The 57,671-nt window shown below is 56.6% G+C and carries 47 protein-coding genes and 1 riboswitch (1 of these 48 running past the window's edge); of the genes, 19 read left to right on the top strand and 28 right to left on the bottom strand.

Annotated features, from left to right (window positions below):
• Positions 1-391: the 3' portion of a Co2+/Mg2+ efflux protein ApaG gene (gene apaG, locus ABF757_RS04805; RefSeq protein WP_025859938.1), read on the top strand. It extends 80 nt beyond the left edge of the window; only the last 391 of its 471 coding nucleotides appear in the window; its start codon lies off the left edge, out of view; it ends in the stop codon at positions 389-391.
• Positions 392-422: 31 nt separating this feature from the next.
• The gene (gene folE, locus ABF757_RS04800) at positions 423-1,043 is read left to right on the top strand and encodes a GTP cyclohydrolase I FolE (RefSeq protein WP_025859937.1); all 621 of its coding nucleotides are present in this window, start codon (positions 423-425) and stop codon (positions 1,041-1,043) included.
• Positions 1,044-1,108: 65 nt separating this feature from the next.
• Here the strand turns inward: folE and ABF757_RS04795 are convergent, their stop codons facing one another.
• Both ABF757_RS04795 and moaB read right to left on the bottom strand, forming a co-directional pair.
• Positions 1,109-1,687, bottom strand: coding sequence for a DJ-1/PfpI family protein (locus tag ABF757_RS04795; RefSeq protein WP_025859936.1), 579 nt, complete (start codon positions 1,685-1,687; stop codon positions 1,109-1,111).
• Complete coding sequence (moaB, locus tag ABF757_RS04790; protein ID WP_025859935.1) at positions 1,680-2,234, bottom strand: molybdenum cofactor biosynthesis protein B; 555 nt, start codon at positions 2,232-2,234, stop codon at positions 1,680-1,682. The genes ABF757_RS04795 and moaB overlap by 8 nt, the downstream gene beginning before the upstream one ends.
• A 204-nt stretch (positions 2,235-2,438) precedes the next feature.
• Between moaB and ABF757_RS04785 the strand changes: the two genes are divergently transcribed.
• From ABF757_RS04785 to lptF, 5 genes are all read left to right on the top strand, one after another.
• Complete coding sequence (locus ABF757_RS04785) at positions 2,439-3,335, top strand: hypothetical protein (RefSeq protein ID WP_415481162.1); 897 nt, start codon at positions 2,439-2,441, stop codon at positions 3,333-3,335.
• Positions 3,336-3,364: 29 nt separating this feature from the next.
• Entirely contained in the window at positions 3,365-6,688 is a 3,324-nt protein-coding gene (locus ABF757_RS04780) for an efflux RND transporter permease subunit (protein ID WP_415481161.1), read from the top strand.
• Between the two features lie 58 nt (positions 6,689-6,746).
• Positions 6,747-6,983: a DUF3297 family protein gene (locus ABF757_RS04775; RefSeq protein ID WP_025859932.1), complete on the top strand. Its 237-nt coding sequence runs from the start codon at positions 6,747-6,749 to the stop codon at positions 6,981-6,983.
• A 99-nt stretch (positions 6,984-7,082) separates the two neighbouring features.
• On the top strand, positions 7,083-8,342 hold the full coding sequence (locus tag ABF757_RS04770) for an NAD(P)/FAD-dependent oxidoreductase (RefSeq protein ID WP_415481160.1): 1,260 nt from the start codon (positions 7,083-7,085) through the stop codon (positions 8,340-8,342).
• 472 nt (positions 8,343-8,814) lie between these two features.
• Complete coding sequence (gene lptF / locus ABF757_RS04765) at positions 8,815-9,900, top strand: LPS export ABC transporter permease LptF (protein WP_415481159.1); 1,086 nt, start codon at positions 8,815-8,817, stop codon at positions 9,898-9,900.
• 20 nt (positions 9,901-9,920) lie between these two features.
• Here the strand turns inward: lptF and crcB are convergent, their stop codons facing one another.
• From crcB to ribD, 8 genes are all read right to left on the bottom strand, one after another.
• Positions 9,921-10,358, bottom strand: a complete 438-nt coding sequence (gene crcB / locus ABF757_RS04760) for a fluoride efflux transporter CrcB (protein WP_415481158.1) — start codon at positions 10,356-10,358, stop codon at positions 9,921-9,923.
• Positions 10,359-10,384: 26 nt separating this feature from the next.
• The gene (locus ABF757_RS04755) at positions 10,385-11,221 is read right to left on the bottom strand and encodes a universal stress protein (RefSeq protein WP_415481157.1); all 837 of its coding nucleotides are present in this window, start codon (positions 11,219-11,221) and stop codon (positions 10,385-10,387) included.
• A gap of 17 nt (positions 11,222-11,238) precedes the next feature.
• Positions 11,239-13,833: an MMPL family transporter gene (locus ABF757_RS04750; protein WP_415481156.1), complete on the bottom strand. Its 2,595-nt coding sequence runs from the start codon at positions 13,831-13,833 to the stop codon at positions 11,239-11,241.
• 120 nt (positions 13,834-13,953) lie between these two features.
• On the bottom strand, positions 13,954-14,964 hold the full coding sequence (locus ABF757_RS04745) for a flippase-like domain-containing protein (RefSeq protein WP_415481155.1): 1,011 nt from the start codon (positions 14,962-14,964) through the stop codon (positions 13,954-13,956).
• A gap of 55 nt (positions 14,965-15,019) precedes the next feature.
• Positions 15,020-15,508, bottom strand: a complete 489-nt coding sequence (ribH, locus tag ABF757_RS04740) for a 6,7-dimethyl-8-ribityllumazine synthase (protein WP_415481154.1) — start codon at positions 15,506-15,508, stop codon at positions 15,020-15,022.
• 29 nt (positions 15,509-15,537) lie between these two features.
• On the bottom strand, positions 15,538-16,890 hold the full coding sequence (gene ribB, locus ABF757_RS04735) for a 3,4-dihydroxy-2-butanone-4-phosphate synthase (RefSeq protein ID WP_415481184.1): 1,353 nt from the start codon (positions 16,888-16,890) through the stop codon (positions 15,538-15,540).
• Positions 16,887-17,489: a riboflavin synthase gene (locus ABF757_RS04730; RefSeq protein WP_415481153.1), complete on the bottom strand. Its 603-nt coding sequence runs from the start codon at positions 17,487-17,489 to the stop codon at positions 16,887-16,889. Before ABF757_RS04730 ends, ribB begins: the two co-directional genes overlap by 4 nt.
• Entirely contained in the window at positions 17,474-18,490 is a 1,017-nt protein-coding gene (gene ribD / locus ABF757_RS04725) for a bifunctional diaminohydroxyphosphoribosylaminopyrimidine deaminase/5-amino-6-(5-phosphoribosylamino)uracil reductase RibD (protein WP_415481152.1), read from the bottom strand. Before ribD ends, ABF757_RS04730 begins: the two co-directional genes overlap by 16 nt.
• A 138-nt stretch (positions 18,491-18,628) precedes the next feature.
• Positions 18,629-18,774: riboswitch (FMN riboswitch) on the bottom strand.
• 456 nt (positions 18,775-19,230) lie between these two features.
• Here ribD and ABF757_RS04720 point away from each other — a divergent pair.
• The 3 genes from ABF757_RS04720 (at position 19,231) to ABF757_RS04710 (ending at position 22,860) form a co-directional block, all read left to right on the top strand.
• Positions 19,231-20,553, top strand: a complete 1,323-nt coding sequence (locus ABF757_RS04720) for an outer membrane beta-barrel protein (RefSeq protein ID WP_415481151.1) — start codon at positions 19,231-19,233, stop codon at positions 20,551-20,553.
• 272 nt (positions 20,554-20,825) lie between these two features.
• Positions 20,826-21,500: a hypothetical protein gene (locus ABF757_RS04715; protein ID WP_415481150.1), complete on the top strand. Its 675-nt coding sequence runs from the start codon at positions 20,826-20,828 to the stop codon at positions 21,498-21,500.
• A gap of 193 nt (positions 21,501-21,693) precedes the next feature.
• Entirely contained in the window at positions 21,694-22,860 is a 1,167-nt protein-coding gene (locus ABF757_RS04710) for a nucleotide sugar dehydrogenase (protein ID WP_415481149.1), read from the top strand.
• Between the two features lie 9 nt (positions 22,861-22,869).
• On the opposite strand, the gene ABF757_RS04705 is transcribed toward ABF757_RS04710, so the two are convergent.
• From ABF757_RS04705 to ABF757_RS04695, 3 genes are all read right to left on the bottom strand, one after another.
• Positions 22,870-24,189, bottom strand: coding sequence for a lipopolysaccharide biosynthesis protein (locus ABF757_RS04705; protein WP_415481148.1), 1,320 nt, complete (start codon positions 24,187-24,189; stop codon positions 22,870-22,872).
• A gap of 8 nt (positions 24,190-24,197) precedes the next feature.
• Positions 24,198-25,043 carry a hypothetical protein gene (locus ABF757_RS04700; RefSeq protein ID WP_415481146.1) on the bottom strand — a complete coding sequence of 282 codons (846 nt, stop codon included), beginning with the start codon at positions 25,041-25,043 and terminating at the stop codon, positions 24,198-24,200.
• A 111-nt stretch (positions 25,044-25,154) separates the two neighbouring features.
• The gene (locus ABF757_RS04695; protein ID WP_415481145.1) at positions 25,155-25,904 is read right to left on the bottom strand and encodes a nucleoside/nucleotide kinase family protein; all 750 of its coding nucleotides are present in this window, start codon (positions 25,902-25,904) and stop codon (positions 25,155-25,157) included.
• A gap of 142 nt (positions 25,905-26,046) precedes the next feature.
• On the opposite strand from ABF757_RS04695, the gene ABF757_RS04690 reads away from it, so the two are divergent.
• The 3 genes from ABF757_RS04690 to ABF757_RS04680 all read left to right on the top strand — a co-directional run bounded on the left by ABF757_RS04690 (position 26,047) and on the right by ABF757_RS04680 (position 28,990).
• Positions 26,047-27,132, top strand: coding sequence for a glycosyltransferase (locus ABF757_RS04690; RefSeq protein WP_415481144.1), 1,086 nt, complete (start codon positions 26,047-26,049; stop codon positions 27,130-27,132).
• Positions 27,133-27,246: 114 nt separating this feature from the next.
• Positions 27,247-28,236, top strand: coding sequence for an aldo/keto reductase (locus ABF757_RS04685; RefSeq protein ID WP_415481143.1), 990 nt, complete (start codon positions 27,247-27,249; stop codon positions 28,234-28,236).
• Between the two features lie 13 nt (positions 28,237-28,249).
• Complete coding sequence (locus ABF757_RS04680; RefSeq protein WP_415481142.1) at positions 28,250-28,990, top strand: SDR family oxidoreductase; 741 nt, start codon at positions 28,250-28,252, stop codon at positions 28,988-28,990.
• Between the two features lie 64 nt (positions 28,991-29,054).
• Here ABF757_RS04680 and ABF757_RS04675 read toward each other — a convergent pair whose 3' ends face one another.
• From ABF757_RS04675 to ABF757_RS04665, 3 genes are read right to left on the bottom strand one after another with little or no spacing between them, the layout of a single operon-like run.
• A complete protein-coding gene (locus tag ABF757_RS04675; protein ID WP_415481141.1) occupies positions 29,055-30,104 on the bottom strand; it encodes an NAD(P)-dependent alcohol dehydrogenase in 1,050 nt (349 codons plus the stop codon).
• A complete protein-coding gene (locus ABF757_RS04670) occupies positions 30,104-30,457 on the bottom strand; it encodes a carboxymuconolactone decarboxylase family protein (RefSeq protein ID WP_415481140.1) in 354 nt (117 codons plus the stop codon). Before ABF757_RS04670 ends, ABF757_RS04675 begins: the two co-directional genes overlap by 1 nt.
• On the bottom strand, positions 30,454-30,855 hold the full coding sequence (locus tag ABF757_RS04665) for a (R)-mandelonitrile lyase (protein WP_415481139.1): 402 nt from the start codon (positions 30,853-30,855) through the stop codon (positions 30,454-30,456). The genes ABF757_RS04670 and ABF757_RS04665 overlap by 4 nt, the downstream gene beginning before the upstream one ends.
• Before the next feature lie 123 nt (positions 30,856-30,978).
• Between ABF757_RS04665 and ABF757_RS04660 the strand changes: the two genes are divergently transcribed.
• Positions 30,979-31,884, top strand: a complete 906-nt coding sequence (locus ABF757_RS04660) for a LysR family transcriptional regulator (RefSeq protein ID WP_025859914.1) — start codon at positions 30,979-30,981, stop codon at positions 31,882-31,884.
• On the opposite strand, the gene ABF757_RS04655 is transcribed toward ABF757_RS04660, so the two are convergent.
• The 6 genes from ABF757_RS04655 to ABF757_RS04630 all read right to left on the bottom strand — a co-directional run bounded on the left by ABF757_RS04655 (position 31,885) and on the right by ABF757_RS04630 (position 40,070).
• On the bottom strand, positions 31,885-32,838 hold the full coding sequence (locus ABF757_RS04655; protein ID WP_415481138.1) for an NAD-dependent epimerase/dehydratase family protein: 954 nt from the start codon (positions 32,836-32,838) through the stop codon (positions 31,885-31,887). It abuts the gene before it with no gap.
• A 4-nt stretch (positions 32,839-32,842) separates the two neighbouring features.
• Positions 32,843-34,504 carry an FAD-dependent oxidoreductase gene (locus ABF757_RS04650; protein ID WP_415481137.1) on the bottom strand — a complete coding sequence of 554 codons (1,662 nt, stop codon included), beginning with the start codon at positions 34,502-34,504 and terminating at the stop codon, positions 32,843-32,845.
• 133 nt (positions 34,505-34,637) lie between these two features.
• The gene (locus ABF757_RS04645) at positions 34,638-35,705 is read right to left on the bottom strand and encodes a linear amide C-N hydrolase (protein WP_415481136.1); all 1,068 of its coding nucleotides are present in this window, start codon (positions 35,703-35,705) and stop codon (positions 34,638-34,640) included.
• A 320-nt stretch (positions 35,706-36,025) separates the two neighbouring features.
• The gene (locus ABF757_RS04640) at positions 36,026-37,429 is read right to left on the bottom strand and encodes a carbohydrate porin (RefSeq protein ID WP_415481183.1); all 1,404 of its coding nucleotides are present in this window, start codon (positions 37,427-37,429) and stop codon (positions 36,026-36,028) included.
• 686 nt (positions 37,430-38,115) lie between these two features.
• Positions 38,116-38,766, bottom strand: coding sequence for a TetR/AcrR family transcriptional regulator (locus ABF757_RS04635; protein WP_415481135.1), 651 nt, complete (start codon positions 38,764-38,766; stop codon positions 38,116-38,118).
• Between the two features lie 80 nt (positions 38,767-38,846).
• A complete protein-coding gene (locus ABF757_RS04630; protein WP_415481134.1) occupies positions 38,847-40,070 on the bottom strand; it encodes a DUF2075 domain-containing protein in 1,224 nt (407 codons plus the stop codon).
• A 144-nt stretch (positions 40,071-40,214) separates the two neighbouring features.
• On the opposite strand from ABF757_RS04630, the gene ABF757_RS04625 reads away from it, so the two are divergent.
• Positions 40,215-42,749, top strand: a complete 2,535-nt coding sequence (locus ABF757_RS04625) for an excinuclease ABC subunit UvrA (RefSeq protein ID WP_415481133.1) — start codon at positions 40,215-40,217, stop codon at positions 42,747-42,749.
• On the opposite strand, the gene ABF757_RS04620 is transcribed toward ABF757_RS04625, so the two are convergent.
• Positions 42,712-43,923, bottom strand: coding sequence for an acyl-CoA dehydrogenase family protein (locus tag ABF757_RS04620; RefSeq protein ID WP_415481132.1), 1,212 nt, complete (start codon positions 43,921-43,923; stop codon positions 42,712-42,714). The two genes, ABF757_RS04625 and ABF757_RS04620, sit on opposite strands and share 38 nt — an antisense overlap.
• A gap of 107 nt (positions 43,924-44,030) precedes the next feature.
• Here ABF757_RS04620 and ABF757_RS04615 point away from each other — a divergent pair, with 107 nt between their 5' ends.
• The gene (locus ABF757_RS04615; protein ID WP_415481131.1) at positions 44,031-44,402 is read left to right on the top strand and encodes a hypothetical protein; all 372 of its coding nucleotides are present in this window, start codon (positions 44,031-44,033) and stop codon (positions 44,400-44,402) included.
• A 276-nt stretch (positions 44,403-44,678) separates the two neighbouring features.
• Entirely contained in the window at positions 44,679-45,854 is a 1,176-nt protein-coding gene (locus tag ABF757_RS04610) for an FkbM family methyltransferase (RefSeq protein WP_415481130.1), read from the top strand.
• 103 nt (positions 45,855-45,957) lie between these two features.
• Here the strand turns inward: ABF757_RS04610 and ABF757_RS04605 are convergent, their stop codons facing one another.
• The 4 genes from ABF757_RS04605 to ABF757_RS04590 form a co-directional block, all read right to left on the bottom strand.
• Positions 45,958-47,052: a hypothetical protein gene (locus tag ABF757_RS04605; RefSeq protein ID WP_415481129.1), complete on the bottom strand. Its 1,095-nt coding sequence runs from the start codon at positions 47,050-47,052 to the stop codon at positions 45,958-45,960.
• A 587-nt stretch (positions 47,053-47,639) separates the two neighbouring features.
• A complete protein-coding gene (locus ABF757_RS04600) occupies positions 47,640-48,269 on the bottom strand; it encodes a LysE family translocator (RefSeq protein ID WP_415481182.1) in 630 nt (209 codons plus the stop codon).
• Between the two features lie 136 nt (positions 48,270-48,405).
• Positions 48,406-49,752: a DHA2 family efflux MFS transporter permease subunit gene (locus ABF757_RS04595; protein ID WP_415481128.1), complete on the bottom strand. Its 1,347-nt coding sequence runs from the start codon at positions 49,750-49,752 to the stop codon at positions 48,406-48,408.
• 92 nt (positions 49,753-49,844) lie between these two features.
• Positions 49,845-50,411 (bottom strand): hydrolase, encoded by a 567-nt coding sequence (locus ABF757_RS04590; protein ID WP_415481127.1) that lies wholly within the window; start codon positions 50,409-50,411, stop codon positions 49,845-49,847.
• Between the two features lie 105 nt (positions 50,412-50,516).
• Here ABF757_RS04590 and ABF757_RS04585 point away from each other — a divergent pair, with 105 nt between their 5' ends.
• Positions 50,517-51,143, top strand: coding sequence for a TetR/AcrR family transcriptional regulator (locus tag ABF757_RS04585; RefSeq protein ID WP_415481126.1), 627 nt, complete (start codon positions 50,517-50,519; stop codon positions 51,141-51,143).
• 95 nt (positions 51,144-51,238) lie between these two features.
• On the opposite strand, the gene ABF757_RS04580 is transcribed toward ABF757_RS04585, so the two are convergent.
• Positions 51,239-52,120, bottom strand: a complete 882-nt coding sequence (locus ABF757_RS04580; RefSeq protein ID WP_415481125.1) for a hypothetical protein — start codon at positions 52,118-52,120, stop codon at positions 51,239-51,241.
• 413 nt (positions 52,121-52,533) lie between these two features.
• Here ABF757_RS04580 and ABF757_RS04575 point away from each other — a divergent pair, with 413 nt between their 5' ends.
• Positions 52,534-57,549, top strand: coding sequence for a beta strand repeat-containing protein (locus tag ABF757_RS04575; RefSeq protein ID WP_415481124.1), 5,016 nt, complete (start codon positions 52,534-52,536; stop codon positions 57,547-57,549).
• The last annotated feature ends 122 nt before the right edge of the window (positions 57,550-57,671 follow it).

Raw genomic sequence — 57,671 nt, 5'->3', positions numbered from 1 at the left:
CGAAATGGTCACTGGCGCCATACGCGTGCAGGTGCAGGTTTTCTGGCTGGCTGACCAGTCCGAACCGGACGAAGGCAGCTATTGCTGGGCCTATCGTATCCGTATCGGCAATGACAGCGCCAACCCCGTGCAGTTGCTTGAACGCACATGGCTCATTACCGACACGCAAGGCCGCGAGGAACACGTGCAGGGTGCGGGTGTGGTGGGGGAACAGCCCATTATCCAGCCGCGCACCAAGTTCGAATACACATCGGGTGCGGCTCTGGGCACACCCGGCGGCTTCATGCGCGGCACCTATCTGATGCGCGACACCACGACCGGCACATGCTTTGACGTGACCATTCCCGCTTTCAGTCTGGACAGCCCGTTCCAGCAGGCACTGCTTCATTAATCCGAATTTTGTTCGCAGACAGGAGACCGGCATGAGCGCGCCGCCGCCCAACACAGACAGCCAGACTGACCGCCCGACCCAGACCGAAGCCGAACAGGCTGTGCGCACCCTTTTGCGCTGGGCAGGTGATGACCCGACGCGCGAAGGCCTGCTGGATACGCCCGCCCGCGTTGCCCGCGCCTATACGGATTTTTTCTCCGGTTACGAAATCGACCCGGCAAGCCTGCTGCGCCGGACTTTTTCGGAAGTGGATGGGTATGATGAAATCGTGCTGCTGCGCGATATCCGCTTTGAAAGCCATTGCGAGCATCATCTGGCCCCCATTATCGGCCGCGCCCATGTCGCCTACCTGCCGCGCCAGCGCGTGGTGGGCATTTCCAAACTGGCCCGCGTGGTGGATGCCTATGCCCGCAGGTTGCAGATTCAGGAACGTATGACAGCGCAGATCGCCAATACGATCAATGATGTGCTGGAGCCCCACGGCGTTGCGGTCATTATTGAATCGGCCCATGAGTGCATGACAACGCGCGGCGTACACAAACCCGGTGTTTCCATGGTAACCAGCTCCATGCTGGGCGTGTTCCGCAACAATTCCGATACCCGGCGTGAACTGATGGCCATGCTCAACCGCCCCGGCACACAGGACTTCTAAAGCAAAAAAACACCTCCCGAACGGGCTGTCCGGGAGGTGTTTTCAGTCTTGCCAAAGCACTAGCGTCAGATGGAAACGCTGGCCCCCAGCACTTTGATAAACTGGGCAAGCCACGCAGGATGTGCAGGCCAGGCCGGGGCTGTCACCAATTCCCCATCGGTCACCGCATCCGTCAGAGCGATATCGGCATAAACGCCGCCAGCCAGTTCCACTTCCGGTTTGCAGGCCGGGTAGGCCGAAACCTTGCGGCCCTTGATGGTGCCTGCCGCGGCCAGAAGCTGAGCCCCATGGCAGATCGCCGCTGTCGGGCGGTCGGCAAAGGCACGGACAATTTCAAGCACACGAGCGTTCAGCCGCAGATATTCCGGCGCACGGCCACCCGGCACGATCAGACCCAGATAACTGTCAGTATCAACGCTTTCGAAATCCGCATTCAGCACGAAAGCATGACCGGGCTTTTCGCTATAGGTCTGCGCCCCTTCGAAATCATGGATGGCGGTCAGCACCTTGTCGCCCGCCTTTTTGCCGGGGCAGACAACGTCCACCGCGTATCCGAGCATCAACAGCGCCTGATAGGGCACCATGATTTCGTAGTCCTCAACGTAATCACCGGCCAGCATCAGCAGTTTCACATCATCAGACATGGGTATCGTCCTCTTTCAGCCCTTCGCGCAGGCGGGGCATGAGTTCCACAAAGTTACAGGGGCGATGGCGGCTATCGAGCTGGAACACCAGAATATCGTCCCACCCGTCCTTGACCGCGCCGGTCGAACCCGGCAGCGCGAAAAGATAGGTGCCCCCGGCAACCCCCGCGAGCGCACGGGATTGAATGGTGGAGGTGCCGATCTTGCTGTAAGACAGCATGCGGAACAGCTCTCCAAAACCTTCAATGCGTTTTTCCAGCACGCGCTCAAAGGCCTCGGGCGTGACATCGCGCCCGGTAACGCCGGTGCCGCCACTGGTAATGACCACATCCACCATGGGGTCCGCTATCCACGCACGCAGCCTCTGTTCGATCAGCCCGGCATCATCGGGCACAATGGCGCGATCCGCCAGAACATGACCTGCCGCCTCAACACGGGCAGCAAGTGTCGTGCCCGAGGAATCGGTTTCCAGCGTGCGCGTATCCGACACGGTCATGACCGCGATCCGCACCGGCAGGAAGGGTCTGCTTGTATCAATTCTGGACATAAAACCTGTCTTCTCTCTGCCTTGGGCTCTCCCCGGCCCCGCCGAACACGGCGCGGCCGGTTTTCCTGCCGGGCACCATAACAGCTTCGGGGCTGGCGTGCAGTCCCATGATCAGGGACTTGCGCCATCTCCCTTTTTTCACGCACCGGATTACAGGGGACTGCCGGAGTGGCCACGTTATCTCTCACGCACGCAGGATAGGGAGTGGACGGCCTCATCCGCGACTGGCAGAATTACACCATGCGTTATCGTCTTTTCCGCCCGGCACTTGCCCTTGGGGTCTGCCTTGCCACCCTGCCACCCATGGCCTGTCAGGCGTCAGCCTCGCCGTCCGATACTGTGCCCTCCGCAACCGTAGAGGGGCAGCGACTTGAAATCGGTCTGGCGTGCCCGGCCATGCTGCATATCCGCACGGAAAAAGGGCCGAAAAACACCGTCCGGGGCCACTGGCCGGATAATACCGCCATCACCCACCAGCCTGATGGCACGGTAAGGCTGGCCATTGAGGCCTGCGCAACACCGGATGCCACCGCAACCAAAACCCCGACCAGCATCGACATAGCCACACCGCCAAACATGGCCTTGGCCATTGAGGCACCACAGGCCAGTGTCGTCGTTGTCGACAACCGCACCGGCCCGGTCTTTCTGCACACAGGCCCCGGCCTTACGCAGATTGGCACGGCAGAAACGCTGGACCTGATTGCCGATACCGCAGGCACAATCGACATTCCCACCCTGCCCGATTCAGCCCGCATCCGCTCCACGGGCACGGCCTCCGTTACAATCGGCAAGGCCAATGGCACCGCCCTGTCTGTCTATCTTGGTGAGGCTTCGAGCTTTCTAGCCCGTTCCGGGCGGCTGAAAGCTCTCGAGATCACCTCCGCCAGCACCAAAGACGCCATTTTCCACGGCGAAACCGGAGTGGCGGCCCTGCATGTTGAAAGCAGCGGCTCCATTATCGTGGACAAGGCCAGTGGCACAGTCGCTACAGAACGGGATGGGCCGGGCCGCATTCTGGTCAACCAGCCACAGGACCAACCCACCACCAGCCTCGACCATCCCTCCGGTGAGCCAGCGGGCCACCAGCCCACCCAACACTGAACCACCCCACGTAAAGGGAGACCAGCCCGGTGTCGTTCAGTCGGCTGTTTATCATGCGTCCTGTCGGCACCACCCTTATGGCTCTGGCCTTTGTGGTGGCAGGGCTATTCGCCTACCGCGCCATGCCGGTTGCCGACCTGCCCAATATCTCGGTGCCGGTCATTTACGTGATTGCCACTCAGCCTGGCAGTTCGCCCCAGCAGCTGGCCAGCGCCGTTACCACACCGCTAGAGCGCAGACTTGGCCAGATTGCAGGCATTGAAAGCATGCGCTCGGACACAACGGATAGCAGCAGCTTTATCCTGCTGTTTTTCAAAAGTGACCGGGATATCAATGGCGCAGCGCGTGACGTGGAGGCCGCCTTGCGTGCCGCACGCACGGACATGCCCACAACCCTGATCATGCCGCCGCAATATTACAAGGCCAATCCGTCCGACAGCCCGATCATGGTCGCGACCCTGACATCGCCCACCCGCGCGCCCGATGCCCTGCGTGATCTGGCGGAAACCCGCCTTACCCCCTTGCTCGCGGGCGTAAAGGGCGTGGGCTGGGTAGAACTCGTGGGGTCAGACAAATCCGCCATTCAGGTAGAGATGAACCCGCAGCTTCTCTACCATTACGGAATCGGGTTTGAGGATGTGCGCTCGGCACTGGCCTCTGCCAACGCCAATACGCCCAAAGGCTTTATTGACATGGCCGGGCAACGCCTGACGCTCCAGACCAATGATCAGGCACGTGACCCCGAGCAGTATCATGGGCTTGTCATTGCCTACCGCGATGGCCGGCCTGTGCGGCTGGACAGTGTTGCCCGGGTGCATAGCGGCCCGCAGAGCGACCGCAAGGCAGGCTGGCTGAATGCAAACCCCGCCGTTCTGGCCATTATCCGTGCCCAGCCGGGCAGCAACATTATAGAAGTAACCGATGCCATCCGCGCGCGAGCGGCCTATCTGCGTCAGGCCCTGCCCGGCGATGTCAAACTGACACTGGTAACAGACCGCTCGATTTCCATCCGTGGCGCCTTGAAGGACACGCAGGAAACGCTGCTGATGTCCGTTGCACTGGTGGTGCTGGTGGTACTGGCCTTCCTGCGGAGCTGGCGCTCCACCTTTATTCCCGCCGTGACCGTTCCCGTCTCGCTGGCGGGGTCGCTCGCGGCCATGCACCTCATGGGGTTTTCGCTCGATACGCTCTCGCTCATGGCGCTGACCATCGCCACCGGCTTTGTGGTGGATGATGCGATTGTGGTGGTGGAAAACATCGCCCGCCATATGGAGGCGGGGATGGAGCGCATGGAAGCCACCCTGATCGGCTCGCGCGAGATTACCTTTACCATCCTGTCCATTACCGTCTCGCTGGTGGCGGTGTTCCTGCCGCTGCTGCTCATGGGTGGGGTGCCGGGCAAGGTGTTTTTCGAGTTCGCGATGACCCTGACCATCGCTGTCTCCGTCTCTTTCTTTCTGGCGGTTTCCCTCACACCCATGATGTGCGCGCGCCTTCTGGCAGTGCCCGACCCGCAGGCTCCACCAGAAGGCCGGAGCCGCAACCCTTTCGTATGGGGGGCGGGTGTGCTGGCAGATACGACAGACTGGTTCCTGCTCCACACAGCCAAAGGCTACAGCCGCGCGCTGGACTGGACGTTGCGCCACCCCTGGTGGGTAACGCTCTCTTTGCCGCTGAGTGTGGCGGCCACCATCGGCATTATCGTGGTTATGCCCAAAACCATTCTGCCTGCCGAAGATATCGCCCTGCTGGAAGGCTATCTGAGCGCCGATCAGAGCATTTCCTTCACCGCTATGGCGGACAAGGCCAAGCGGGTGGTCAAAATCATGATGGCCGATCCCGATATCCGCGATGTCATGGGCTTTACGGGGGAGGATGCCGCAAACGAGGCCACAATTTTTGCCGTGCTGAAGGACAAGAACCAACGCAACGCAACGCCCGAAGCCATTGCCGCACGGCTACGCAAGCAGGTTGGCCAGATTGCGGGGCTGAGTGCGAGCGTATCCAACCCCGGCGATATCAACGGTGGTGGCCAGCGGCAGCATGAAGGCGCTTACAGCTTCATCTTCAGCTCGGATCAGGCGCAGGATATCCAGACCTGGGTGCCCCGCCTGACAGACGCCCTGCGCAACAGCCAAATCCTACGTGGTATCAGCAGCCACCAGAGCGGCAGCGGAACGGCCATTCATGTAGATATCGACCGCGAAACCGCCGCGCGCTATCTCGTCACACCACAGTTGATCGGCAATGCGCTATACGATGCCTACGGCCAGCGCACAGCGTCGAGCATATCGAGCCCGTTCACCACCTCTTATGTGATCATGGAGGTGGCAAAAACGTTCCGCGACAACCCGGAGCAACTCAAAACACTCTGGGTTTCCACCTCGGGCGGCACCGCCTCGGGAGCCATTGCGTCCAATACGGTGCGGGTACGCCTGAACAACAGCAGTTCTTCGACCTCCAGCAGCACGACACTAAGCGAGCAGTCTTTCCGCAACGCTGTGGCCAACCGGCTGGCGGGCGGCGGGGCCGGGGCTTCAAACGGCTCGGCCGTGTCCTCGCTTGAGGAAACCATGATCCCTCTGATCGCGATCAGCCGACTCATCTCGCGGCCCTCGCCCCTTCAGGTCAGCCATGAATCGGGCATGATATCAGGCACTATTTCGTTTGATCTGGCCGAAGGCCGCTCGCTGAACGAGGCCGAGGCCGAAATTCGCACCACCATGCGCGCATTGCACGCGCCACAGAGCCTACAGGGCGGGTTTTCAGGTCAGGCAGGCGACCTGCACAAGGATCTGGTGAATGAGCTGCTGATCATGATCGCGGCCATCGCCACCATGTATGTCACGCTGGGTATCCTGTATGAGAGCTACAGCCAGCCTTTGACCATTCTCTCCACCCTGCCCTCTGCTGCTATGGGGGCCGTGCTCATGCTCTGGCTATGCGGGCAGCCCTTCTCGCTCATTTCCATGATTGCGGTCATTCTGCTGATTGGCATCGTCAAGAAAAACGCCATTCTGATGATCGACTTTGCCTTGCAGACGGAACGGGCCGGCGCATCGCCAGAACAGGCCATCCGTGAGGCCTGCCTGACCCGCTTCCGCCCGATCCTGATGACAACCATGGCTGCGGCTTTCGGGGCCGTGCCCATGATCCTTGGCCGGGGTTACGGCGCAGAACTACGCCTGCCGCTGGGAATCGCCATTCTGGGCGGGCTGGCCACCAGCCAGTTGCTGACCCTGTTTTCCACCCCCGCCATTTACCTGATCATGCACCGCCTCAGCGCTGCCGCACAAACCCTGAGCCACAACGCATGGTCTTTGCTGCGAAAACCCTTTAAGACACGGGCCTGAACACCCTGCGGCTTCCGCCGGGAGCACCTTTTTTCAACCAGACCGGAAAGACATGACCATGTCAGACACCCTGCCCGATCGGCTGTCCGTCAACCCTGAAAGCCCCTTCTACAACGAGGCCCTGCTGGCCCGAGGCGTGGGCGTCCGCTTCAAAGGTGTGGAAAAAACCAATGTCGAGGAATATTGTGTGAGCGAGGGCTGGGTGCGCGTAGCCGTGGGCAAAACCACGGACCGGCGTGGCAACCCGCTGACCATGAAGCTGACCGGCCCGGTTGAGGTCTGGATCAAGGACTGATCTGCTTCTGGCACATGCCCCATACAATTAAATACTTTATTTAATTGTATGGGTTTGGAATACTGCGCCGTCTAAAAGACAATGACAGGGACAAGAGCCGTGACACAGACACAAGCCAGCACAACACCTGACCTGCATTTCACGATCGTGATTGTCGGGGGTGGTTCGGCTGGTATCGCTCTGGCGGCGCGCCTTCTGCGCATGCGCCCCACGCTGGATATCGCCATTATCGATCCCGCTACCACCCATGCCTACCAGCCCGGCTGGACACTGGTTGGGGCGGGCGCAATGAAACTGCGCGATACACTCGATCAGGAAGGCGGGCTTATCCCGGCAGGCAGCAAGTGGCTGCGCGCTGCGGTTACCTCTTTCCAGCCCGAAGCCAACACCGTTACCCTCGATGACGGCCGCACCGTTGCCTATAACCGCCTGATTGTCTGCCCCGGCCTGCAACTGGACTGGGACAAGATCAAGGGCCTGCGCGAGACGCTGGGCCGCAACGGCGTTTGCAGCAACTACTCGCGCGAGACGGTGGAATACACCTGGACCTGCATCCAGTCCCTGGCAGGTGGCACGGCTCTGTTCACCCAGCCGCCCATGCCCATCAAATGCGCCGGTGCGCCGCAGAAAATCGCCTATCTGGCCTCTGACTACTGGCGCAAAAAAGGCACGCTGAGCCGCACCAATGTCGATTTCTGTCTGGCGGGCGATGTCCTGTTCGGCGTTGCGTATTATCGCCCCCCCTTGCAGGAAGCGGTCGATTATTACGGCATTAACCTGCGCTACAAGACCAACCTGATTGCAGTGGACGGCCCGGCCCGCACGGCCACTTTCTCCGTTACTGCTCCTGATGGCACCGTGACAGAAGACGTCCGCAGCTTTGACATGCTGCATGTAACACCCCCGCAGAGCGCGCCTGATTTCATCAAGCAGAGCCCACTGGCCGATGCCGCTGGCTGGCTGGAAGTCGACCCCGCCACCCTGCGCCACAGCCGTTTCGAATTCATTTTTGGTGCGGGGGATGTCATGAACACCTCCAACGCCAAAACCATGGCCGCCGCCCGGGCACAGGTGCCTGTCGTATGCGCCAATGTGCTGGCCTCGCTCGACGGCAAACCGCTGGATGGCCAGTACGACGGCTACGGCGCCTGCCCGCTGACTGTCGGCTACGGGCGGATTGTGCTGGCGGAATTCCTGTACGGCGGCAAGCCCGCCCCCAGCTTCCCATATGACCAGCGCAAGCCCAGCCGTTTTGCATGGTTCCTTAAAACCACGGTATTCCCGCGCGTATATTGGGACATGATGCTCAAGGGCCGTGATATCGAACTGCCGCATCACCCGCGCTGGATTTCTGAATAAGCTTTCAATACAGGCCCCTGCACCACGCAGGTGGCCTGCTTTACAGGCCGTGAAATTCGCCCTTATAAAAGGGCCGTATAGGTTGTTTTTACGGCTCATGCGCTTGTAGAAATTACAGCGTCACCCCCTGCAAGCCTCCCCAGAAGGAAGAAATGCCCCGTATTGCACGTTCACCAAGCGGGACAGAGCCTCTGTGTACAGCCTCTCCTGTACTATCAGTGCGTGATGGCACCCCCTTCTTTCTTCCTTACCAAACGGGGCTTTTCAGGCATGAGCAGCGCAATACAACAGCCGGGCCTGTCACGATTAGGCCAAAAACGGCTGGTAAGATGCCTGTTGCCAAACGGCACAGCGACCACCTCACCCTATCCCGGGCAACATGTATTCCCTTGGCCGCAGTCCATCAGTTCGGCCATTATGAAGGTCGCATGAATCACTTCACGTTCATCATCACTCCTTCCATGGTGCCCTAGTGCTACCAATCTCTGGCATTGTTGACCGCTATCTGGCGCGCCAGATCGTGCTGGGCGTTGTGGGCACGATTGCGGTGCTGACACCGCTGGTCTGGCTCATGCAGGTGCTGCACCTGTTGCCCCTGCTCTCCCGTCAGGGGGTGTCATTCCTCTCATTTCTCTGGATGATCCTGCTGATCCTGCCCGGACTGGTCGAGATCATTCTGCCAGTGGCTGTTTTTATCGCCATTCTTGTCACATACAGCCGTGCCATGGCTGACCGTGAACTAACGGTCATGCTGGCATCTGGCCGTTCTCCCCCCCAACTCAGTCGCCCCGCCACATTCATAACGGGTGCATGCATTCTGCTCAGCTATCTGCTGACCTTGGTCATCGTCCCATACAGTGCCCGTCATATCCATCATCTCCAGCAGTCGCTCCGCAGTCAGGGGGCCGTGCTGCTTCTACAAGATGGCGTGTTTTTCAATATCATGCCCGGCCTTACGGTTTACGTACGCCAGAAGGATAGCAATGGAGAACTGCACGGGCTGCTGATCAACGATGAACGGCAGCCGGGCCACAGTTCCACCGTACTGGCCCGCCACGGCGTCATGATCATGAAAGACCACATGCCCCTACTGGTCATGCTTGATGGCTCCCGGCAGGAAATCGACCCACATACGGGCCATCTGGGCATGGTGTATTTCACACAGGAGGTCCTGTCCCTCTCCTCCGAAAGCCAGCATTCCGAAGGCCCCGGCCCCGAAGAACAGCCTCTTTCCACGCTGCTCCACCCGCCATCGGATGTATCGGCTCAGGAACGTGGTCGAATGATCGCTGAAGGGTGGAAGCGTCTGGGAGAGCCCCTGACGGCGCTGGCTCTTGCCGTTATCGCGCTCAATGCCACCCTACGCGGGCAGTTTTCGCGTCAGGCCTCCATACGCAGGCCGGCATGGGCGGTACTGGCGGTGATCGCCTTTATCGCGCTTAATCTGATGCTGCATTCCCTATCGGTCAAACATGCCGTGTTCGGCATTGTTTCACCCTGCATCTCCCTGCTTGTTGGCGCGATAGGGCTGTTCAGGCTACGGGATCGAACCTGCTGAACTGAACGGATAGCTTGGCCCTAGCGGGCAGAGCGTTCTTCCTGCGCCGGAGCAGGCTGGGCCGCCGCGTTGAGCGCCTGCGCCGCCAGATAGCCCGCCGTCACACTGGCCATGCACAGGACCAGCGAAAGCCCGATATTCAGCAATGCGCGCAGTGCGGATCCCTGCCGCAGCAGATCAAGGGTCTGGAGGCTGAAGGACGAAAACGTGGTAAAGCCACCGCAAATCCCCACCATGAACACCAGACGCGTGGTTTCGGACGCTGGGAAACGCCCGCTAGCGGCAGTTAACGCACCAAAAAACGCAATGGCGAAAGAACCGCTGACATTAATCAGGATTGTGCCCCATGGTAGCCACTGGCTCCAGCGCAGGGCCGCAAGCCCGCCCCAGTAGCGCAGCAGCGTGCCGAATGCGCCGCCCAGCCCGATCAGGACGGTTGTTGCAAGCCGTGTCGCCATTGTCGTTTCCTCTCCCTGCCAGAGCCTTATAATCGGACAAGCGGCGCATGGCGGGTCAGGATCGGCAGGGTGCCATGCGCCAGAATATCCTGTGTAGGCCCACCAAATAGCCACTCAATGAAATGAGGCCGCGTATAGGCCCCCATGACCAGCAGATCCCCGCCTGCAGACAGAGCATGCCGGCGCACCTGCTCGCCTATGTCTCCCGTATCCAGAAGGAAACGGTCCATATGAACAGCCACCCCCTGCCTGGCAAGCTCCGCGCCCAGTGGCGGGTCTGGCACTTCCATAGGCGCGTTTTCACCGATCACAAATGTCACATGACTGGCCCGCTCAAGGATAGGGCGCGCTGCCTGTAGTGCCAGATCGAGCGTGTGCGATGGATGCCACGCCACGACAGGACGCAGGCCAAGCGTGTCATAATGCTCCAAAGGCGCGATCAGAACCGCCGCCCCGGCGTCATACAGCGCTCCGGCAAAGGCTTCCGCTACAGCTGCATTATCCTGCGGGCGGGGCCTGCTCAGCACGGTTATATCGGCCCCGGCAGCTTCACGCGCAACAAGGGTGCGCGTATCCCCTACCCATTCTGTCCATGCGGTATCACGGTGCGGGATAACGGCCTGCGCCCATTCCTGAGCGATCTGGTGCAGGGTATCGGTTTGTGCGGATACAGTGTGCTCAAAGCGGGCATGCTCGGCCGCATCAGGCATGCCCTCATCGGGAGAAAGGTAATCAGGGTCGCGCGCTGGCGCCACATGCAGGATGCTGCTCTGTGCCGGACCAAGCCGGTTCAACAGTCCTGCCAGCGCCTCCAGCGTAAAGGGTGCGGTATCAACGCGATCCAGAACAGCCAGCAGGCGCATGGATTATCTCCCTGATTTCAGAACTCGTCGCTCTTTCTCTTGGGCAGCAGAGCAGGAACGAACACAAGGGTAGAGACAAGCGTGCAGCCCAGCGAGAGCAGCAGCAGACGCCCCATGCTGGCCGTGCCGGGATGATGCGACATGGCCAGAGACCCAAACGCCGTGCCTGTTGTCAGGGCGGAGAACAGCACGGCCCGCGCCGTGGGAGACGCCAGCGGGAAATGCACGCCATCGCGCCAGTTCATGACAAAGTAGATATTGAACGACACGCCCACTCCCAGCAGCAGGGGGAGTGCGATGATATTGGCAAAATTCAGCGTTTCAGGCAGCAGCACCACCAGCACGACCGTCATCAGCGCAGAGAGCATCAGCGGTGCGAGTACAAGCCCCATATCCTTTACCCGGCGCAGGGCCAGCAGCAGAATAACGGCTATCATGACCACGGCGGCAACTGCAGCCTGCTCGAAAGCGCGCACAATGGAGTTAGCGCTCTCGACAATATCCACGGCAGGCCCGGCAATGTCAGGTTCCAGCCTCTGCACGGCGGAAACGAACTGGTGCAATGCGCCAGAACTGGTCATGAGGCCCTTGGGATGCACCTCAACCAGTGCTCGCCCATCCGGCAGCAGATAATCATCAGCAATATCATGAGGAATATCGCTGATTTTGACCGGGGTAGCCTGCAACATGGTCCGTAGCTGGTCCAGTTCGGCTGGCAGAAAGCGCACAAGCGCCTGATTGGCCGCCAGAACAGCGGCATCGGGTGCCTGTGAGAGCTTGAGCAGCGCGGACTGGATACGCCGCAAGGGATCCTGTGCAGGCAGACTATCCAGCACACCCGCCAGCGCCTTGGCCGTTTCCGCAGCCGAAGCCCGCAAGGCCTCGGCATCCGGGGCGGGTTTTGTCTGTCCCACCATAAGGGTGGGCAGCAGCATGGAGGCGGCATCCTGAATCAGGGGGAGTTTCTGATCCTGATCCGTTGGAACAAACGAACCCAGCCACATGGCGTCATGGACCTGAGGCAGTTCCGCCAGCCTGTCCGCCTGTTTGTGGGCATCGTCCAGCGAGGTGGTGAGCAGTTCCGCGCTGTAGGGAGAGGTCTGCGGGTTGTCTATCAGCAGGCGCAGTGCCCGCATCCCTTCGGAATTGGGATTTTTGGTATGGAGCGGATCGCCATCAAACTGCAGCCGCGGCACCAGAGCCAGCCCGACAACCGCCACAACCGCGAAAACGGCCAGCAGAACCTTGCGGAACCGGCGGATAGCCTGATCAACCGGGCGCATGAACGTGTACCCCATGCTGGGGCAGTTCAGCGGCGGACGACAAATTCTGAGCAAAGCGGGCAACAGGGTAGTGGTGCACACGAACGCCACCATCATCCCTACCCCGGCAATCAGACCAAGCTGCGCCACGCCAAGGAAAGCTGTGGGGGTAAAAGCCAGAAAACCAGCGGAAGTGGCCAGAGCCGCCACCAGAATCTGATGCCCCGTTTCCTCCCCCGTCATTCGCAGGGCTTCGAACATGCCCTGCACACCGGGTTCAGACGGATTCTGTGCCCGAAAGCGCACTGAGAACTGAATGGCGAAATCAACCGCGATCCCGACGAACAGAATGGCGAACGCCACGGAAATCAGATTGAGCGTACCTACCGCCACAGCAGCAAAACCCGTTGTCAGTAGCAGCCCCACCACCAGCGTGATAACGATAGGCACCACAACCCGCCACGACCGCACCGCAAGCGTCAGCCACAGGGTTACAAGGGCAAGGGAGCCAACCAGACCGGCCACCATACCTTCCGCCACGGTGGCGAATTCTTCGTCATTAAGCTGGACATCGCCCGTCATCTTCACACGGGCATGGCCATTGCGGACAAATTCGAGAGAGTTGATAGCCGCACGCATGGCATCACTCGCCTCGCCACCGGGCTGGAAAGAGCCGAAATCCAGATTAGGCTTGGTCACCACAAACTGGTAACGCCCTTCCAGATCGGTCAACTGGCCACCCAGCAGCCGCTGCCATGACAGAGGATCGGCCTTTCCGGCGGCAGCCTGCTCCAACGTATTGGCAAAGCCGCTCAACGGTGCCTGAAACCCGGTCAGATTCGCCTGCCCTTGCTTGATGCCTTCCGCAATCAGGGAGAGCGCGCCAAAAAGCCCCCGGGCCGAAGGGTCCTGCGCCAGTGCAGCAAGAAACGGCTGTGCCGCGATTGTATCGTCCAGAATGGAGGTCAGGGGTTTGACATCAAGGAACATCAAACCGTTACGCATCAGATAAGGATCGGCGTCGGGCCTGCGGGCAAAGGCGAAATGCTTGTGATCGGCAGAAAGTTTTTCCGCCAGAACACGGGCTGTCTCAGCACCTTCCTCAGGCAGGTCAGCCTCGATGACGGCAACCAGAAGGTTTTCCTTCTGGGGGAACAGACGCCCCATTTCATCTGAACGCTGCTTCCACTCCAGCCGTGGCGAGAGCATTTTGCTAGTGTCGGTCGTAACACCCAGACTGGTCATGCCCGCGTAAACACTCGCACCCGAAAGCACAAGAAACAGCGCCACAACCGCCCAGGCATGGCGGGCACACAATGTAATGAAACGGCCTATGAATGCGAACAGCATGATGAGCGACGGAACCCTGTTCTAGATCTTGACTTCAGGCTGTCGGGGCTGACACCGGAAACCGCTCTGGTTTGCCCAACCCCCTCGCCTGACGCAAGAGAGGATATGCACCGGCACGCTCTATGAGCCTGAACGGAAGAGAGAAGAGCCACCCGGCCGGGTGGGCCGGGCCGCCCATGCGTGCTCCAGCCATTGCCACAGCACGAGAGACGGAAGCCCCCATGCGATCTCGCGCAAACGCTTGATCAAGGACAGGGCTATGGCCACCGGCGGGGCAATGCCAAACAGGCTGCCCACCACGATATAGCCCCCTTCGGAAACACCAAGCCCGCCCGGCACGGCAAACCCGGCCGATTTGGCTGCCTGCCCTACGCCTTCGATAACAAAGGCCTGCGCCAGCGTGCAGCCATGCCCCATAAAGTGCAGAATAAGCCAGACCTCTAACGTGCCCAGAACCCACGCCACAAGCTGAAGGATAATGCCAAGGAAGGCGTTATGTCCGCTCTTGTAAAGGGACATGACTTCTTCATGCAGGCCACGAATACCATCCACCCCGGTCCAGCCCAGATGTGACGCAATACGCACCAGCAGCTTTTCGATCAGTGCGACAGCCCCCAGCCACTGGCTGGCAAACACACCCACACCAATGACCAGCAGAACCACGGCACTTTCCACAAGGTGATCCGTCACACTGGAGCGGTGCACCAGAAACAGAAGCAGGGTCAGGCCCGCACAGGTGAACAGAACCTGACTGAGCAGTTCCAGTGTCAGATCACAGATGGTGGAAGCCGCGGCCCGCCGGCCGCCAATATCGCGCCGGGCCAGCAGCCTGCTGGACATAACCTCTCCCCCCACCTGAGCAACAGGCAGGAGGTTATTGATGCCTTCACGCACGCAGCGAAGCAGGAAAAAGTCCTTCAGGTGCAGGGCTGGGCCTGACGTACCCCCACACAGGATGCGCCATGCCTGCGCGGACAGACACACCTGCACCGCATGAAAGACAATAACGGCAACAATGCCCCAGCCACAGCTGACCACCAGCGTCAGTATAGCATGCGCGCCAAACTGAACCAGCATCCACACGGTAAGAGCCAGCCCGATCACGCCAGCGGCACATGTTACCCGCTTCATGTCTGTTCCCTGCTCCCTTGCCGCATTTCAGTCACTCATGGCTGGGCGGGAGACACTAGCCTGCGCGAATGCTGCGCAGCAGGGCCAGAGACTCCACGCAGGCCGCAGCGGCTTCACGGCCCTTGTTATGCACATCGTCGGACGAACGGACTTGCGCCTGTTCTTCCGTATAGGTTGTCAGCACCCCGAATGCGATGGGCACTTCCGTTGCCAAAGATGCCTGCATGATACCCACCGTGGTACCAAGGCTGATGAACTCAAAATGCGCCGTATCGCCCTTGACCACACAGCCAAGGCAGATAACGCCTTCATAACGTCCGCTTTTGGCCAGTGCCTGCGCCAGCAGCGGCATTTCAAACGCACCGGGTGCCGCCAGAATATCTTCGTCCGCAATGGCAATATTATGTTCCGCCAGCCAGGCCACGGCACCATCGCGCAGGCCGCCCGTAACGGTTTCGTTAAAACGACTGACAATCAGCGCAAGACGCGGAGCCGGAGAAAGAGCGGCCAGATCCGGCAGGGTAACAGAAGAACGGGTGCCCATTGTAATAACGTATCCTTAGAATAAAAAACTCAGACTAGCGTATCCTGCTCGACCGATGTCGCGGCAAAACTACCCAGATGATGGCCCATACGCTGCCGTTTGGCACGCAGATAAGCCTGATTGAACGCATTGGGGGCAATTTCGAGCCCGATTCTCTCGCGCACGACAAAACCCCGCGCTTCCAGCGCACGCACCTTGGCGGGATTATTGGTCAACAGGTTCAGCTCGCCAATACCCAGACTGCGCAGGATACCCGAAGCTGCATGCCAGTCTCGCGCATCCGCCGCAAAGCCAAGGCGATGATTGGCATCCACCGTATCCAGCCCCGCATCCTGCAATTCATAGGCCCGGATTTTATTGACAAGGCCAATGCCCCGCCCTTCATGCCCGCGCACATAAACCAGAACCCCACACGAAGCCCCGCCGATAGCGCGCAGGGCTGCCTGAAGCTGGGCCCCGCAATCGCACCGGAGCGAGCCAAAGGCATCGCCCGTCACGCATTCGGAATGCAGGCGCACCAGAGGCACCTCGCCAGAGGTTACATCGCCTTTGACCAGCGCCACGTGTTCCATGCCATTTTTATCGCGGAAAGCATGGATCAGCAGATCATCACCACCATAGACGCTGGGCAGGGCCGCATGCGCGAGGTCAGGCAAGGCAGGCTCCGCCACACCGGCCACAGCATCAGCAGCGGGAACATCTACCCCAGTAACTGGTGCCAGCCCATGCGCACCAATCCACTCCGCCAGTTCGGCAATGGAAATAATGGGCATGTCATGCAGGCGGCCGAAAACCTCAAGCTGAGGACGGCGCGCCATGGTGCCATCCTCGTTCAGGATTTCGCAGATCACGGACGCGGGCTTCAGCCCGGCAAGGCGCAGCAGGTCAATCGAGCCTTCGGTATGGCCAATACGCTCCAGCACCCCGCCCGGAGCCGCACGCAGCGGAAAAATATGCCCCGGCGTTGCGATATCCTGCGCGCTGACCGTATCCGATGCTGCAACCCGCACCGTATGGGAGCGGTCGGCTGCCGAAATACCTGTGCTAACGCCCTCGCGCGCCTCGATGGACACCGTAAAGGCCGTACCGTGGCGGGCTGTATTGTCATCCTGCCGAACCATCATGGACAGGCCCAGCCGCTCCACCTGCTCAGGCACCAGCGGCAGGCAGACCAGACCACGCGCATGCGTGATCATGAAGTTCATGGCCGCAGGAGTCATGAACTCCGCTGCCATGACCAGATCGCCTTCGTTCTCACGGTCCTCATCATCAACCATGATAACCATGCGCCCGTTACGCACCGCATCCAGCGCGCGCAATAACGCTACGGAAGGCGCCCCCCCGGCAGAGTGTGGGGCCCGTTCGCCCGGTCGGGCTGTCATTTGGTCCGGCATTGTGCCTCCACGTATTTTGCAATCACGTCCACTTCGACATTCACACTCTCTCCGTCAGACAGGGTGCCGAGTGTGGTGTGCGTCCAGGTATGGGGGATAATCATCAGCCCGATTTCGAACACGCCGTCCTGTTCTTCCCCCAGAGTATTGAGGGTAAGGCTGATACCATCCAGCGCGACGGAGCCTTTTTCCACCATGTAGCGGCGCAGGTTAGCAGGCACTTCAAACACGACCCGGCGCCCTTCGCCCTCGGTGGTATGCCCCTTGTAGCGGGCCATCGCATCCACATGGCCCTGCACAATATGCCCTGAAAGCCGGGTGGACGGCGTAACCGCACGCTCCAGATTAACCCGGCTGCCCAGCGCCAGTGCGCCCAGCGTGGTACAGCCGAGCGTTTCCGCGCTGACAAAAAACCGCACAGGCCCTGCTTCAACAGCGGCTAGTGCTGTCAGGCAGACACCGTTGAGGGCAATGCTTTCACCCTCAGCCACATTGGTCAGGTCGCTTTCGATATCCAGCACCAGTGAATGAGGCTGATGATCTAGCCCGACAACACGCCCGAGCGATTCAATTATACCAGAGAACATGCAGCCTCCTGCGTGCAGCGCGCCCACTCCGCGAAAAGCGAAAGCGGTGTGACATCCTGCCGGGTTGAAACAGAAAAATGGTCCTGCCCCTGCGCGTCCTGGCGAATGGTCAGCCAGTCATCCCACAGTGCATGACGGTGCAGAGCTTCCAGCAGGGTCGGGCCTGCCTCTACCAGAAGCCACAGGGCCTCGGTTCGGGCGAGCAGATCAGGCAGGGCCGCGCAGTCAGGGCAGAAATGCACATCAAACACCCGCTCCCGGCTGGCAAGCCAGTCTGCGGGCACGTTTGCCTGCTGACCGCATATCACCAGCATACGGCGACGTTCGGGGTGATCTTCCACATGGCGGACGGTCAGATCGGGCCTGTCCGCCCGCGCCGTGCCCGTGGCGGTTATCACGCCATCGGTCACGCGCCGCAGGGCATGGGCAAAATGGAGCGATTCGGGGGTGGTAAAAGTTGTGCGCCCCGTCGGGGGCACCATGGAGCCGGTGCTGTCCAGCGCCTGTTTGACGGTAATCCACGGACGTCCGCGCACAGCCTTGCTGGCAAATGGCGCCAGCAAGGCACGGCAGCGGTTCAGCGTGGCCTGAGCATTCGCGCTTTGCGCCAGCCAGCGGACCTCAAGCCCACGCTCAGCCAGAAAAGCCGCCCCACCGCCCTGCACATGAGGGTTGGGGTCCGAACAGCCGATCCAGACAGTCCGCACGGGCGTTGAAAGCAGGGCTTCGGTGCAGGGGGGCGTGCGCCCCGTATGGTTGCAGGGCTCAAGCGTCACAACAGCCGTATGAATCCGCTCAGCCACACCAAGCTGCCGGGCCTGCTCAACCGCCAGACGCTCGGCATGGGCCGCCCCGGCGCGGTGGTGTGCAGTAATGACCAGCACCGTGCCGTTGACATCAAGCAGCACACAACCCACCGCAGGGTTAGGAGCCGTACGCCCCATGAAGCGCCATGCTTCCGACACGGCGAGATCGAACGCCGCGCCTATTGCCGCTGGCATTTCATACGCCCAGGAGTGTTGAGTGCTGTTCACCCTGAATTCTCTCATCCATCCCATACACCGGACGGACTCAGGGCCTGACGAAAAGACACGCCCCATCCTCCCCGCGCAAGACGCGGAAAGGGCGGGAGATATCCCTCGCGTTCTCTTTCATCCGGACTGTCACCGTCGGCCCCGGAATTACACCGGATCTGCTGACCCCGCCTGAGCGGGCGCTCGCGGGCTTACAACCTGTCAGGCTGCTTACCGCCGGTAGGGAATTACACCCTGCCCTGAGAACGTCATCACCACTTTAACAGTGGCACCAGTGATCAAGATGGGGGCAAGCGCCTTTCGTTGCAAGAGTTAAAATGAACCCGCCTCCTGCCTGCCTTTCACTGGCATCAAACCCGCCGCGATCGAAAGGCACAAGAACCAACTGTTACTTACATGCAATAGTTGGTCATTTTTTTCTTTTTCAACACAATTCCGCCCCCCGTGTCTCATGATTGTCGCATTTGCCACATGTTCTGACGCAGGAACGAAAACGGACGAAAAACTATTTTCTCTTTATATATCATCATTATTTTAATTTTTTTGTTCATTTCACATAAAACAGAAGGCAGGCAGATAACCCGAAAAACGCCCGCCTCCAGCGTTCATTTAATTGCACTTCGTAACAAGGCATATTACCGATAATTACATTACCGAGCGTAATTAAACAGACATTCAATAAGTAATTATAAAAGGATACTGACCGTATGGCCCTTACCCGCAGAAAACTGGCCGGTTTTTCCGCGCTTACCCTCGCATCCTTCGTCGCATCTCAGGCCGCAACACCGGCCCATGCCGAATGGCACCCGTTCGCGACATCAGCAACCAAGAGCAAGGGCTTTTCAAACTGGCTGTCCGACATCACCCTGACCGGACTGATTGACGGTGGCATTATGGCCAACCCGGCCCGCCCCACCGACGGCTATAACTACGGCAACTTCTTTGCCGACCACGCCAATCAGGCACAGCTTAACCAGGTTGTGCTGACCATGCAGAAAGCCAATACCGGCGATGCCGGGGAATATCAGATCGGCTTCACGCTGCAGGGCATTTATGGTTCTGATGCGCGCTACTACCATCTGGTCGGCATTAGCGATCAGGAATGGAGCAGCCGTTATCAGCTTATTCCCGCACAGGCGCATGTGGATGTGCATCTGCCGTGGGCCACGGATGGCGGGCTGGATATGCAGGTTGGTATCCTGCAGGCCCCCATGGGTGTGGAAGTCATGGACCCCACAGGCCGCCCCTTCTATACTCTGGCCTATACTTCAGAATACTCCGTACCCTTCGAACATGTCGGGGCCATGTTCAACTGGCATGTGAACAAGACTGTTGATGTCACCTTCGGGATCGACACCGGCAATCAGGTCACCTTCGGCACGGCTGACAACAACTCCCGCCCTGCCGGGTATTTTGGCATCAACCTCAACAACCTGCTGGGCGGCAAGCTGAAGATTGTTGAACTGAGCCGCGTTGGCCCCGAAAACAACAGCATCCTCATGGGCCCTTATGTTGCCAATCAGGCTGAACGCTTCTGGAACGACATCAACGCTACCCTGCAGGTCAACGACCGCCTGAGCGTTACGGCAGAATTCAACTTCCTGCATGATCAGGGCCTCAAGACCCACGACACGGTTAACGGCCCCTTCAAGGCGGCTGATGCGTTCAGTGTCGTGACCTTCCTGAGCTATGTTGTTAGCCCCAGCGTGACCTTCAATTATCGTGGCGAAATCTACCGCGATAACAACAACGCCATGGTTGCCACCTTTATGGGCAACAACTCCTACATGAACGCCATTTCCGGCCATGGCGCGTCCAACCTTTACCCCGGCCCCGGCGGACACGGCACCACCTATGGTGAACTGACGCTGGGCTTCAACTACCACCCGGATCTGGGCAAGGGCGTGCGCGTATTTGCCCTGCGGCCTGAAATCCGCTTTGACCGTTCGCTCAACAACACCCACCCGTTCAACGGTGGTCGCAACAACGGCATGTTCACCTTTGGTGGCGACGCCATGATCGGCTTCTGATCAGGACACCCGCTCTCTTTCCAACCTGTTTGACGGTAACGGAAAGAGAGCGGAGCCCGTTCAGGGCGTAAACTCTGTAAAAACAGGAACCGGAACAGCAATTACGCATACCGGTTCCTGTGCAGGGGCTCTCTATTGCCCCGAGGTATTGCCTCCATTACAATAGAGCGTGTTCATTTCTGTCTTTTTTTCCACATCTTATTTAACGATCTTTTAACCGGTTGTGGCGCGGAATAAAGCATTGTCCGTTCCGGGAACTGGAGTCATTAAAAATGTCGGCCACGTCATCCGCCCAGCAGTCCACACCAGTTGCCTGGCAGAAAACTGATATCAGCCCGGATTCTCCCGGCAACAGCGCTGCCAGCGCCCATGACGCCGCCTCATCCAGCTCTGACAAAAAGGCTGAGGTGGAAGCAGATTCCATCGCCCTGAGCGCCGCGGCCCAGCATGCGCTCAGCAACAGCGCAGGCAGCACCTATACCGACAGCAGCATCAATAACCTGAGCGCTATGCTGGATGCAGCCTCCGCCGTTATCAACAATGCCTCTACCCCTTATGCCCAGAAAGTCGCGGCTTACGGCGCGGTGGAGCATCTGAAATATCTGCTGGTCAACTCCCCCTCCGCCAACGGGGTGGACAGCAACGTGAACATGTATTCTTCACGGCTGGACAGCATCGGCCTGCAGTTCCGCACGGCAACGGCCAATTACACGTATCAGGAAATGCTCCAGCACGATAATTCGGGCTCGGACAGCAGCACCCAGAGCAATTCCGACAACCAGAATCTGGCGGCCAGCACCACCACCACGCTGGGCTCCACCGCCGATGACAGCAGCAACAGTTCTGCCCAGAATGCGCAGTCCAGCTCTGCCGCTGCCAACGCCACCAGCAGCGTGCAGCATACTGCTCACACCCATCACCATCATTCCGATACAGACAACGCCTAACCCGTCTGGCAAGGCAACCCCATCGCTGATGGGCCGTCTGGCGGTTAAAACCGCGTGGACGGATGCCTTACGCTCCTGTATGCCCGAATTCTGTTACCCAAAGCCCGGAGCGTATGGTCCGGCTTTTGCCGGGTATGTCTGAACGATCAGTCCCGGTGAGAGAGTCTTTCGGATACGTGAAATGGGAAAGACAATGCAGATTGCCGTCGTCGGGCTTGGTTATGTCGGCCTTTCAAATGCCATTTTGCTTGCACAGCACCATACCGTTACAGCGGTGGATATTGACCGCGAGCGTGTGGCGAGCGTCAACCGGCGGGAATCCCCTATTATTGACGACAGAATTACCGAGTTCCTGCGCGACAAGCCGCTTTCCCTACAGGCCACGTCAGACCTGAATGCCGCGTGCGAAAATGCGGAGCTGGTCATTATCGCCACCCCCACGAATTATGACCCCCATACCAATTCTTTCGACACATCCTCCGTGCAGGACGTGATCCGGCAGGTTCTGGCCATTAACCCTGTGGCAACACTGGTGATCAAATCCACCATTCCTGTAGGGTTTGTGGATCAGCAGCGCGAGGCGCATGCAACCGACCGGATCATTTTCTCCCCCGAGTTCCTGCGCGAAGGCCGCGCCCTGCACGATAATCTTTATCCCTCACGCATTATCGTGGGAGACACCACCGAACGCGCCCGGCAATTCGCGCGGCTAATGGCCGAAGGGGCGGCCAAAAGCGATATTCCCGAACTGTTCACCGAACCGGCGGAAGCCGAGGCCATCAAGCTGTTTGCCAACACCTATCTGGCCATGCGGGTTGCCTTCTTTAACGAACTCGACAGCTACGCGCTCGCACGCGGCATGAACGCCCGCCAGATCATTGAAGGCGTGTGCCTCGACCCCCGGATCGGCCAGCATTACAACAACCCGTCTTTCGGTTATGGCGGCTACTGTCTCCCCAAAGACACCAAGCAGCTTCTGGCCAATTATACGCAGGTGCCGCAAAACCTGATTAGCGCGATTGTGGACGCCAACAGAACCCGCAAGGATTTTCTGGCAGACCATATCCTTGCCATGAACCCCAGCGTAGTGGGCATTTACCGTCTGGTCATGAAGGCGTCTTCCGACAATTTCCGGCAAAGCTCGATTCAGGGCATTATGAAACGCCTCAAAGCCAAGGGCATTGAGGTTGTTGTTTACGAACCCACCATGACGGAAGATCTTTTCTTCGGCTCTCAGGTCATACGCGACCCGGCTACGTTCAAAGCCCGTTCGGATGTGATTATTGCCAACCGTATCACAGCAGATTTAGGCGATGTCGCGGATAAGGTGTTTACCCGCGATCTGTTCGGCACGGACTAAGCTCGGGCTTTACGGCCCGTTGCGCCCTCCTGTCTCTTTTACAAACGCCGCGCGTGCGTAAACGGCATAGAACGCCAAAAGCGTTCCTGAGAACAGCACAAGGCTATAGGCCGCTCCCATGGTGCCCCAGAAATGCACCATAACAAACAGTACGGGCAAATTGGCCAGCACGTTCAAAACCTGAAACCGGAACAATGCCGTCAAGCGCCCGGTAACGACGATAAACGGCTCAAGCGGCAGGCCCAGAATGGTCAGCAACGCCCCACAGACCAGAACCGGCAGCAGGTAGCCGCTCTCTCCGTGGATACCGAGCAAAAGATGCAGAACCTGATCCCCGAACAGGGTCACAACCAGCAGGGCTATGCAGGCAAACAGCAGGGCTGACAGGAAAAGCTTTCTGATAACCCTGTGCATATCATCCATCCGCCCCTCCTCCCGCAGATGCACGAATTCGGGATAGAGTGCAGGCATGAACGTGCGCATAGGCCGGACAAGGCCATTGGACACCTGATCCGACACCTTGTAAATGGCCGCCTCGGTTGGCCCCAGACTGCCGCCAATCAGCAAAATCGGTAGTTTTTTTGTAGCAGCCAGCAAAATCTTGTTCAGACTGGCCATGATGGTGAATGTCCACGCCCCCTGCAAAAAGGCTGGTGTATGCAGGACCTGCCTCCACCCAAAGCGAGAGGGCTCATATTTGCGCAGGGCGTAGAATGTCGCAGCCATGTCGGAAAAAAACAGCACAACTGATGACAGCAACCAGACATACAGAAAATACGTCATGCCCATATGGGCATAATAGCCTGCCATGCTGGCCAGAATACGAAAGGTTGCCGTAAGCCCATTCCCAAATGTCAGATAGGTGAACTTGTTCAGCAGCCTGACCGTACCCACACACCAACCTGTTTTATCGAAAAACACAAACAGCAGGCAGATATCCATGACCGGATGAAGCGGCCCAGCCCAACCCAGCCATGAGGACAGACACCACAGCCCCCCCTCACCGATCAGGTACCCAACAGCCCCGCTGAGAAAATCAAGCCGCATGCCAAAACGCAGCACATGATACAGATCAGCCCGCCGCCCTTCCCGGTAGGGTGCAGCCCCGTAATGCAGCACCGTTTGCCATGACAGGAGGCTGGTAAGGTCGGAAATGATTTCGATATACGAAATAACCAGCAATATCTGCCCGAATGTCGCAATCCCCACGGCCTGCACCGTGTAGGGGATATAAACAAAACTGGCAGCCGCAGCGATCCCTTTTTCAAACAGGAGAACAGCGGCGTTCCAGGCTATCCGCGTAATGGGCGTTTTAATACGATTGCTCATAAGCCCTGTTATGCCCGCCTTATATCAGAAGAAAGAGACTGCTGGCATAGTTGCCCCAGCAAGGCGCGGATTGTCTCAGGTATGGGAAAAAGATCAGTCTTGTAACGCAATGTGCCAGACAGCGCAGCTTTTACCAGCTCATCATGTTTTCTGCCCATCAGCCCGTTAATCGCGCTCAGAAACCGCGCGGTTCTGTTTATATCCGCATCAGGGTAGAGAATACGCAGCGTATCAAAAAATGCCACATGACGGCTGATGATCTTGCGCAGGCCATGAAACCGGGCCGCCGTTATCCCTACCCCCTCAAGGCAGGCAGGAATACGGGCTATTTCGGCACGCAGATGCTGGTTTATGGTGACTGCCTGATCCACGCTCGCCTGCTGCACCATGTGGCGGCGTATCCGATCAAAAAACGGCGTGGACAGCATACTCAGCCCCATGCCGGTTACAAAAACCCGCCCTGCGTAACCGTTCTTAAAGGCATCCTGCGCCTCGCCCATAAGGGTGGAGGTCGCCTCGTATAGCAATGGCCGCTTATGGGCTGGGGTATAAAGCCCAAAGGCAAAGCCCATATGCTTGTAACGGGCGCGAATATGCTTGAACGCCACCCGTTCAGGCTGGGACAGATCGCGCCTGTAAACAAGCCAGTGTGCCAGTTCCGCAAGCGCAGTGCGGGGTGGGCCTTCCAGCCAGAGCTGGCGGCACAGGTTCAGACATTCGGCAAGCTGCGTCTGGGTAAAGCTGTCTGGGATATGTCCGGGCAGCGCGATGTGTTCGTCCACAACATCATTGACCTCAATAGCGGCCATTAACGCATCAAGTGTCTCGTGTGAAAACCGAACCCGAACAGACATGAGCAGAACCCGCTAACAAAAGCCGCCTCAGCCAACCAAGGGCGACAGCGCCTGAACGCTGGTAGAAATGTGGCAGGGGAAAGTCAATTATACCCCACCGATGCACGCCCCCTACCGATAGGCCGCCAGCACGGCAGCTATATGAGCCTGAGCAGTTGCCAGAACGGTTTCCATGGGGAGGGTCGCATCCAGATCAACCACAGGCGCTCCGTTAAAAGACAGGTTCGGCACATCCGCCACTTTCTGGCGCAGGGTTTCGGGCCTGTGATCAGGCTTGCGGGCCAGAGCCGTCGCAAGATCGACATTGAGCCGCAGCACCAGATCAGGCCGAAAACCGGCCATCCAGTCATAAATCGTCTGCTCAAGCCGTGTCAGCTGCTTGACCAGACCATGGCCCGGCTGCCGCGCAACCAGTCCGGGGCCATCCATCGGGCCGGGCACCACCGCCTGCGGGTAGCGGTCGGTCAGGATAACATATCCCCGCGCATGCAGCCGCCGCATACGCAAAAAACGAAACAGACGGCGCATGGACAGGGCAAAAATAATCAGGGCGGCCAAAGGTCCGGCCCCCCTGTCCTTTCGGCTCTGCACGGCCTTGCCCGCTATCGTATTATCCACCCTGCGCCCGACCAGCGGGATACGCGCTATTGCCCGGCCCCAGCCGCCTGTCTGTTTACCCAGATGGCAAAGTCGCGTGGGCTGGCAGGCAGCCATCCAGTCCAACAGGGCATGGCCCAGCGTAGTCTTGCCGCTACCATCGGCACCAACCAGCGCAATAACAGGCACACGACGCCCCGGCACAGGAACATAGGACAGGGTTGTTACCCGCTCCGGTTCATCCGGCCTGCCTTGCTGCACCATCGCGCTTTCCCTGCCCTTTGCATGAACGCGGCCAGCCAAAGACCGCTTTCTCTGTCATGAACAGGAAACATGGTGCCAGTGCCCCCGCGTTGCAACGCCTTGTCACACCTGCTTTAATCGCATGGCGGAGGCATGAGCGGACATGAACATACAGTATCTTGTCACCTCGCTGGAAGGTGGTGGCGGGGCGTTCTCCCTGCCCCGTATCTTACGCACGATCGAACAGTCAGGCAGCCATGTGCAACTAAGTGCGTGTGAGCCGCGTGATAGCCTTGGCGGCCTGCGCCTGCGCGATGAAGGATTTGCCTTTACCCTGCTGGCAGACAGGAAAAGGAACAAGCTTTTCTATCTGCGTAATTTTATAAAACAGGTCCGGCGTGAACGGCCCGATGTCATCTGGACATCGCTGAGTGTTGCGGGTCTTGTCGGCCAGATTACAGGCCGCCTGTGTGGCCTGCCCGTTGTGTCATGGATGAATAACGCCAACGCCAAACCCTATACAAGGCTATTCAGCCGTTTTACCGACCTGTGGATTGCGGACTCCCCCTCCGTGCAGCGCTACCTACGCGAAAACCTTGGCATTCCCACACAAAAAATCATGGTCTGGCCGCTTTACTGCGCCACAACACCCCAGACCCTCCCCCACTACTGGCAGGGAAACAGCCCCCTGCATCTGGGTAGCCTCGGCCGGCTGAATGAACAGAAAAACTATGCAGCGCTTATCAGAGCCATTGGCCGTTTTTTCGAAAACGCACCACAATGGCGCGGCTCCCTGCGGGTCTCTCTTGCGGGCGATGGGCCACTGCACGCCAGCCTGCAAGACCTGATCGACCAGCTAGGCCTCAACGGCACCATAACCCTCACGGGGCACCAGAACGACCCCGATGCCTTTCTTCTGACGCTGGATGCCTATATCCAGCCCTCGCTTTACGAAGGCATGTGTCTAGCCGCCCATGAGGCCATGGCCATCGGCCTGCCTGTTATTGCCACACCCGTTGGAGAATTGGCTCACAGCATTATCAGGGGCGAAACGGGCTTTGTTATCGACCAACCGGTGGAAGAGAGCATAGCCGCCATTTTGGAAGAGATTTTCACGCATCCCAGCAAACTTGAACACTATGGGCGTGCAGGTCGTGCGCTTGTTCGCACGAAATTCAGCACCGAAAACTTCCATGCCGCTGGCCTTTCTGTCCTTGAACGGATCAGGTCATTACTCACGCATTCATGAATGCAGAATATAACGTCATACACATTATACCCCATTATCAATGAGTAGGGTCTGATCCTAAAGTGCATGATTGCGGCATTTTCCTGCCGGTGCGCCATGAAAGGATCACGCGAAATGCAGACAAGAACACTCGGCCATAACGGGCTGGAAGTGTCAGCCATTGGTTTTGGCTGCATGGGGCTCAACTTCGGCTACGGTCAGGAACTGGACTGGCAGGACAGTATCACCCTGATCCGCAAGGCGGTTGATCTTGGTGTTACCTTTTTCGATACGGCTGAAGTCTATGGCCCTTACACCAATGAGGAAATAGTAGGCGAGGCACTACGTCCTGTCCGAAAAGATGTTGTTATCGCAACCAAGTTCGGCATGAACATTGTCGATGGCCGGATGCAAGGCATGAACAGCCGCCCCGAGCAGATCCGTGCTGTCTGCGATGCATCGCTCAGGCGGCTTGGGGTTGATGTCATTGATCTGTTTTACCAGCACCGGGTTGACCCCGCGGTGCCGATTGAAGATGTGGCAGGCACGGTCAAGGACCTGATTGCACAGGGTAAGGTGCGACATTTCGGCCTGTCGGAGCCCGGTGCCGCAACCGTGCGCCGCGCCCATGCTGTTCAGCCCGTTACCGCCTTACAGAATGAATATTCGCTCTGGACCCGCGGCCCGGAAACCAACGGTATCCTGCAAGCCTGCGAGGAACTGGGGATTGGCTTTGTGCCCTATAGCCCATTGGGCAAAGGCTTCCTGACAGGAGCCATGAACAAAGGCAGCACTCTAAGTGAAGGCGATTTTCGCAAGCTCCTGCCCCGCTTCACACCTGAGGCCATGGAAAAAAATCAGGCACTGATTGATCTGCTGATCCGCATGGCCAACGAAAAACAGGCCACACCGGCACAGATCGCCCTTGCATGGCTTCTGGCGCAAAAACCGTGGATTGTCCCTATTCCCGGCACCACCAAACCGGCCCGTCTGGTAGAAAACCTTGGGGCTGCTGAGGTTGTGCTCACGCAGGATGATCTGACAACAATCCGTAACGCGCTGGCGGCCATTGATATCGAGGGCGAACGCTATCCGCCCGAATTTCTTGCCACAACCGGCCGATAAAAGCAGTTGAACCATGCACGATAATATTACAGGAAAAGTCATTGTCATTACCGGCGCCAGTAGTGGCCTGGGAGCCGCCACGGCCCGCTATCTGGCGGAACGAGGGGCCAAGCTGGTTCTGGGAGCCCGCAGGCTGGAGCGGCTGAAAAGTCTGGCATGGGATATCAACCTGCCTGCTTCTGCCGCCATCAAAACCGATGTGACAGACCCCGCGCAGGTGCAGAACCTTGTCAACAGCGCCGTGCAGCAGCATGGCCGGATTGACGTGATGATCAACAATGCCGGGATCATGCCCCATTCCCTACTGGAGCAAGCGCGCATTGATGACTGGAACCGTATGATAGACATCAACCTCAAGGGCGTTCTATACGGCATTTCTGCTGCCCTTGAGCCGATGAAACGGCAGAAAGCAGGCCATATCATCAATGTTTCATCCGTTGCCGGACATAAGGTGCGCCCCGGTAGTGCCGTCTATGCCGCCACAAAAGCGGCTGTGCTGATGCTGTCCGAAGGCCTGCGGCAGGAGGTCAAACCGTATAATATCCGCACCACCGTTCTCTCACCCGGTGCCGTGCAGTCCGAACTTCCGCAGAGCGTCACGGACCCGAACATGGCAAAAGCCATAGAGGATTTTTACGAAACCTACGCCATCCCCGCAGACAGCTTTGCCAGAGCCGTTGCCTTTGCCATCAACCAGCCAGACGATGTCGATATCAATGAAATCCAGTTTCGTCCCACCCGGCAGGATTTCTGAGCAGAACTGAGACTACCCCGCAACCCTATCCATAATGGACAGGGTTGCGGGGTAGAAAAGCGACCTAGGCCGCCTGCAATGTCGCCATATCAATGACAAAGCGATAATGAACATCCGCTTTTTCCATGCGGGTAAAAGCGTGGTTGATTTCATCCATGCGGATTGTTTCAACGTCCGGCAGAATGTTCTTGCGCGCACAGAAATCGAGCAGTTCCTGTGTCTGCTTCAGCCCGCCAATGGGAGAACCCGCAATACGGCGGCGGCCCAGCAGCAGCGGTACCGTTGTGGGGGCTGCAATCGGCCCAATCTGCCCTACGATAACCAGCGTGCCATCCACATCCAGCAACGGCATGTAAGGGTTGATATCATGGTCAACCGGGACGGTATCAATAATCAGGTCGAACGCATTGGCGGACTTTGCCATGGCATCCGGGTCGGTGGAAACCAGCAGGCCATCAGCCCCCAGTTCCAGCGCATCATGCTTCTTGCTATCGCTGCGGCTCAGCACCGTAACGCTAGCCCCCATAGCGGCTGCCAGCTTGACCGCCATATGCCCCAGCCCCCCAAGGCCGATGACACCCACACGGCTGCCGGGGCCGACATTCCATGTCCGCAGGGGCGAATAGGTGGTAATACCCGCACAGAGCAGGGGCGCTGCCTTGCTGATATCAAGCCCCGCAGGCACCTTCAGGGCAAACTCCTCACGCACCACAAGATGCTTGGCATAACCGCCCAGCGTGTAATCCTTGGTCACCCGGTCAAAGCCGCCATATGTGCCGGTATTGCCTTCGCGACAGAGCTGCTCCTCGCCCTTGCGGCACTGGTCGCACTGCTGGCAGCTATCCACCATGCAGCCCACGGCTACGAAATCACCCACTTTGTGGCGCGTAACATCCGGGCCCGTTTCAATCACCCGGCCAATGATTTCATGGCCGGGAATGGCAGGATAGAGCGTCCAGCCCCAGTCATTTCTGGCCCAGTGGAGGTCGGAATGGCACACGCCACAATAAAGAATTTCCATCACCACATCGTTCGACCGGGGCTCACGCCGCTCAAACTGGAAAGGTTCGAGTTCAGCCTCTGTCGATGTGCAGGCAAATCCAATGGTACGCATTATTTGTCCATTCCTTGCTGTTTCTTTGAAGCATCACTCTTTTGCATGACAGCCCGCAACGCGCCCAGAGCCGTTGAAGCCGTAGGCCAGCCTGCATAAAATGCCAGATGCGTAATCAGGTCTTTGAGTTCATCCAGAGAAACGCCATTGCTGAGCGCTTTTTCAAGATGTGGCGGCAGTTCGTTCACCCGGTACAATGCCACCAGCGCAGAAACCGTGATCATGCTTTTATCACGAGGCGACAGACCGGGGCGTTCCCAGATTTCATCAAACAGAACGCGATCTGTCAAATCCGCAAAATCAGGAGCGACATCGCCAAAAACCTGCTGCCCTATGGCTGAGCGCGCCTTCATGGTGCCACCTGCTGCGCATAATCGGCATCAGACACATGCTCAAGCCATGTCACAGCCGAGCCCTCGTGCATTTCCGCAATGGCGATATGCGTCATCGCACATTCCCGTGAGGCACCGTGCCAGTGCTTTTCGCCCGGTTCGATCCAGACCACATCTCCGGGGCGGATGAACTGGATCTCCTCCCCTTCCCGCTGCACCATACCCAGACCAGCCGTAACCAGCAGTGTTTGCCCTAGCGGATGTGTGTGCCAGGCTGTTCGCGCACCCGGCTCAAAGGTTACGGTGGCCGCACTGAGCCCGCCACTCCCCGCAAACGGGGCATCTATCCGCACCGTGCCGGTAAACAATGCCTCCGCCCCCCGCACTGAAGCAGAGGAGCCACTTCGCCTGATTTGCATGACCATTCTCCATGAATTTTACCGGCCAGCAGCCATGCCAACCGCTCAGGCAGAAATGTAGGCATGCGGCATTACAGCGATTAGATGCTATAAATGGCATAAAGCCATATCAGGAGTTCATGAATGCGACGCGAGGACCTTGTTGACCTCAACGCTTTTCTGGCAGTCGCGGAAGAATGCAATTTCACCCGCGCCGCCGCACGGCTGGGTACATCGCAATCCTCTCTCAGCCATACCATCCGCAGACTGGAAGCCCGGCTAGGCGTACGGCTGCTAACCCGCACCACCCGCAGTGTATCCGTAACCGAAGCCGGACAGAAACTAGTTGATACCCTCAGACCCGCTCTCGAAAGCATTGACGACCAGCTTGCCAGCCTGAGTGTACTGCGTGAAAAACCGGCAGGCACAATCCGTATCACCACATCTGATCACGCAGCACGCACCCTTTTATGGCCCGCGCTCAAACGCCTGTTACCCAATTACCCGGATGTGCATGTCGAACTCAGTATCGATTCAACCCTGACCGACATCGTATCCGACCGCTTTGATGCGGGCGTAAGGCTGGGCGAGGCCATTGCCAAGGATATGGTGGCAGTGCGGATCGGGCCGGACCTGCGCATGGCTGCCGTGGCGTCCCCCGCCTATTTTGCGCGCAATCCGCCCCCCCTGACACCTGACGATCTGGCCCAGCATCAGTGCATAAACCTGCGGTTTCTAACCACTGGCGGGCTTTATGCGTGGGAGTTGGAAAAAGATGGGCGTGAAATCCGCGCCCGGGTGGAAGGGCAGCTTACGTTCAATAATACCGATATGATCATTCAGGCGTCCCTCGCAGGGTTTGGCATCGCTTTCCTGATGGAAGATCACATGGCGCCTTATCTGGCCACCGGCCAGCTTGTCCGCGTGCTGGAAGATTGGTGCCCGCCGTTTGCAGGCTATCATCTTTACTATACCAGCCGACGCGAACCCTCCGCCGCCTTCAGTCTTCTGGTTGAAACCCTACGTTACCGCCCACAGAACAGGCCATGATTATTTCTTTTCTTCTTCAAAAAGAGCGCTATCGCGCAGACCGATTTCAAGGTCTTTCCATACCAGCCCCAGTTCACGCTCGGCTTTTTCTGAAACAAGGGTAATATCCTGCCTGAACAGGGAAAGCAGCCCCGGCGACATAAACGGCGGCAGATCAAGGGAAACAGGGAGTTTCCCCGCCAGTATTTCAAGTATTTTCAGAGCAGGTGCAAAAACCTTACCTTCCGCTTTGAGCCTTTTTTCACCAATACGCCGCACTGGCACCGCACCCAGCGCCTTGGCAAAACTGATGAAATAATCATTCCACGTAGGAGGATTTTTCATCGCCAGATTAAATACCTGCCCCGCACACTCAGGCCTGCGGATACCGGCAATAACGGCTGCTGCCACATCATCCACATGCACAAGATTGGCGATACCATCGCCAGCGGCACCGAGGTCACCCAGCCGCCGCGCTTTCAGCAGCCGTGCAATCCGGCTCGACCACGCAGGGCTACCCGGCCCATAGATACAGCCGGGCCGCAGGATTATACGCCGCGGATAAGACGCCATCAGGCGCTCTATTTCCACCTTGGCATTGGCGTAGGCTCCAATATCCCCACGCAGCGGGGCATTTTCGTCCAGCAGGCCGCAAGCACTGCCATAGACAGCCATGGAGCTGAAATGCACAATCAGCGGCCCGTTTGAGCGCGCCGCCTGCAACAACGCCTGCGCGGAATGCTTCATAACCGTCGGGTCAGACCCAATACAGTTTACGACAACATCAATACCTGAAATATGTTTTTCCAACTCAACAGGGTCAGTCGCATCAAAACAGACACTGGCATGCCCCATTGCGGAAGACTGTCGGCGCAGGCATGCTATGGGCTGCATATCCTCACACCGGGACAGGGCATCCATCAGCTTGCGGCCGACATACCCACCGGCACCCAGAACAAGAACAGTGCGCTTCATATTTCTAGGTTCCTGAAAAATCGAGTGATTGTAAATGATCGGCAAGACGGAGCGACAGGGCCACAATGGTCAGTGTGGGATTGGCCTGACTGGATGTGGGGAATACACCCGAACCCGCCAGATAAAGATTGGCAACCCCATGCACGCGACAGTCAGAATTGGTAACACTTGTACGGGGTGAATGACCCATTCTCACCGTGCCGATATGGTGTCCGCCATAAGCCCCATAACGGGTCATTTCCTTTTCCACGCTATGGGGATCATAATCGAAAGACCCTACACCGGAATCCGCCATATCCTGCTGCAGCAGTGCTAGAGAGCGTTTGACGGTATGCACATCCTGACTCACATAACGCCAGTCTATTTCTATCTTCTGCATGCCAAGCGGGTCTCTGTCATGCGCGAGCCCTACCCGACTCATGGGGTCTGGTGTCTGCTCCGCATGGAAGTCCAGACTGTAAAGGCCTGTGCGTGATTTTATGACAACGGATGGAAATTTACGTGCGGCCAGTTTTCTGTCCCGCAGCATATGCCACGCAAAACCCATGATGTCAGGCGCACCAAGGGCAACATTTTTAAGGTGGTGGCACCAGTCACGCCAGCTTACCGGATCTTCCTCAAACAGTCTTTTAGCATATTCGTAAGAAATAAACGGCTTTGCGCAATAAAGAGCCGAGAGAATACCATTGCCGTGGCTAGGGTCGGTAATACGGGGGTGGTGCAAGCGGGCAACGAAACTGCCGAGTTGTTCGCGTTTCTGAACCTCTGGCCTGAGTGCAAGACGCCTGCGGCAATAAATGCCCTCATCGGAAATATCATACCCATTCCAGACCGATGCGGGCGGAATGGAAAAATGGATACCGCCCATCGTCCCGGCGATGTGGCACATGTAGTATCGTCCGACGACATCATGCTGGTTACCAATACCCTGCGCATGCACATCCCGGTTGGCCAGCAGCAGGCGAACCGTTTCCAACCCGCCCGCACACAGCACAAAACAGGTAGCCCTGACGGAGAAACCATTGCCTGACAGGGTTTTGGCTTCCAGTTCCGTTACCCTGTTGCCATCTGGTGAAAGAGCGATGCGGGTCAGATTGGCATGCAGCAGGATCTGGATATTGGGTGCGGAGAGTTTGTCATGGTAGCGGATGTGGAAATCAGTCGGACAACTGAACCGCTCCATTGTGTCCGTTGTAAAATGGCGCTGATCAAATCCGGGAATCATCGGCTTTAATGGCCGGGTAAAAGCGGTCTCGCTGCGATAATCAAAAACACCCGCCTCGCACAAGCAGTTCGCCTGTGGGTAATACCGGGCAATTTCGTCATAACCTATCGGCCAGCCACTATGGGGCACATAGGATCTGGCTTCAAAATCCAGAGGGTCATACGGCACACACCGCCCCCCCCAGATGGTGGTGGTGCCGCCAAAACGCCTCTGCCTATAACTCTCGGTGGGACTGTGCAAAGCCGGGTTGACCACATACCCTTCATACAAAGCCTGTGTCGCGGCCTCTTCCTTTTCTCCCCCCGATTCCAGCAGAAGAACCTTATAACCAGACTGCGACAGACCCAGCGCCAGACTGATGCCCGCTGCACCAGCACCGACTATACAAAAGTCAGCCTGAAGCACCGTGGCGTCCGGCAGCGTTCTGGCATCTGAAATCATAGCTTACCGTTCTTTTCTCTTGGCAATAGACTGCTAAAACTGACCGACTGTTCCGTATATTTATTAACAAAATATCTCATAACATCCCGACCAGAACTGTTTTTCCAAAAAATGCAGCTATACTAGGGTCGACTTACAGGCCAAGAAAGGCAAACGGTTGAGTGTCCTTGAACTGATCATTGGCCATACCGGCATAGACATGCGTCTGGTTCGGCCCGAGTTCGAGTTTTTTGACCCGTCCGGTTTTTTCAGAAAAATCCAGCGCTTTCAGGTCTACCCAGAAAACATTGGGTGTTACCGCTGATTCAAAGAAATAGAGCATGCGCTTCTGGTCTGCGACCGTGCGCCAGCGTGTGGAGGAAATATTGGGCTCATTGGGCGTGCTGATGCCATACGGCACGGACACATTGCGGATCACGCTGAAAACACTGGCGATGGCCTCTACCGGTGATTCGCTTTTGGGGATGGCATTCACGTAAAACGCGGCGCGCGCGAAGCGGTCAGATGCCCGGTTGGTGCCCGGCAGCATAACCGTGCCACCAATCTGGCTCCAGTATTCATAAAGCGCCAGCTGCTTGTCGAAGCTCGGGGAATTGGTCATGACCTGATAGGCAGGACTATGGTGGATAACCTGCTTGCCATCGATATATTCAATAATGGCACTATCGCCCGAGGCATCAGAAAGCGAAAGATGTAGGGCTGCCAGACGATTTTCGCCGGGAACCTGAGCGGTTACAATGGTAAATGGTTCTTTTTCCAGAACCTTGACCGCTTCACTCACCGTAGCAAAGTTATCAAGCACATATTGCGCCCATGCCGCGAGCGACAGGCCGGGCGTCTTGCCATCGTAATGGGGGTAAGACGATTCAGCCAGCCACAACACATTGGCCACAAGCCCAGCCTCGTTCATACCATCGGTGGTGGATACATCATAGCCCGAAGCAATCACACTGCCGTATTTCGAAACCCATTCGACCGAATGCGGCCCAGCGGCGCCCGAACGCTTCATGCCGCGGGGGAACAGCCAGAGATTGGTGCCGACATCGCTTTTCCAGTCCATGGACCGCGCGGTAATCACCTCGTCATGGGCACCATGATAAACAAAGCGCGTGCAGGCATCCGCAACCCCGGAATACTCTAGGCCAAACGGCATAGTCATGGCGACGCACGCCATCATGAGCGAACGCATTCTGAATTTCATGCCAGCTTCCCTTTCATAGCCGCGCCGGGCGCTACTGCGCGCCGGTCGGCCCACCCCCTCTGGCATACCGATACCGGAAGCCGGGCCTGTGTCATGTTGTCACAGATTACCCTGCCACAACAACGGACAATCACACACAGGGGGGAAGCAATACCCGGCATACTCCGTGCGCAGGCCATAAACGCCCTGAGGGCTCGCCCCACGCCCCAGAAGCAAAGCACACACATACGTGAACAGGCAGACGAAGCCGAACGCCCGCCAGCAACCTGCCCCGGCAGATCACACCAGACCACCGGGGTTAAATGCAGCGGGCCGCTTTATCAGAAATTGGTGGTGAACTGTCCGCCAATCACTGCGGCATCGCCAAAGGTCGTGGTTGCACCGGGGCGCTGCAGATACTGGAAATCGGCCTGCAAGGTGGTCGCGCGCAGGAGGTGGAAGCTGTAAAATGCCTCATAGACATTTTCCCAGTTCTGCACGCCCCAGACCTGCCCCCACTGGTTGGACAGGAACGGCACCCCCAGTGCCTGCGATGATTCCTGCTGCATGGTAACCGTCCGGCTCATATCCATATGCTGGAACATGATGCCGATCTGGTCACTACTACGCCGCCAGGCCTCCCCGGTTTCCACCAGACCGATCCATTCATGGTCACGCATGGCTACGACATTCCCCTGAGAATACGCGGCCCCACCCAGCGCAATCAGACCATCGGCCAGGCCCGAGCCATTGCGGATGAGCATCTGGTCGAACATGAGCCATGCACTCCACATACCCGAGCGGTAACGCCGGGGCAGACCCGTTTCCTGAAAGGAGTTACCGTTGATATCCGCATAAAGGTCCGGGTAGCGGGAGTTATCGTACCACATGCCGATCTTGTAATTGCCTCGCAGTCGGTCATGGCCGAAGGAAGGCATCCAGCCGATTTCCACCTGCGATGACAGCTTACCAAGCCCGCTCTGCGCCATGGACCAGCCCGAAATACCACCATTATAATCATGCGGCGATACGACAAAAACACCGCCCATGATATAGGTCTGCTCCGTCGGGCGCAGGCGCAGCACGCCACCGATATTGCCAGATGGCCAGTCCTTGCCACCCGGCACATATTTACCCGGCGCAAAGTTACTGCATATGGAAACATTCATGAACGAACAGGCAATATAATCGAACCCGAAAAAACTGCCTGTCGGGATATAGCCCAGAGAAAGAATCACCCTGTCATCCAGAAACGCCTTTTCAGCGTACATCGAGACAAGATGCGCCACGACATTGCCGCGTGCGCCATAGATTTCTTCAGGGTTTGTGACAGAATCCCCCAGCGTATGGCTGAAACTGCGCCCATGACCGTTAATAACGATCATATGGGTCCACAGCCCTTTCACACCGGCCAGTTGCTGCCAGTCGATATCCAGCGCTGCCGCAACCTGCCCTGCCAGCACATTGTCACGCGTACGCCCCCCTGTGACATTGGCCATATATTCTTCGTTAAGCGCGACATTGACGTAAAAACCATGCTTGATCAGCCATGGTTGCAGGCCGCCCCAGTCTCCAAACAGATGCGGGTTGCCATTCAGTGTCGGCACGATCGGCCCTACCGCAAAGTTTCCTATCCCCTCCATGGCGAAGGCGCGCGATTTATAGGACGATGGTTCCGCCGCGAACTGGGATGTCTCGCTCTGCGCACTGGCTTTATGGGCCAGGAGGACAAAACCCGTAAGCATGCAAAGAAAAACGCCGATAAATCTGTTCAGGAAAGTCTGACGTCCGCTTTTCATGCAGGGTCCTTTGTCTTTATCTGAGGGCAATAGCTGAAACGGGCGGCCCTGCGCCTGAGTGGGCAGCGCACCGCAAAACCGCGTTCAGAAGATGAAGGAAAACATGCGCACAACACCCATCCGCAAAGACAGGAGCCGGGCGGCATGGTCAGGCCCACGCCGGAACGGCTGGCCGTTGTGTTCAGAAGCGCTCAAGAGAGTCAGAAAGATGCTGTGAATTTACGCACAGCAAGCTGCAGGTGGAAAACCGGGCCAACAGAACCTGCCGCCTCTTTTCCCCTGACTGTCACCGAACTGCTGCGTAACATTTTACGTAATAACACAAAATCTCTCTTGATAGGATGGTGGAGGCACTGAACAGTGCGCAGGAAATAACCACATCAAAAGAATACATGAAAACAGATAAAGTCACAACCTCAACAAAAAAGACATTCACTGTGACATAAAAGACGCCATCATTTTAGAAGCCAGTGGAGGATCGAACAGTAATCCTCCCATCGTTAATGATTGATGGAAAAATAGAGAATTTTATAACCACCACACAAACCTATACTACCTATGAAGTATTTATTCTTCAATAAGCACAACATATTGATTTACATGCAATACTTTCTGCCGGTTTTCCCGCAAAATCAGACCGCCAGTACCATTGGAAGCACATCAGAAACCAGACGGCACGACAATTCTGCTTCCGCATGGTTCGAAAGTGCCTGTCTGCGCATCATCAGTAGCGGCAGCATGATTGCCCCCATAACCATCATCAGGGTCAGTTCCGGTGACCCGTTATGGCGCAGCAGGCCATCGGCTTCCGCCTCGCGCAGCAGTGGTAGCATCGCATCCTGATAGGGCTCCCAGATTGTGTGCAGGATATAATCCTGCCGCTCACCGGACAGGCTCAATTCATCGGACAGAAACTTTGAAAGCTCGGGAATATCGCAATTGGCCGTAATAAAATGCGTCAGCCCTTCACGCACACGCTCTCTGGTGGAGCCGGATGCCCCGTGCAGCGCCTCGATAGAACGCCGCGCCGCCGCCAGACGCTGCGCCATTTCGTCCACCAAAGCTTTCCACAGTGCAAATTTTGAGCCGAACTGGTGCGAAATAAGCGCAGGATCAACGCCTGCGGCTTCTGCAATCTCCCGCAGGCTGGTGCCTTCGTAGCCCTTGCGTGAAAAACCGTGCAAAGCCGCGCCAAGAATGGCCTCACGGGCCGCTGGGGTGCCTTTGGCAGGCCGTCCACGACGGCGCACGCCAGATGAGGGCGCGTTATGTTGAACCGGCACGTAACAGCCCTCCCGTTCCGTTCAGAACGCCCAGCCTAGCACCACCATCGGGCACTTTCCATGCAACCGCGCCAAACGCTTCAAACGTTTTCATGCCCCCGCGCATGCCACAATTCCAGTAGCCGGGCACGCAGCGCCGGACGACTGGCATACAGATAAAGCCCCTTTGTAGGACGCGTCATCAGAACATTAATGGCGTTAAGCATGATCTGCTCGCACAGAGCTGAAGGATCACCAATACCGGTTTTGCCAGCAAAGGCGGCACGATCTTCGTAGCGTGAGGCATCAAGGGTAATACGGTCCGTTGTCGCATCATAATCGACACTCGGCCCAAGTATGACCCCTACATAATTAAGGTCAAATCCCTGCACGGTATAAACCGACCCCACCTCATCAATCGTATCGGCCCGCTCCGCCCATGGCAGCGGGGCTTCAGGCAGGGAGCGGTCCCAGCGCAGGTGAAAGCGCCCTTCGGTAATAAAATGATCCTGCCCGTCCAACACATAGGGGTAATCATAGGTCGCCAGCATTCGGCACAGCCCAACCTCACTCTCATGCTGACGGATGGCTTCGTATAAAGTCTGGGCATCGTCAAACACACGAAAATCGAAGGATTGCAGCGCTGGCAGTGGTAGAAGCCTACGCTGGCAAAAGGCCTCGATCCAGCGCGGCACGTCCGCATGGGCGCGTATACGAAACTGCGTGGTCAGCCGCTGCACGACAACAGGCCTGTCACCCAACAGGTGATGCAGCGTATCCTCGCTCCAGAAACTTTTGAACTTCAACACCTGCCGGGGATCGAACACCATAACGACAACCCGGCTGGCATGCAGGATTTCCTCAAGCTGGTTGTCCTGCAAAAAGCGGTTATAGGCATCCCTGCGGCTGAGCAGGAGATGGGCCTCATCAATAAAAACGATGTCGGTTTCATGTCCCGTCCTGCGTGACTGATTAATGAAGGTGGTTGGCCGTTCATAATCACGCTTGCGCAGGCCCGGCACATGTTCGGCAATCCGCCGATAGAGCTTGATCATTTCAGGATGGTTGACAAGAAAACGCAGGCTGCACCCGGCCAGAGCATCGCTACTCTTTTTCTCCACCCTTTGTCGCAACCGTGCAAAGGCGGCATTCATGACAATGCTCTTGCCCGTGCCGGCATCGCCCTGCAACACAAGAACAGCACCCTTGCCACGCGCATGATCCTGACAAAAAGCCATGATCGTGCCGACCAGTTTTTCCTGCTCTTCTGTCAGCATACGGTCGGGGGAAAGTTTAAGCTCGGCGCGGTTGTCTGAAACGGACATGGACAAAAACTGTTTGCTCCAGCGTTAGTTCGAGGCTCTTGCCACCCGCGCCACTCAGCGCCACATTTATTCAACGGTCAAAGATTTTATTCCCGCACAACCCCAATGCGTAAGGAGAGCCCGCATGTATGAAGACATTCCGGCATGAGCCTGCAAGAACCAGATACTGCACCGGGTGATGATGGTTTCGTGCATGTACGCGGCGCACGCGAACATAATCTGCGCGATGTGGATATAGACATCCCGCGCGACCGGCTGGTGGTTTTTACGGGGGTCTCGGGTTCAGGCAAGTCCTCCCTAGCATTCGGCACACTCTATGCCGAAGCCCAGCGGCGCTATCTTGAATCCGTTTCTCCTTACGCCCGGCGGCTTTTTCAGCAGATGCCGGTTCCAGAGGTTGACCGGATCGAGGGCCTGCCCCCTGCCATAGCGCTCCAGCAGCAGCGCGGTGGCGGCTCCGAGCGCTCGACGGTTGGCTCCATTACCACGCTCTCCAACCATCTGCGGATGCTCTATTCACGCGCAGGCACCTACCCGCCAGGAGCACCCCGGCTAGAGGCAGAGGCCTTCTCGCCCAACACCCCCATGGGCGCCTGCCCACGCTGCCACGGACTCGGCCGTATTCATGACGTAACAGAACGCACTCTTGTCCCCGATGACACACTCAGCATCCGCGAACGCGCCGTGGCCGCATGGCCCACCGCGTGGCAGGGACAGAACCTACGCGACATCCTCATTACCAAAGGGGTGGATGTTGACACCCCATGGCGCGACCTGCCCGCCAAAACCCGAAACTGGATTCTCTTTACCGACGAAACCCCGACTTACCCGGTCTATCCCGGGCTAACACACGAGCAGGTGGTGCGGGCCATAGCCCGTAGGATGGAACCCTCCTATCAAGGCACGTTCACCGGTGCCCGGCGCTACGTGCTCCAGACCTTTGCCAATTCGCAAAGTGCGCGCATGCGCCAACGGGCTGAACAGTTCATGCTATCGAGCGACTGCCCGCAATGCCTCGGCCAGCGCCTGAATACCGATGCGCTGGCTGTCACCTTTGCGGGGCGCAATATTGCGCAAATGACCGCACTCCCGCTCGAAACCGTAGCCGAAACCCTGAGGCACGGCACGCAGAGCGAGGCTCAGGATGCCGTTGCCATTGCTGCCCGGCGCATTGCCGAAGACATGGCCGCACGCATTGACGTGCTACTCGGCCTTGGGCTGGGTTATCTCCAGATGTCGCGCAGTGTGCAGACACTCTCGCCCGGTGAATATCAACGGCTACGACTTGGCACGCAAATCCGCTCGAACCTGTTTGGCGTTGTCTATGTGCTGGATGAACCCTCCGCCGGGCTGCACCCAGCGGATACAAACGCCCTGCTGGCAGCCTTGCAGAACCTGCGCGATGCCGGAAACTCGCTTTTTCTTGTCGAGCATAATCTGGATCTGATTCGTCAGGCACAATGGGTTGTCGATGTCGGACCGGGAGCAGGCACACATGGTGGCACCATTCTGTATTCCGGCCCACTTGAGGGGCTGAAAACCACCCCCTATTCGCGCACGCGCGACTATGTTTTCGCCACCAATGCGCGGGCCAGCCACACACCGCGCACACCCGGCGGGTGGCTTACACTGGAAGGCGTTGAATGGAACAATCTGCACGGGCTGAACATCGCCTTTCCGCTTGGGGTGCTAAGCGCTGTCACGGGTGTTTCCGGGTCCGGCAAGTCCTCTCTGGTCAGCCAGGTGCTGACACGGCTTGTCACTCAGGCCGTTGGCCAGAAAAACCCGGAAGATGAAAACGATACCGACACCCCAGACATGCCCACAGGCGAACCGCAGGGGCGGATTACAGGCGGGCTTGAAGGCATCAAACGGGTGGCCGTCATAGACCAGAAGCCCATAGGCCGCACGCCACGCTCCAACCTGGCCACCTATACCGGCCTGTTCGATACGGTGCGCAAACTCTTTGCCTCAACGGATCTGGCGCGCGAACGACATTACGATGCAGGGCATTTTTCTTTCAATGTCGCAAAAGGGCGTTGCCCCACCTGCGAAGGTGAAGGATCGACCATGGTGGAACTGCTGTTCCTACCCAGTGTCTATGCTCCCTGCCCTACCTGCCATGGCGCGCGCTACAAAGCCGAAATTCTTGAGGTGCATTATCGCGGCCGATCCATCGCGGATGTGCTGGCCATGAACGTGGAAGAAGCGGCCACATTCTTTGCGAATGAAGCAGGGCCAGCGCAGTCGCTCTCCACCCTTCTGCGCGGCGGACTTGGCCACCTACGGCTGGGCCAGCCCGCCACCGAACTTTCAGGCGGCGAGGCGCAGCGGATCAAACTGGCCACGGAACTGCAGAAACAGCGCCGGGGCCATACGCTGTATATCCTTGATGAACCCACAACGGGCCTGCACCCTTCCGATGCCGACCGACTGATGGAGCATCTGCAGGAACTCGTGGAGGCAGGGAATACCGTCATCGTTGCTGAGCACGACATGCGCCTTGTAGCGCGGGCCGACTGGGTAATCGACCTTGGCCCCGGCGCTGGCGACAAGGGCGGGCGCGTGGTGGCTCAGGGCACACCGGCCACCATAGCCAGATCAACCGATAGCGTTACCGCGCCATTTCTGGCCCGCTATGTCAGCGATACAACGAAGCCTCCGGCTGCCAGCCCGTAAGGAGATGGCGGCCGATTTCCTCATGTTTCCAGTCAACCGGATCATGCAGCGACAGCGTGCGCGCATCCCGCCAGTAGCGATCAAAGCCAACGGCACGGCTGGTTGCGCGCGCGCCCATGGCCGCCATGATATCGGACGAGGCGCGCAGGCTCGCTTTACTGACAAGAGACCGGGCCGCATAGACAGCCATGGCCACTTCCGCCCGTGACAGAGCCCCCGATTCCCGCAAATCGAGCCTATGAGCCGCATCACGCACCAGAGCCAGCGCCCCGGCGAGTTCCGCACCAATCTCGCCAAACAGGCGACGTGCCATCGGATCATCACTTGCATGCTCCCCCTGCACGGAAATCCACGGGCGGGCGTCCTCGCGCACAAAATCCGCAGCATGACGCAAGGCCGCGACACCAATCCCAACAAGAATAACGGAAAACCCATTCTGATAACGCAGGGATGCCCAGTCAGGTGGTGACTGCCCCTCTTTGGGCACGACCAGTCCGGGAATGGTTTTTACGTCATCAAGCAGAACGGTGCCTGAATCCGTGGCCCTCTGCCCCATGCCGTCCCAGTCATCCAGCACACTCAAGCCCGCAGCATCACGGGGCACCAAGTCAAACCGCATGCCATGGCAAACCGCATCATAGGAGGTAATGGCAATCAGGTCCGCCCCCATGGCGCCCGTAGCATAAATCTTGCGCCCACTCAGGCTATGCCCACCCTGATCGGGCGTTGCGATAACATGCCCGAACTGATCAGCCCGCGCCCCCGGTTCCGCAATCGCCTGCCCGATAATGATCTGCCGCGTGGCGATGTCCTGCCCCAGTCGTAGGCAGGTCTCTTCATCCGCGAAAGCAAAAATCTCGCGCACCAGATCATCATGAACCTTGTAAATCTGGGCAACAGACGGATCAGCCATAGCCAGACGGAACAGGACTTCCTGAGACTGGGCCTGTGTGAGCCCCCAACCACCATAAGCCTCAGGCATGGCGGCTGCCATGACACCACACGCTTTCAACGTAGCGATAGCCGCCACCGGGTAGCGCCCCTGCGCATCCGCCGCTGATGCAACGGGGGCAATCACATGATCGATCACCTCATATAATGGATCGATACGCGAGCGCAGGGACTCAGGCCAGACATAAGCCGGAACAAGCGCGCCCAAAACGGAAGTATCCATGTCTCCGTCCTTAATAGCAGGGAATGGAGTCCTTATATTCATCATATGTTGATTTTATGAAAGCCCCATGCTTAAAGAAAACTCCACCATCACAACAGCGAACCGGGATGATTGTACGCAATTTCGCATTCTACGCCGACATGCCCGACGACATGCGCTATCTGCGCAAAGCCGACAGTCAGCCAATCTGGATTGAGCAGGATATGGTGTTCCTGTTGCCTCCACGGCTCAAAGATTTCCGAAAAAATCTCTTTCACGTCAGGCGAGCTGAAAGAACAGAGAGCGCTCTATACGCGCCACTTTTTCAAGTAAAATGCGCTGTAGCAGGAAAAGAAGACACCACAGGCTTTCAAGGACCGTATGACGTCTTTCCTTTTTACGAAAAAGTCTTTCGGCGCCGCCGCCAATACCGGGATTACTACGTTCTGTTTCTTTTTCGACACAAAAAAGATTATCAGAAATATCTCCGCCTTTGTTAAAAAATGGAATAACACTTTCAGAATATTATATTTTTATATCGTAATGGGTTGCAGCACCAACCCTCTCCCCTGCCATTCTGCTGGGCATTATTGATGGAGGCACAAGAACCAGTTCATTATGTCACTATCGCATCAATTTGATACCAACCATGACAGATTATCCGACCAAGCATAATATATCTGGATTCAGCACCAAATATGAGCTTTTTATAGACGTTAATATTCTCAGTGCTAAAGTGCCCTGAGATTTTTTATATTAACTGATAGAGTCCATGCGTGAATAAAATTCAAAGAATAAGAGCCGCTGCTGAATCCCGAATAATTGCCCTTGAAGGATTTCTAGGAATACGGGTTCCACAGAAAAAATCACTGCAAGTTCTGGCCCGTCAATCAAGCGATATGCCATCGAGGGAAGCTTATACGCACTTTTTATCCTTAATCGAGAACAGGCCTTTAAAAAACATCCCCATTCTCATTCCTGATGATATGTATAAAGCCTTCTCATTCATCAGGAAGCAGATTGGCAGCCCGGTTTTATTACGCCTCTCTGACTGCGGCGACACAGCAAAGACACCGAAGATATTTCTACTCCGGAAAGATTTTCTCTTCAGAGCACAATCACTTCTCAAAAATATCCATACAAAGTTTTACAAACACTACGAAAACTCCGTATGGCTACTGCTCTCAGATGGAACACTCCCTGATGGTGAGCCATATTCAATGGAAGCACTTGAGCTTGCTTGCTCCAATGCTTCTAAAAATACTGTTTCTGGCTTTGGAAATACCATTTTTTCTGTACGAACAGGAACCAATGATTATCAGATCGTCAATGAGGTAGCGCTTTGTTACCTGCCTGACGTCAGACAATGGCTTTTCTCCCAGGATCTTAATACCCACTTACGAATTATAGATCTGGGTGGTCATATTGGTTCATTTTCCCTTCAAGTGAACGCACTGCTTGCCGGGCGATGCGATATTCATATTTATGAACCTGAACCATCAAATTTTGAGCAGATAAAAATCAACATTGCCAATAATCACACGGACAACATCAAACCGTTTAATCGGGCGGTTTCATCAGTGCCGGGGCAGAACAAGCTTTACTTCAATCCGGAGCATAGCGGCGCGCATCAACTTGGCTCAGCACTCAGCTATAAAACCCAAGCTATTCCGGTAGATGTAATAACCCTTGAAACCGTTTTTCAAGAATTAGATAATATGCCGATCGATATTCTCAAAATAGATATCGAGGGATCAGAATATAACGCCTTATTCCCCGTGCCAAATCTGGTCAAGCAATGCAGGCTCATTATCGGTGAAGCACAGAAAAACAAGGATCATGTTCCGCAGGACATAATCAATTTCCTTCAGAATCTTGATTTTAAAGTGACTTTTTCAGGAGACCCTCAGAACTGCATAACATTTAGTGCAATACGCAAACAAGCCACCTGAACAGCTTGAAGTATTTTGAAATCATTGTGATATTCGGGCTTGTCACCAGCCCGAATATATTTACCAATCGTTTTTAAATATCACGACAAAATAAATAAAAATCTTAATTTTTCTGATAACGCAACTCCATATGTCCTGCGATCTCAAAATGGTCGTATCCTGTGTGGAAAATTCCCGCTTTCACCGCAGCCGCCACATCGGGGTTAACAGCCAGATAGGCTTCTTCGTTAAAGTTATCAGCGGTTACCCGACGAACCAGAGGAAAAAATGACGGCCTATACGGCGCACGCTTTACCGCCGGAAAATTCATGGTTTGTGCCAGAGAATAAAGCCGGAAATCGTGCCCATGATGCTCGGCAAGAAAATCGCGGATCTGTGGGGCGTCAAGCAAGCTTGTATCGAGCGTGCTCTCGTTTCGATTATTATGAATACGAACGGCATCAGCAGGCAGTTTAAGAAATCCCCACGCCTTATAAATGTTTTTCAGTGTATGTTCTGTAGAGATACATGTGTACGCAGAAAGACGTTTAACTCTCTCTGCATCAGACAGGCTGGCATAATCCGCACCCAGCACATAGCGGCTTTGAATATTCAAAAACCAGTCACTCTGGCGGCGCAACAACTCAATAATTGCATCGACTGAACCAAAATCAGTTGTTGCAACGTCTTTGTCTATTTCCGCTTCCACATCATCAAAAGGCTGCTCTCCGTTTTCCTGATGATACCGCGAAAAACTATGTTTCAGATGCGAAACAATCTGTTTAAAAGGATCCCGCAAGGTGGTGAAAAACTCCACCTGACGCTCAAGAGGCTGAAGATATTCAAGGTAAATATCGTGCGTTACGTGGCCAGAGAGCCAATCGACCTCAGCCGCACGGGCCAAAAAATCAGGAGCGTGCAATTCCCCCTGATATAATGCCTGCCCCCGCACGGATGTATCATATAATACATCGCGAACAGTAGTCCCCGCCGTTTTGGGAATATGTACAAAAATGATGAGCGGAAGTGTATCCTGCGTTGCCTGACTCTCCAACAAACACTCACTCACCGACATTGCATTTCCCCTTCGGCTCGACCGAAACCCGTTGATAGACAAAGTTAAGGCTAGAATTTTTTCAGAAAGAGCCTCCACAAGAGCAACCCAGACATTGAAAGACGCAGCCGAGGTTCCCGGGCTTAAAGTCTTTACAAGCACCATTGCGATCACTCCCCGTTACTTGCGGGCTACCCCGGTTATAACGATGACTTCACTTCTGATTTTTTCTTAGCAGTATCCTCAACCTCATCCACACCGTGTTCAGCAGCACTTCAGATCAGTTTTTATTCACACTGCGATATAAAATATTTTTTATCCTTTGTCATCAGGTTAATCACCCCTTAACCCATTCATGAACGGGCGATCTGTTTTTTCGGGATAAATGCGTGGAGCAATATTTTGGCGGAATACACCGTTTTACGCGTGGTGAGCCTGACTTACCCTAGACTCAGCCTGCAATAACAAGCCTGCCATGCTTTTTGTGAACGGCAACATCCAGCTTCTGCTGGCTCCCGGCAAACGGCTTATGCACGCATCGGCTCGTTGTTACCCCGCACTATCGGGCTACATTCTCTAAAGAGGCTGCATACATGAATCGTGGCGGTCAGATCAAATATTATTCAAGCTTACCCAAAAAAGCCCCATACCACGCAAAAGCCTCGCCGAACCCTGATGCTATTTGAATAATGTTCACGAAAATATCGTGACACTATTGCCATGGCAGAGACAATATTGAGCTGATCCGCTTTCTATGAAGGTTTAGCTTTTAGCAATAGCGCGGCAAAGCCGACAAAAATCATGCCAGTAATCCGGTTGAATACCCGCTTTACTGATGGGCGTGACAAATAACGCGACAGCGAATGACCTCCGGCCGCATAAATCATATACCAGAAGCACTCTACAGCCGCGAAACTGGCGACAAGAACCACAAACTGCGGCACCTGTGCTGCGGCAGGGTTAATAAATTGCGGCAGAAAGGCCGCCGCAAACAGCAGCAACTTGGGATTACTAATGCCGATCATAAAACCGCCCCTGAACAGGGCAGGCGCCGACAGCGCAACCGGCAGCCCATTGCTACCAACATCGAGAGGTGTCACGTCACTACGCCACGCTTTGATGCCAAGATAGAGAAGATACGCCACACCGGCATAACGCAGTATGGCGAAAGCCCCCGGTAGCGCCAGTAAAAGCGTGCTTAACCCTGCGGCCGAAGCAATCAGAACCGTTATCAGCGCGGACAGGCACCCAGCCATTGCGGCAATGCTCCGCTTCATCCCCATATCGACGCTGCGTGATAGAATATGCAGCATATTAGGCCCCGGAGTGCCCGAAAGCAGGAATACAGACCCCACGAAGAGCCACCACGTATGAAGTGTCACGATGCTATCCCCCACATCATCAAGAACCGCATTACCCAAATGCGAAGATCCGTCATGCCCGCCAGAAAGCATGAAATAACATTCACACCATCACTCTGCCAGACCAACAGAAACCGCTTTCATAAATGGGCAAGCCTTATCGGGCAGATAGCTCTGGTTCTGGCAGTGTCTGGGGAAGGCGGCATGTCATCAGAAAGAGGACAGCATGGAAAATAAAAAGGAAAATAAACACCTTAGCGAATACTGGCATAAGCGGATTAGCAACGCTGGCGACTGACTGTTGCCACCCGAGGAAGGTGCCACAAAGCGTTGAAAGCACTGGCCCACCAATTCTCTGCACGATGTTCAGCGTTGTTGTGGCCATGGGAATATCTGCCTTCGTAACAGATGCGTAGCTTGCACTCATGACTGGAATACCAATCGCGCCAGTCCCGGCTCCACGCAGGAACAGGGCAACCGCCAGAAGGCTCATAGTGAGCCCTTTGCAGGCAAGAAAAGCCAGCAAGAGAGTGCCTGCGCCAGCGCAGAACGCGCCACACATGGTGAGTTTACGAATACCCAAATGCTCTGTCAGATAGCCTACCAAGGGGTAGGTGCACATCATACCCAGCCCCAGCGGCAGCATGATCAGGCCGGTTCGGTCTGGTGCAATGCCACAGGCCTGCATAAGCCAGACCGGCAATAACATCTGCCCAGCGAAGGAAACACCATTGATCAAAAACATGATTGTTGCGGACGTCGAAAAAACCGGCATCTGAAACAATCGTAGATCAATTAAAGCGCGATCCCCTTTTTTCCTTGCCAGACAATAATACAGCACAAACAGTACAAACGCTGCACACAACAAAACAAGTCCCACCGTCTGGTGCGCATGGTCAATACCGTAAAGAAACCCCGCCAGCGCCGGTGCCAGCAATGCCAACCCCGCGAGATCGAGCGGACGGGGGCGTTCGATATGACGCTCATCGGGTAAAAACACAGCCGCCAGCACCAAAGCCAATAGCCCGACAGGTATATTGAGAAGGAAGATCCAGCGCCATGATGCCACAGACAGGATTTGCCCTGCGATAACCGGCCCGAGAAGGGGCGCCAACAGAATAGGCACCACGATAGCACTGGCTACTCTGGACAAATGCCGCCCCGCGGCACGGGCAACCATCATTTGCGCCATCGGGGCCATAAGACCGCCCGCCATACCCTGCAGCAGACGAAAAATGATCAAAGAAGAAACCGACCAGGCCAACGCGCAAAGACCGGATGCCAGAACAAAAGCGCCAAAGCACCACAGATATACCGCCTTGGCCCCAATACGGCCAACCAGCCATCCGTTCAGGGGCAATGTCAGGGCTAGTGCTAAAAGATAACCACTGACCACCCACTGCACGGTTGAAAAAGAAGCATTAAGGGTCGTGGCAATATCTGGCAGGGATACATTGACGACTGTGGCATCCAGTTGCGCCATGAAAGACCCGATTGCCGCCACACAGACAACTCTCCATATGCCTTCTGGCAGTTTTACAGAATCCCGCGAAGATGACACCACTTCATACTTTCACTAATTGTGCCTTCGGAATTTCAGCTTTCCAGTGTGATTGAAGCACTTGCGGCAACACGACCCAGACGTGGAAAAATATGCTCACACGCAAAGAGGTGCATCTCCTGCGAGAAGGTCGCCATCACGTCTTCTGCCACAACGACATTATATCCATGCTCATGGGCGGCACGGGCCGTTGATTCCACGCCCAGATTTGTTGCGATCCCACCCAGAACAATGGTTGTAATGCCACGGCGGCGGAGCTGCAGGTCCAGATCTGTTCCATAAAATGCGCCCCATTGCCGCTTGGTAATGCGCAGGTCTTCCGACTGAGCAAGGCCGTCAACCAGTTCAGACCAATCCGGCGCAAAACCTCCTGGTGGCGAAAATGAGCAATCGACACGTGTGTGCAGTGCATCAGAAAAATCAGGCGCGAATGCAACATTGACTAAAATAACAGGCGCTTTAGCCACCCTGAAGCGAGCCGCAAGCCCCTTCGCACGCTCCACAACCGTTGCCCCTGATACTGGGGCCACGGGCAGAGCCGTGATACCTTTCTGCAAATCGATCAACACCAGCGCGGTCTGAGTTGCGGGTAATGAAATCATGGTAAGATCCCCCCTCTTGATATGCGCCAGCTTCTCGGATCATTGTCCGGCTGGCACACCACGGATAAAGTTGAGCATGCACTCACATAAAGGCATTAGTTGAGTATGGACTCAAATTCGTCAAGCAAAAAACGCGCCCCCGTGCAGCCAAGCCGCGCTGCGGGGCGCCAGAGAGTGTCAGACATACTGGCTGCTGCGTCAGAACTGATGGCAGAGCGAGGCTATGAGGCGACAACCATGGCGGAAATCGCTTTACGTGCAGGTGCTAAAATAGGCTCTCTCTACCGCTTTTTCCCCAACAAGGAAGCGGTAGCAGACGCATTGCTGCAACAGAATATTGCCGTTTTGAATGATGAATACTCAGCACTGGCACAAAAAGCCTCCCAACTGTCGCTAGAAGACCTTGCAGATTTGCTGATTGATTTTTTGACGGTGCATTATCCCCGGGTCAAATCGCTCTCTGCCTTGATGGAGGCCCGCACGGACAGACTGGAAATTCGTAGCCGTTCCCGGCAGCAGGCTTTAAACGGCATTGCAACAGCGCTGACAATTGCAGCACCCAGACTGGATAACGACACCGCAAAAGATATTGCCGCAGTGACACTGAACCTGATGAAAGTCATGCGGGCCATGACCACGAAAGACGCCCCCACGACTGCGGGCGCGCCCGCAGAACTGCGCCGCATGAACCGTCTTTATCTTCTGGACAGGTTAACACCTTACCAGAAATAAGTTGCCCCTCATCTAAGCCCGCCAGCGATCAGGCCTGCACGAGCACTCCCCACCCCATCATCACACACCAGACCACAGCTTGTATCAAAGCGCCTTCACGCGTGACTGGAGGCCTTGGCATGCTGCTTGCAGGCCTCGACATACGCGCTCGATACATGAGCGAATTTGCAAGCCTGCCATATATGGTAGTCTTGAACCAACCGCCCCGAGATCCAGCTACCCTGCTCCGTTTTTCCAAAATTATTGGCCATTTCAACTTTTTTCAAAAGCCTAGCCACGTTACCACGGGAGACACCATAACGCTGCGCCATGGCATTTGCGCTATCAAAGCCGACCTCTATCCGCTCATCCCCCCCTGCAGGTGACGCGGTGACAGACCGTGTCATTTCATTCAGAATGGAAATACCAACCGTTGTATTGACAAGCGGTTCTATAGACTGAGGCGGCGCACTCAGAAATGTATCCTCCAGCATAAGCTGCGCAAAAACCGGATGCATATGGTTCAGGATTGCCGGTGTCTCGCGCACGACCTCGCTCCGGCCCGCCCCATCAATCTGATCAAGAGCGCCGAGATTGACGCTGAGATAGACATGGAACATCTGCTCGGAAAAGGCACTCATCTGGTAGGCCCGCACGCGGCCATCGTGATTGGGGATGGCCTCTATATAACCAAAATTCTGAATTTCCTTGAGGTAGTTTGTAACCGTATTCGTGCTGACCATGCTGCTATCTTTGAGCAGATGGCACAGGTTGGTTGCTGTCAGGGGCGGGGCTGATGGATCAACCCGCCGCCGAAAATGAAGTAGCAGGGCGGCATGCGTCAGCATCCATCGGCGCACATCAGCCACGTATCTTACTTCGCGCGGCATCTGCTTGTGAATATCCAACAAGGCCTGATTACAATAAGCCAGACATGTCAAAAACTGAGGCAGCGTGGAAAGGGCCTCAGCCTCATAAATCGGTGTATCGCCAGCCATACTTATCTTTACGCCTTAGTCCCTTTAGCAACACCACAGGCCGCGTAACCGGCCCCCTCACTTCACAAGTGTAACATTTTTGGGGACATTGCAAAACCGGCCTTGCTACGGGGTAAAAAAATGATCAATAATGGATATGTATTTTTCAAATCTCAAAAACAGAACGCGCTGAAAAAACAACACAGCAAAACAAGAAACAAAAAATAATTTAATATGTGTTTTCTTCGATATATACGGTTTTTTAAAGAGAAAATAATCATAGTAAGTTCATTATTGTTCCAATAACCAGAATCTCCACTTCACTGCTAAAAAATTTTTCTTGAATCCTCACTCCCTCCCACACCGCATATTTGTCGACATGGGGTCGATTTATCTGCCCTCCATCCCGCCCACACAGAATTGATTGCTGAGCTATGACCCTGACGACCCGCATGCTTCTCCTTGGCGTGACCGCCCTCACCCCCGGTTTTGCCTGGGCGCAGGCCCTGCCCACGGGGGGCACGTACGTAGCGGGGTCTGGCACGATCAGCACCACGGGGGCCACCACCACCATCGACCAGTCCTCCGCGCGCGGGGTTATCAACTGGCAGGGTTTCTCCATCGGCGCGGGCGGTTCGGTCCAGTTCAACAATGGCAGTGGCGCGACCCTCAACCGGGTGACGGGCGATCAGCTTTCTTCCCTTCAGGGGCATCTGGGGGCTACCGGCACGGTGTTCCTCATCAACCCCAATGGGGTGGTGATCGGCCCCGGCGGCACGGTGGTCACAGGTGGCAGCTTTGTCGCCTCCACGCGTGATACGCCCAATAGTGCCTTCATGAAGGGGGGCAATGTCACCCTGTCCGGCACGTCTGCTGGCACCGTGACCAATGCGGGCAAAATCACCAGCACCAACGGTAATGTGGTGCTGGTCGGCGCGGCTGTCAGCAACAGTGGTGAAATCAGTGCCGCTGGCGGCACAGCGGCTCTGGTGGCGGGCAATCAGGTGGTGCTGAGCGAGGCCGATGGCCCGGCAGGCATCTATGTGGTGGCCGACAGCAAGGCCAAGGGCAACGTCACCAATACCGGGCGGATTAAGGCCGCCGCCGCCACGCTGGCCTCGGCCGGGGGGAATGTTTACGCACTGGCAGGCAACCGCGAGGGGCTGGTGCAGGCCACCGGCACCACAACGGTAAACGGACAGGTCTGGCTGAGCGCGCCCCACGGCACCGTAACTGTGGAAAGCACCACGCTGAGTGCTACCAATGCCGATGGCTCCGGCGGTGTCATCCGCGCGAATGGCGCGGCCGTAAGCCTTGGCGGCAAGGCCGTGCTGAATGCCTCGGCCTCCAAAGCTGGGCGCAAGGGCGGGCAGATCCTTGTTGGCACTGACAGCATTGGCGGCACCAATCTGGCGCGCAGCACCACCGTGGCCTCGGGGGCGACCCTGAAAGCCACCGGTAAGGGCAAGGGGGCTGGCGGCACAATCGAGACCTCGGCCCATACGCTGGCCATGGGGGCCGCCACCATCAGCGCCGGTCTGGGTGGAAGCTGGCTGCTTGACCCTGATGACCTGACAATCGATAGTGCCGCAGCCTCCACCGTCAACGCAGCACTGAACAGCGGCACCAATGTAACCGAGCAGACATCGGCCACCACCGGATCGGGCCGCGGGGACATTCTGCTCAACGCCGCCCTAAGCTGGAACAGCACCGCCAGCCTGATCCTGTCCGCCTATCACTCCATCACTCTCAATGCCGATATTACCGTGAGTGGCGCGGGCACGCTGACCCTGACCACAAACAACAACATCGGTGGCACCAGCACCGGGCACGGAACGGTGAACTTTGGCAGTTCCACCATCCAGTTCACCAGTTCTTCCCTGACCGCCGCCAATACCGCCAGCAGCAGCCCACTGACCATCGATGGCCATGGCTACACCCTGATTACCACTGCCAACGAATTACAGAACGCTGTTGGCACGTCCGGCTACTACGCTCTGGCCAAACCGCTCGACATGAGCAGCATCAGTAACTTCACGCCTCTGGCGCAAAGCGGCTTTAGCGGCACCTTCAACGGGTTGGGTAATACCATCTCAAACCTCACCATCAACGATAGTGTGGATTTGCGTGTGGGGCTGTTCAGCTCCCTCGTAACTTCTGGCACCATCAGTCATGTGGGCCTGATTGGTGGAACTGTTACTGACAATTTCAATAACGAGTTTGGCTCCGTCGGCGAACTGGTAGGGTTTAACGGCGGCGGAACGATCTCCTATGCATACGCCACAGGGAACGTCAGCGGCTCGAATCCCGCTGCCTATATCGGTGGACTGGTGGGGTTGAATTACGCAACAATCACTAACTCATACGCGACAGGGAACGTCAGCAGCTCAGGAGTCTACCTCCCCACCTCGTACTACACCTATGCAGGCGGGCTTGTAGGCTATAACGGTGGTGGTGGAACAATCACCAACGCATACGCGACAGGCAATGTCGCCAACACAAACAGCGGTCTCCTCTACGCAGTCGGGGGACTTGCAGGCAATAATATTAATAGCGCCACAATATCCAATACATACAGTACCGGAAAAGTCAGCAGCACAAGCGCTATTCACGCTATAGGCGGACTGGTGGGAACGAACTCCTCGTCCATAGAAAACAGCTATTGGGATACCACCACCAGCGGACAAAGCTACGGCGGCAGCGATTCTGTCACTGGACTAACCACGACTCAACTGGCAGCCGAGCTCCCTAGCAGGTTTGACACGACCATATGGGGCAACCTGAACAACCAGACCACGCCTTACCTGTTGGGCGTTTCCGCCAACCAGCAGGTTCTGTCCGGGAGCAATACGGTATTTGGCACCAACGCAGGCATGCCCGTTACAGTCATTCTAAACGCCGCGGGTCTGTCAGCCATCAACAGCAATCTGGCAGGTAATTATGGATTAGCCGCCGATCTTGATGCCAGCGGCTTGGGCAATACCAGCCCGATTGGGGAAAATACGCCCTTTACCGGCACCTTCTATGGTGCTGGCCATACCATTGCCAACCTGACCATAGCTGATGCCACAGACCAATATGTCGGTCTGTTCGGACAATTGGGGGCTGGCGCAAAAATAGAAGACATCGGCCTGATCCAGGAAGTGATCAGCAGCACTTACGCAAATGGCGCCTCCGTCGGTGGGCTGGTCGGCTACAATAGTGGCGGCACGCTCTTGACTGTTTACACGACCGGCACAGTGTCAGGCCCTCAGTCTGCCACCTCTACAACCAGCGTGGGTGGGCTAGTGGGACAGAATGGCGATGTAGGGGCCAGCGGTAACACCATTACCAGTTCCTATTCCACTGCCGCCGTATCGGGCGGTGATACGACATATATAGGCGGGCTGGTCGGCTGGAACTCTGGCACGATCACATCCTCCTTTGCTTCAGGAGATGTGAGCAGCAACAATACCGGCAATACCTATAATTTTATCGGCGGTCTGGCAGGGTGGAACGCTTCAGGCACAATTAAAACATCATATGCCACAGGCAATGTTTCAGGCGGCAATCTGGCGGGCGGACTGGTTGGCCAGAATCATTATGGCCATATTGAAGAAACATACGCGACCGGAAACGTCACGGGTAATAGCACAACCACCAATAGCGGTGGGCTTGTCGGTCATGATGATGTTAATGATCCGTCCCAACTGATCCTTGACAGTTATTCCACCGGCTCTGTCAATTCGCGCACAGGAATGGTTGGGGGTCTTATCGGTGGCCTCAATAACGAAGCTTCTTCTACTTATGCAGACAGCCAATATTTCAGTCATGATTATTTTGACACAACAACAACCGGGCAAAGCGGCAATGCTGGCCTAAACTTAGGCAATGGCGTTACCGGCCTAACCACAACGCAATGGTTGCAGGGTTCAACAAGCCGTTTCAGCAATTCGGCTGACTGGGTAGCGGGATCGCCTTACCCCCTACTGGCTGCGCTGCCATATGTTATTATTACCGCTTCAGGAACCCAGATCTATGGCCAGAGCACGCCGACCATTACCATCACTTCCATTCTCGATCAGTCGGGTAACAATGCGACAAGCCTAACCGACACTCGTTCGCTGACATGGCTCTACCCCGGCGTGAATTCGAACAGCAATGTCAACAGTTCCGCCGAGCTGATCGGGCATGGAGCAACCGCGACAGGCTATCAGGTCACCTATGCTGGCACTGACACAGTAACACCCGCAGCCCTGACCATTACCGCTCTCAACCAGACAGGCACCTATGGGCAGACACCAGTGCTCAATAATACCGCCTTCAGAACCAGCGGTCTGGTCAATGGGGATACCGTTTCCAATGTCAGCCTCTCTACCAACGCCACCAACCAGAGCGGTGTCGGCTCCTATGCCATTACAGCCAACAACGCCAGTGGCACAGGGTTGAGCAACTACACCATTACCTACACAGCAGGTGCCTACACCATCACGCCTGCGGCCCTGACCATCACCGCTCTCAACCAGACAGCCACCTATGGGCAAAACCCCACGCTGAACACTGCTGATGTCAAAGCCACTGGCCTGCTCAATGGCGATACGCTTTCCAGCGCGACCCTTACCACCAGCGCCACCAGCCAGAGCGGTGTCGGCTCCTATACTATCACAGCCAGTAACGCCAGTGGCACAGGACTGAGCAACTACACCATTAACTATGTAACAGGTGCCTACAGCATTACCCCCGCCGCCCTGACCATTACCGCTCTCAACCAGACCAGTACCTATGGGCAGACACCCGTGCTCGATAATACCGCCTTCAAAACCAGCGGTCTGGTCAATGGGAATACCGTTTCAAGTATCAGTCTCTCTAGCAACACCACCAGCCAGAGTGGTGTCGGCGCCTATACCATTACAGCCAACAACGCTAGTGGCACAGGGCTGGGCAATTACACCATTACCTACACGACAGGCACCTACAGTATTACTCCAGCAGCCCTGACCATTACCGCTCTCAACCAGACTGGCACCTATGGGCAGACACCCGTGCTCGATAATACCGCCTTCAGAACCAGCGGCCTGGTCAATGGGGATACCGTCTCCAGTGTGAGCCTTTCTACCACCGCAGACAGCCACAGTGGCGGGGGATCCTACGCTATTACAATCAGCGACGTTCGCGGCACGGGGCTGAACAATTACGCAATCACCTATCAGAATGGCAACTATAACATCACCCAGATCACGACCATTCCCGTCTTCTGGCCCATGGCAATGTTGAGTGGTCATAACCCCGCAGCATCAGGCCCAGCCAACCCTACAACAGCAGGAGCGGGGAACTCACCTGATCTGACACTGGTCAATACCTATAAGCCCCTGACCCTGCCTGATGGCACGGCCGCTGCTACCCAGCCGAACACCTACCAGATCGTACTGCCTGCCACCTCTTACACCAACCGCCTGAAAGACACGTTCTGATGCGTCGCGTTCTTTTTGCTGGCTGCGCGTTCGCTGCCGTTGCCTGTGCCTTCTCGCCCCGCATGGCCCATGCGCAGGCCTATAGCCGCCTTGCCCCACGCCAGCCCGCACCGGCCCCGGCC

Origin of the sequence: Acetobacter papayae (assembly GCF_047721125.1) — a bacterium.
Taxonomy (GTDB): Bacteria; Pseudomonadota; Alphaproteobacteria; order Acetobacterales; family Acetobacteraceae; genus Acetobacter; species Acetobacter papayae.
The sequence above is the reverse complement of the archived record's forward strand: the minus strand, read 5'-3'. Positions and strand labels throughout refer to the sequence as shown.

Bases quoted from the DNA above. Each gene is read 5' to 3' on its own strand.
- ABF757_RS04665 (WP_415481139.1), bottom strand. From the start codon at position 30,855: ATGCAAATCAGGCGAAGTGGCTCCTCTGCTTCAGTGCGGGGGGCGGAG.
- ABF757_RS04650 (WP_415481137.1), bottom strand. From the start codon at position 34,504: ATGATTTCAGATGCCAGAACGCTGCCGGACGCCACGGTGCTTCAGGCT.
- ABF757_RS04640 (WP_415481183.1), bottom strand. From the start codon at position 37,429: ATGCTTACGGGTTTTGTCCTCCTGGCCCATAAAGCCAGTGCGCAGAGC.
- ABF757_RS04585 (WP_415481126.1), top strand. From the start codon at position 50,517: ATGGACTCAAATTCGTCAAGCAAAAAACGCGCCCCCGTGCAGCCAAGC.
- ABF757_RS04675 (WP_415481141.1), bottom strand. From the start codon at position 30,104: ATGCGTACCATTGGATTTGCCTGCACATCGACAGAGGCTGAACTCGAA.
- ribB (WP_415481184.1), bottom strand. From the start codon at position 16,890: ATGACAGCCCGACCGGGCGAACGGGCCCCACACTCTGCCGGGGGGGCG.
- ABF757_RS04695 (WP_415481145.1), bottom strand. From the start codon at position 25,904: ATGGTGCAGCAAGGCAGGCCGGATGAACCGGAGCGGGTAACAACCCTG.
- ABF757_RS04730 (WP_415481153.1), bottom strand. From the start codon at position 17,489: ATGTTCTCTGGTATAATTGAATCGCTCGGGCGTGTTGTCGGGCTAGAT.
- ABF757_RS04590 (WP_415481127.1), bottom strand. From the start codon at position 50,411: ATGATTTCATTACCCGCAACTCAGACCGCGCTGGTGTTGATCGATTTG.
- ABF757_RS04655 (WP_415481138.1), bottom strand. From the start codon at position 32,838: ATGAAGCGCACTGTTCTTGTTCTGGGTGCCGGTGGGTATGTCGGCCGC.
- ABF757_RS04630 (WP_415481134.1), bottom strand. From the start codon at position 40,070: ATGTCCGTTTCAGACAACCGCGCCGAGCTTAAACTTTCCCCCGACCGT.
- ABF757_RS04605 (WP_415481129.1), bottom strand. From the start codon at position 47,052: ATGGTGCTTGTAAAGACTTTAAGCCCGGGAACCTCGGCTGCGTCTTTC.
- ABF757_RS04690 (WP_415481144.1), top strand. From the start codon at position 26,047: ATGAACATACAGTATCTTGTCACCTCGCTGGAAGGTGGTGGCGGGGCG.
- ABF757_RS04575 (WP_415481124.1), top strand. From the start codon at position 52,534: ATGACCCTGACGACCCGCATGCTTCTCCTTGGCGTGACCGCCCTCACC.
- ABF757_RS04705 (WP_415481148.1), bottom strand. From the start codon at position 24,189: ATGAGCAATCGTATTAAAACGCCCATTACGCGGATAGCCTGGAACGCC.
- ABF757_RS04645 (WP_415481136.1), bottom strand. From the start codon at position 35,705: ATGAAATTCAGAATGCGTTCGCTCATGATGGCGTGCGTCGCCATGACT.
- ABF757_RS04580 (WP_415481125.1), bottom strand. From the start codon at position 52,120: ATGGCTGGCGATACACCGATTTATGAGGCTGAGGCCCTTTCCACGCTG.
- ABF757_RS04710 (WP_415481149.1), top strand. From the start codon at position 21,694: ATGCAGATTGCCGTCGTCGGGCTTGGTTATGTCGGCCTTTCAAATGCC.
- ABF757_RS04670 (WP_415481140.1), bottom strand. From the start codon at position 30,457: ATGAAGGCGCGCTCAGCCATAGGGCAGCAGGTTTTTGGCGATGTCGCT.
- ABF757_RS04685 (WP_415481143.1), top strand. From the start codon at position 27,247: ATGCAGACAAGAACACTCGGCCATAACGGGCTGGAAGTGTCAGCCATT.
- ABF757_RS04625 (WP_415481133.1), top strand. From the start codon at position 40,215: ATGAGCCTGCAAGAACCAGATACTGCACCGGGTGATGATGGTTTCGTG.
- ABF757_RS04795 (WP_025859936.1), bottom strand. From the start codon at position 1,687: ATGTCTGATGATGTGAAACTGCTGATGCTGGCCGGTGATTACGTTGAG.
- moaB (WP_025859935.1), bottom strand. From the start codon at position 2,234: ATGTCCAGAATTGATACAAGCAGACCCTTCCTGCCGGTGCGGATCGCG.
- ABF757_RS04680 (WP_415481142.1), top strand. From the start codon at position 28,250: ATGCACGATAATATTACAGGAAAAGTCATTGTCATTACCGGCGCCAGT.
- ABF757_RS04775 (WP_025859932.1), top strand. From the start codon at position 6,747: ATGTCAGACACCCTGCCCGATCGGCTGTCCGTCAACCCTGAAAGCCCC.
- ABF757_RS04615 (WP_415481131.1), top strand. From the start codon at position 44,031: ATGATTGTACGCAATTTCGCATTCTACGCCGACATGCCCGACGACATG.
- ABF757_RS04660 (WP_025859914.1), top strand. From the start codon at position 30,979: ATGCGACGCGAGGACCTTGTTGACCTCAACGCTTTTCTGGCAGTCGCG.
- folE (WP_025859937.1), top strand. From the start codon at position 423: ATGAGCGCGCCGCCGCCCAACACAGACAGCCAGACTGACCGCCCGACC.
- ABF757_RS04620 (WP_415481132.1), bottom strand. From the start codon at position 43,923: ATGGATACTTCCGTTTTGGGCGCGCTTGTTCCGGCTTATGTCTGGCCT.
- ABF757_RS04745 (WP_415481155.1), bottom strand. From the start codon at position 14,964: ATGAAGCGGGTAACATGTGCCGCTGGCGTGATCGGGCTGGCTCTTACC.
- crcB (WP_415481158.1), bottom strand. From the start codon at position 10,358: ATGGCGACACGGCTTGCAACAACCGTCCTGATCGGGCTGGGCGGCGCA.
- ABF757_RS04750 (WP_415481156.1), bottom strand. From the start codon at position 13,833: ATGCTGTTCGCATTCATAGGCCGTTTCATTACATTGTGTGCCCGCCAT.
- ribH (WP_415481154.1), bottom strand. From the start codon at position 15,508: ATGGGCACCCGTTCTTCTGTTACCCTGCCGGATCTGGCCGCTCTTTCT.
- ABF757_RS04755 (WP_415481157.1), bottom strand. From the start codon at position 11,221: ATGCGCCTGCTGGCTGTTCTGGATCGCGTTGATACCGCACCCTTTACG.
- ribD (WP_415481152.1), bottom strand. From the start codon at position 18,490: ATGCCAGCGGCAATAGGCGCGGCGTTCGATCTCGCCGTGTCGGAAGCA.
- ABF757_RS04715 (WP_415481150.1), top strand. From the start codon at position 20,826: ATGTCGGCCACGTCATCCGCCCAGCAGTCCACACCAGTTGCCTGGCAG.
- ABF757_RS04720 (WP_415481151.1), top strand. From the start codon at position 19,231: ATGGCCCTTACCCGCAGAAAACTGGCCGGTTTTTCCGCGCTTACCCTC.
- ABF757_RS04700 (WP_415481146.1), bottom strand. From the start codon at position 25,043: ATGTCTGTTCGGGTTCGGTTTTCACACGAGACACTTGATGCGTTAATG.